The following is a 57,671-nucleotide window of genomic DNA, read 5'->3' as shown; positions in this document are numbered from 1 at the left end:
TAACGACGTAAGGACAACAGCCGTCGGTGACGCCAATCTGGTCTTCAAAAAAGCTGACACATTGTACGCTTGCTACGCCGAAGTGCAGTGGACTGCGAAAAAATGCTCTCAAGTCATTAAAAGTGATGCAGACAGAAAGCGGTTCATGCAACGAGTTACCGTCTCAGGCGCGAATCCTCTGACCGGCGGCGACAACTTGCTAACTTCAGAACAAGCGGCATCAGTCATTGCCGAATGTGCAGAAACAACGGTGCCAAACGCACAGCCCTCTGCGTTGGATTATGAGGACTATGAATGGGAACACAAGCCGCTGTATAAGCAAACCGATTTTGCTGCATTAAGTGCCAAGGTATTACCTCAATACAAAAATGATCACTTCTACCTCGTCCTTAACGATGATATCGGTATTCTCAGAGACCTTGCGTCATATCAAGCATTAGTGGCAACTTCTCTCGAAACGTGGACCTCAGATGAAAAAAACTATCAGCGGTTTATAGAAGGTTGCTATATCGAGTCGCAAATCACTCTTTCTCCCGAACAAGTTGATCAACTCGCCGTTGCCGTAGGAGACCCTGGTTTTGTCAACGAACTCAATGATAGACAAAAACAAGCCGTGGTTGAATGGATTGAATTTCAGAAAGATCCCGGCAGTGATCACCCTCAACTTAGAGCCTACAAAAAAATCAGGCTGAAAGAAGAACTCAGTGAAGGCCTTTGGGATAAATACAAAGAGCTCATTGACGATATTGAAGACCAATACCAACGACAAACACGAGGGGTGAATGCCTTTAAGTTCTGGGACTCTAACGCAGGTACGCCTGGGCTTTTAGACCTCATCAATGAAGAGGAGATGAACGCTTTTTTGAAAGAGGAGCGCGAAAAGCTGGACCATTGGCAGGTGCTCCTTGAAAACATCAACGATGATAGGGTTGCCCTTTTTACCCGCTTTTATCCGGCGGCCTGGTACTTTGATGCCAGCAATGTCGAGAGCCTACAAAACTTACTGGCGGCTGAATACTCCTGCATTCAGGACGTCTGCTGGAGCGAAGCAGCCAGTGAACTGGTCGCCGGCCAGCTGCATAAAATGCCATGGATCAGTATCAAAGGGATATTTACCTTACCAGCGGAGAATTATGTCAAAATCACCGAGGAAATACTCAAGAAGATAAAGCAACTGCATGATCTTGCCTCTGCTGAAAACAGTTTGGCTGAAATCAACGCCATCAACGCAGAGTTGAATGGCCTGCTCGCAAGGGAGTTTAATGGTGCTTCTTGGGGGGCAGCGCTCACCCGAATAGATGATAGTCTGCGTGCGTTTGACTCTCTGATAGACGCCAGTTATGCACAAGCCAATACGTTGGCACTCGCAAAAGTCACGTCAGAATTTCTAGACGACACCAACGCCAACAAACAGTTTGACCCAAGTAAGGTCTTTAGAGACCTCCCTGGTAGCGCCTGGCTGAATATGTTGAAGGCTTACAACATACAGGGTCTATCTATTGGTCTTGCCAATAAAGCTGAATTTAGTGCGTTTGAGCTGCTTCGCGACAAAGCTGTTGCACTGCGAGCAGAAAACCTAGAACTCAAACACAAGATCCGACAAACACTCGCGACTTTACGCCGACAAGGGCGTTCCATTAACCAATCTTCGTCGGTGACTGAGCTGCGTCAGTCTTTCAAACATAACCAATCAAAACTGCTGACCATGGAAACCAAGCTGGCGGAGGCCATCTCGCCACTCGGAGAGGGCCCAGAAAAAGTTGGCTACTACATCAGGGGCTTATCGCCCGAGATGCATGCCGACATGAAGCTCATGGCGCGGGACTTACAGTCATTGAAGGATGCGTCAACAAAATTGGGTAAATACAGCATACGCATCAACGCCGGAAAATGGGATTTTCTGTCCTTAGTCTTGGTCATTTTTTCCATTCATAATGCTCAGAAAGCAATGGGAAAAGGCTTCCTTAAAGAGTTAGCTGAAATTTCAGGCGTACTCAGTGGTATTGCCGGTCTAGTACAAGGTGTCAAGGCAGCAACCGATATGGCTGCCATCAAGCTGGTGAGTAGTAATAGCAGTAAACTGACTTATGGAGTAAACCTTGGAAAGTACACCACAATCTTGGGGGCATCAGCGTATGCTTTCGGTGTTATTAGCTCAGGTCTAAAAGCATCTGAAGCGATCATGGCATGGCGAAACGGCGACACTAAGGCGTTAATCGCTGGTGTCGCGGAAGGCGGATTGGTCGCAGTGAATAGCGCGGGGCTAATTCGCAGTGCTCAAGTCGGCTTCACTGTGCTTAAAGCAGACAAAGCAGCGCGGGCCACTATATGGTTAAAGAACGGCTCTCAACTGGTCTCGATGACCATTCGCTTAACCCTTGTTGGCATTGCTATCTCTGCCCTCCAACTTGCCAGCACGGTATGGTATAACCGCACCCACCTTTCGAGCTATTTGGCCTGGTTTGAAAACAGTCAGTGGGGTAAAGCGCGGTCTTCACGGACACTCGAAGAAAGCAACCTGCAACTGGCAAGAATTTCGACCAAGCCCGCGGCAGAAATCCGTGAGTTCGGCAAGGGAAAAGCACTTATATTAAGCCTACCAGGGCTAACGCGGGGGTCACTGGATCAAGCCGGCGTGGAGCTTGCCGCCTATTGGAAAAGCAGTACCCGCAACAACGACTGGAAACCATGGACGCAAGCACTAGCTCAGCAATGGGTGTGTTTAAGCGATGCTACTGAGCCGCTGCAGATAGCACTACCACTGTATAGCCCTGAAATCAACGCCGAGCATGGCATTGGTATTGAACTGCATTACTTCCCCATGCTGGAGGCACCCGAGAGAGACTTACTGCGTTTTCAGGCAGAAAGCTTCACCCGTGTCGGCCGCCTCAGTGAAGTAACCCTGCTGAAAGCCAGAAATACCTCGGCCAGTGAACTAGCCCCACTGACCACCCAACACATCATCTGGAAGACCTCATAACCATGTTTTGGAAAAAAAAGAAAAATCAGGACATCGACCTGACGGAGCTTACGCCCAAAGCGGGGGATACCCGCAATTTTTTTGCTGGCGAAGCGGTATTTTTCTCACCTAAGCCCCTTCCTTCGGCAAAAATTGCCAAAGAAACAGTGGTGACCTCACCCGAAATACTGGCCATTAATGACACTTACATGGATATCGGTCAGCGATGTCAGGGTAAAGCCTGGCAAGTGCAGTTGGTCAATACTGTGATAGGCTTTGCTGCCATTGTTATGTTGGTATTGGCCATCATCTTTGGGTTTAGGGATGCTTCTATTTACGGCTCTGTCGAAGCATCATTTCGGGCAGTATTTGATCAGCTTGCTATACCCCTAGCTTTTATCTTTGCCTTTCTAATAGGCATTTGCTGGTACGTCATTATCAGCAGCTCCCTGGAGTTTGCCCGCCAACGTCCTATCCGCTTAAACCGCGAACGTCGGGAAATATGCTATTACTCCGACAAAGAAAAGAAGCCCATCATTGCCTCGTGGGAAGAGGTGGTGTGCTGGGTAGCTACGAACCGCGGCACCACAGGCAACAGCATGGTGACACATTTTACGTTTGGGTTGGCCATCCCTACGCCTGATGGCAAGGATTACTGGATACTGCGCCGACCGATTGCCACGGTGACCGACGGCCAACGCATGTGGGAAACCATGCGCATGTACATGGATGAACCGCCAGCACGTCGCCCAACCCCAAGCCCCTTTGAAAAAGAAGACCGCGCCTTGTTTGATAAAAACCGCCGTGAAATGTGGGAGAAGTTCAAAAAAGGGCCGAGATGCTGGTTCATCCTCAATTCAGATATGCCTTGGGTCTCTTACGCCTCAATGTTTTTCTATTACACGTACCATATATTGAGCGGCTGGAAGCTGCCTTATTTGGTCTCTGAATGGACAGACAGCCTCTCGAAAGTGGAACTGCCACAAGAAGTGGCAGACTGGTCAACGCCTATACCTGAGAACAAATGGGCCAAACCAAGTGAGGCGTTGCTGAAAGAACGCACTGCCATTGAAAAACACTACGAGGCGGGTGGCGGCATCATGGATTTTAGAAAGGTTGGGTAGGAAGACCTCATAACCATGTTCAGAAAAAAGAAAAACCAAGAACTCGACTTAACGCAAAAAGAACCTTGCGCGGGCGAACGAAGAAAATTTTTAGCAGGTGAAGCCGTCTTTTTCTCACCAAAGCCCATGCCTGCCTACCACTTGAAAAGCGAAGACACGGTGCCCTCTTCAGAAATACTCGAAGTCAATGATGCTTATATGGACATTGGTGTTCGCTGCCAAGGGAAAGCATTTCAAGTCCAATTTGGGCTCGTGTCAATCAATGCTGTCAGTTTCGTTGCGCTTCTGATTCTCACTCATGCTGGATTTTTTTATGGCGGGCCTTTTCTAGATGCATTTTTAAGAGCTTTCAACGAAATAGTATTCGGCATATCTATTGTTTATTTGCTACTTGCCGGAATCGTTTGGTTCGTCATCATCAAAACGTCGTTCGAATATGCGCGCCAACGGCCCATTCGCTTTCATCGACAACGCCGAGAAATATGCTACTACCCTGATGGCAGAACAACCCCTGTGATAGCACCTTGGGAGCAGATTGTTTCTTGGGTTGCCTTATCAAGAGGTACAACGGGCACCAACGTCATGACAACCTATACCTTTGGCATGGCGATCCCAACACCTGACGGTAAAGATTACTGGCTTTTACGCCAACCCGTTTACTCTGTTGGTGAGGCACAAAGGAAATGGGAAACCATGCGCTCTTACATGGATGAGCCTCAAAAAAACTGGCCCAGATCGCTACCGTTTATCAAAGAAGACCGCGCAATGTTTGATGCAGAGCGAGAGCGTATTTGGGCTAAATTCAAAAAGGGCCCGAGAAAGTGGCTTTCTTTCAAATTCACTGACCCAGCGGATTCGTATTTCACCTTATTCTGCTATTACTTCTATCATATTCTTTCTTGCTGGAAGATCCCCTACCTAGTTTCTGAGTGGACGGACAGTTTAAATAAAAAGCCGTTACCAGAAAATATTAATGAGTGGTCACAGCCCCTACCAAAAAATGAGTGGCAACAACCCAGTGAAGCATTATTAACCCAACGAACTGCCATTAAAAAACACTATGAAGCAGGTGGAAATTTGACGAACTTTCTTCAAACCAAACATTAGAACAGAAAGAAATAAGACTAAAACTGGCGGATTATAAGTTGGAACGGTTGGGTAGGAAAAGCCCATATACGCCAAGTAATTACCCCCACAAATAAAAACGCCTGATATTGAATCAGGCGTTCTTTCATATAAATATTTCTAAGAATTACTTTGCTGTTTCTGCCGCTGAATCTTGAGGCTTTGGCTCAACAAAGAACTTCCCCACATCAACCCCGACAACTTTCACCGTTGATCCGGGTTCAAGCACAGCGTCTCGGCACTTATTGGACAATACAAGTTTCCAGCTCACACCCGAATAGCGCACTATTGTAGGCGTTTGGATATCCAACGTGGATTCAAGCGTAAACTCTAATCCCATCAAATCACTGTGAATGTTGTAATCGCGTTTTGTGATCACTTGGGCACGTTTCATTGGTCCCCATAGGATCAAGGTGAGTACACCGGCACCAACCCCCGAACCAGTAATGACTGTCGTCATGGTTTCAGAGAGCACGCCAAACCAAACAAGACCGCCAGTGATAATTGCTGCAATGCCAAGCGCGAGCAAAATAATCGTGGAAAGACCAAACAACCAAATCTCTACAATCAGCAGTATCATGCCCACAATAATGGTGGCTTCTGCTAGATTGGATTGAAAATAGTCCAGCACGTTCATTATTACTTCCTTGCGTTTAACGCGTTGATGATGCTCATCGACTCTGCGACCAGGCTGGCTGCATTTGATTGGCTATCAGGCAGCAAAACAACGGAAGACTCTTTAGCAATTGCCTTTTTCGCTTCAATGGCTTTATCCGCCAAATCCAACTGAATCGCTTTTTGGCCTTCTTCTGTCGCCGCAGTGCGACCAACCACTTCCAGAGCTTCTGCTTGTGCTTGTGCAACGGCAAGGATCGCTTGCGCTTCACCTTCCGCTTTCAGGATTTGTTCTGATTTTTCAGCTTCTGCAGCGAGAACTCGTGCTTGCTTTTTACCTTCAGCAACGTTGATTTCCGATTGACGCGCACCTTCTGATTCTAGAATAACAGCACGTTTTTCACGTTCAGCCTTCATTTGGCGTTCCATGGCATCCAGCACTGAACGTGGCGGATCAATGTCTTTAATCTCGTAACGCATCACCTGCACACCCCATGGGGCTGCCGCTTCGTTGATTGCAGACACAATGGCCGTGTTCAGGTTTTCACGCTCTTCAAAGGTCTTATCCAACTCCATTCGGCCAATCTCAGAACGCATTGAAGTTTGCGCCAACTGGGTAACGGAAAACACATAGGCATCTACACCGTAGCTGGCTTTAACAGGGTCAAGCACCTTGATGTAGAGTACGCCATCAACCACCAGCGAAATGTTGTCGCGAGTGATTGCAGACTGAGAGGGAACATCGAATGCTTGTTCTTTTAATGTATGAATATATGCCACACGATCGATGAAAGGCACGAGGAAGTTCAAACCCGCTTCCATGGTTTTATTGTACTTACCAAATCTTTCGATGACATAAGCTGTGTTTTGAGGAACGAACTTAACCGCACCCTTGAGAAAAACAACCACAAGTACTGCGAGAATAATCCACGCGTTAAGCACGTTCGCGAGTAAATCTAACACTTCCATTTAATTTAACCCTCAGCCTAAAAACGCCAGCATAACCAATTTGATAAAACATTCGGTGAACAGCATGTGGAAACAAGGAGTCGATCGACAAATTTGGTTAAATAACTAGCAAGATTAAGCGCGGCTATGCGCGGCTATGCCCGATTATCACTAGAATACAGCACATATATGATGGTTCGCGGATAGGAAAGTGCGTCAGAACATGTCTCTGACATCTTCCAAATCGACTTGGTACCCTCGGCTTTCTAATTCTGTAAATAAGCGTTTTGTGTCATGCAGGGCGCGCAGGTACTTTTCTTTTAGCTCGGGCTTGCGCCAAAAGCTCTCTTCCGTACTGGTATCTATCATTTCATTTCGCAGATGGCTCAGCACATCCAGCACCTTCAAGTTAGTTGCGGCTAAAGCAACGAAATCCGAGCTTTCGACTTTATGCAGGAAACGTTTGTAAAAGGTGAGTAAATCTTCTGACTCATGAATGAGGTTTTCCGTCAGTATCGCCCCAATGCCTCTCGCCGTCCCTTTCAGTGAGTGATATTCAGTGAAAAACTGATCGAGCAATTCTTCTGGGTTCACATCTTGATTTGCTTTTCCTAACGACTCGATGGCGAGAATTTTCATCTCTAATTCAATCTCTTTCTCTTCGGAAAACAGATCCAGATAATCCACAACATTGTTGATTTTCACTTGCGAAAAGTCAGGCGAAAAACTCTCGTCTAGCTCGTTACTGTTATTATTTTCTTCGTTGAGATCTAACAAGGTGTTATCTGAAAACAGGGCAAAATCGTTGTTATTTTCTGCGCGATAGACATGAAATTGTTTCAATACAGAAAGCAGTTTGTTGGGCTCGACAAGCTCTTTATCAACCAATAGCTGCCCGAGCGTCAAACGACGCTTCGCCACTTCTTCATTGATGATATCGATGAAGTCGGTACGCCAAATCTCCAGCCGAATACATGCCGTTCTAAAGTCCAAATGCTCGTCATTTTGAAGCGAAATAATGTCGAGTACCTGCTCTGGTGAAATCAGGCCTTTTTGATAAATAATCTCTACACTCTGCGGCGTTTGGCTTACCTGCTCTACCATGGCGTCAGCAAGATCCTTTGCAGAAATTAAACCTGCATCTAATATAAATCGGCCAAATAGTTTCATTGTTCTAATCCGTCCATTTATAAGCAGAAAGAAGTAATTTCCCGACCCACCAACTAACTCAAACGGGAAAGCTGAATCACTTTTTTCAAATTGATCACTAACGCCAACTCGCCGTTACCCAGAACGGCTGCACCTGAAAACACTTCGTTCCCGTTCATGCTTTTATCCAGCGGTTTAATCACAATATCGATAAACGCTTTAACTTCATCGACGGGCAAGCCCCATTCTTGTCCTCGGTGCCTAAAGTTCACAATGCTGATCCGTTCACCGGCTCGATACGCCCTTTCCAAAGACCTATCGCCAGCAAGGTCACCCAAATACTCTGTAGGGTCGATGAGAGGAATCACATCATCATTTCGGTAAAGTAACGCATGGTCGCTATCAAACCGGACGGAGACGTTTTCTTCATTACAATGTAACCCAATAATGCTGGCGATATCCGCGGAAGGAATAGCATAGGTAACCCCTCGAATATCGAACAAGGCCACTTTCAATGTCGCCATCGTGAGGGGAAAAATCATCGCGATTTCTGTTCCGACGCCTTTTTGAGAAAAAACGTCGATAGAACCTTTGATCTCTTCCACCTTTCGTTTCACGGCATCCATGCCAACACCCCGCCCCGAAACGGCATTCACGTTCTCTGATGTTGAAAGTCCAGAGTGGAAGATCAGCTCAAGCACTTCCTTATCTGACAAGGTACGCGCAGTTTCTGGCGTGATTACATTGTTAGAAATCGCTTTAGCACGCACTTTTTCAATATCAATGCCTTTACCGTCATCACTGACACTAATCACCACTTTTCCCGATTCGTTGTAGGCGTGAATCAATAATCTACCGACCATTGATTTCCCTTTCGCCGCACGCGTTTCTTGCGTTTCGAATCCGTGATCGAGTGAGTTTCGAACCAAGTGTGTCAACGGTTCGTTGATGGCATCAATCACATTGCTGTCTAGTTCGATGTTCTCACCAATAATTTCCACATCGACTTTCTTATTTAGCTCCAGAGAAAGATCTCTCACAATTCTGAGATACTTGTTCAGCAGGTTTCCAACGGGGCGCATTTGCGTTTTAAGTAAATCGTTTAGGATGTTGTCAGAGACAGAAAGCAGTTTGTTTGAAAGCTCGGTCAGGCTGGGGTTTTCATCCTTTTCAGCCATATCAAAAAGCGTATTTCTTATCTGAACTAACTCTTCTGAATAACTCATCAACTGAGAAAGAAGGTGAGATTTAACGCGGGTCGTGGGTTCAAACTTGCTCTTTATATCTTCGTGTTTGGTCGCCGATAACCGCGTCGAAGATAGTCCTTTACGTTTAGGTTGGTCCGACGTTGTTTCGTCTTCCTGCTCTACCAGTGATATGAGGTAATCCAATTCCTTTTGGACGTTGTCATCGAATATCGACGCATCTTCACAACAAAGGTTCTCCATCCCCATTTTGTCTAGCGTTATCACTGCCAGAACCTGCGTAATCACCTGCTCGATTTTTTCGCCATGGTCCCCCATTAATAGGCCTTGGCGTTCATCGACGTTAGTATCAATCATCTGGAATAATGTGCGAATGAAAGACAGTATTCGTTCATCTGCCTCGACATTATCTTCGTTGAGCACCCGCATCACTTCTTCTGTGTGCGCAACAAGTATTTCATCTCTCTCACAATAGTAGGGAGCCGCGCCTTTCCATCGCTCATCTGGGTTAGCCGCAAGCAGTTCTAATACCTCAACGATGTTATCTAACGTTAAGGTATCTCCTCGGTCTACTAAGGACCGTGTCGACTCACTAATAAACTCAGAGAATGCTTCTCTGTCGCTCAGTTTATGCGTCAATACTCTTCCTCATTTACCCGAGAGTGTCCGAGCGATAACGTTCCGGTAGCCTCGACCAATGCAGGCGCTATCCCAATCAATGGAATAGTTCGGCATACCGCATCGATTTCCTTTGCTACACGTGCCATCCCAAATACAGCACTGCTCGCTTCATCTTGTATGAGTGTCAGTGCACCTTTGTCTTTTAAGGACTTAAGTGCGCCAGCACCATCACTCCCCATGCCTGTCATTAAGACAGCGACAATTTTCTTGTTCTGGATTTTCAATGCGGATTGAAAGAGATAATCCACCGATGGACGAAAGTTGTTTAAGGGCGCATCTCGGGTCACACGAACAATGGACGTTTCGTCGCCGAGTTGCGCGACTTTGATGTGGTGCCCCCCCGGCGCGAAATACACCATGGACTCTTTTACAACTTCGCCATCCGCCGCCTCTACTACCGTGAGTTTACTGACAGTATTTAGTCGCTTAACCAGTGTTGATGAATACTCCTCAGGAATGTGCTGCACAATAAATATCGGCGGCATCGTTTGAGGTAAGTCCTTGAGGACGGTTTCCAACGCATCCACGCCCCCTGTTGAAGAGCCAACAAAAATTAAGGTGTCACGACACTGACGGTGCTGCACGTTGTTTGCCGCCGTGCTCTGCTCCAAGTCTTGTTCAGCCTGTTGTTGATGCGTGAGTGAAATAGCCGTTTCCAACACTTTGGGCAGGCTTTCTGCCGAGGAAATAAAACTGTAGTTCCCTAACGTAGCTTCAAGATTTTTATAGACAGAAATAGGAAGAGACGACAAGGTGTCAGACACCACAACAGCAGGCAAACCCAGCGGCGCATTCACGCCTCTGTTTTTGATAGGCAAAAGCTTTGAATCAATAATCAGCACGCGTGGTTTACTCACTTTTGCCCGCTGAGTGACGTCCTCAAAATCGTCAAAGGACTCAACAAAACCCTGAAAATTCGAAGAGAGTGCATTCTCAATCCAGGTTTTCGTTGCAACGTTGCCTGCAACCGCAGCGATGTATCCTCGCTTAGGCATATCACCTCTTGCCGGCGGGTGATTGGCACTGTCTTCAACCAAGCGAAAGTCCACATCACCCGTAAACGGATTAAACCTCACTTGTCGCCCGGTCCTGTCACCCACTGACACACCAAAAATGGGTAATCCATAATGAGCAAGGAGTTCAAACGCGACAGCAATGTTCCGCTCACCAATCTGCTGTGCTTGCGCAAATTCACCGTCATTGATTTGCCCACCACCCAATACCCACGCACATAGGTTTTGTGGTATTGAGGCGGTATGTTTGAACTTTCTCAGCAGGTTTGGGATTGCGCAAGAGCCATAATCATTGGCGTTATCCCCCAGCGCAATTGATTCTGGCGCGACAGGTAAGCGGTAATGGCACATTCCACCACTGTGGTTTTCTTTATCCCAGATACACACGGTGACACAGGTGCCAACAACGGTTTGCATCCACATATTTTTTTTATATGCAAATAGACATTCTCCTGAGCTCACCTGAATCTCACGCATGTCAGCCCCTATGTCGCCACTTTTTGGTAGACCGATGAACCTACTTGCTCAATTCCCACATCCATGTGTTGAAGGGTTTCTGTCAAACCGACAAAGAAAAGCCCTCCGGGTTGAAGCTGGCTTACTAAAGAACTGACAACCTTTTCACTCGTTTCTCGGTCAAAATAGAACAGTACATTTCGTAAAAAGATGTAGTGAAATTGAATACCGTATTTTTCGGGGTAATGAATCAAGTTGTGCTGGCGAAATTTCACATAGTTACGAACATGCTCAGCAACCTGGAAGGTATCCTCCGTTCGTGCGTTTTGGAAACAAAGGTACTTATCGTGATAACGAAGGGGAATTTCGCCTAACTTATCTATAGCGTACGTCCCTTCTTGGCTCATGGCTAAGCGCTGCGTATCGACGTCCGTCGACAATATACGGTAGTCAAAATTAATTCTTTCTCGGCGTATTTCTTCACAAACCATTGCAATTGAATAGGGCTCTTCGCCGCTGGCACAGGCGGCCGACCAAATAAACACAGATTCACGATGCCGCTTTGCCAAAATATCCTTAACTAAGAAGTCGAAATGGTATTGCTCCCGAAAGAATTCAGTTTTGTTTGTAGTCACCGCATTGGTAAATTCAACCAACTCAGTGCCACTTGGATCTTGTTGCAACACATGAAGGTAAGCGTCAAAACTCGTCAAGTTCAGTGCCCTTAAACGCTTACTCAAACGAATTTCGAGCATTTTGCGTTTTTCTGCACCCAGCTTGATACCTGCATGACGAAAGATCAGGGCAGCAAAGTAAGTAAACTCCTGAGACGACAATGTTGGCGAATTGCCTGTTGCTGACAATTCGCTTTCCAGCATTTTAGAATCGAAGTATTCATCCATACCCGTACCCACAAAATCAGAGGCGATTCCAAGCCACTTTGTTATCTTTATCTACCTCTGAGCTGGTATGCTCTATGTCCACCGGCTGTTCAATCTGCTTGCGAACGCCAGAATAAGATTGCCACTCATAATCCTCTTGCAAATGACTACTTACATTTGCATCGGTTGTGCCGCTCAATACCTTGTCATGCCCTTTCAAAAAACTATTGAGATTATTTACCATGCGATTAAGTTCTTCCGCTTGGCTGCTGAGTTCTGAACTAGAGCCAGATGCTTGATCAGCGATGGATGCGGCATGCTGCGTCGCCTTATTGATCGATTCGACAGCATTACTGATTTCCTGGATTCCTCGCGCTTGTTCATTTGACGCATCAGAAATTCGCGTTGTCCCTTCCAAGACTTGATTTGATTGCATTCGCGTTTCAGCAACAATCGTTGAGCCTTTTTCTACACGAGTCGTGTTTTCTTTTGCGATGGCTTCTGCCTCACAAATACTCTGCCTAACAATGGATGCGATGTCCGTTGCTGCCTTACCACTCATTTGTGCAAGATTACCCACTTCTTGAGCAACGACCGCAAAGCCGCGGCCATGCTCACCCGCCCGCTCCGCTTCAACAGAGGCATTGAAAGACAGAAGCTTGGTTTGGAACACAATCTCATCAATGATTTCCGTTTTTGCGCCGATTTCTCCAATGATTTTAACGAGCTCAGCAATTTTTTGATTCGATTCCGAAATCTTATCCATTGCCTCATCAAGCTTCGACATTTTCTCTCCAACCTGCTTGGACAGGTCTCTGGATTCTTCGGCAGCTTGGACGTTTATTCGTACCATACCCGAAATTTCTTCTGTGCTCGCCGACGTTTCCTCAACAGAACTGGCTTGTCGATTAGATATTTGGGACAGGTTCTGCGACACGTTATCAATACTGTTCGATACCGTCGCAACACGGTTGGCACTTTGGCTCATTTTTTTCACGACGCCATTAAATGCGACATTAAGTTCCATGAGTTCTTTAGAGCTAAACGTTTCGAGTCCACGAAAAATTTTCTGGAAGGGGCGCATAATGGATTTACTAAGAATAAATGTCGTAGGAATGGCGACAATAACTGCGATAATCACACCAAAAATCAGGGTGTAGTTGGTTTCAGAAACGGTTGCAGCAGCCTTAGCTTGGCGCTCAGCCATTAATACCTCTTCCCGCTCGATAAACGTCGCGATTTGTCCTCGAAATGTGTCAAAGAAAAACTTCCCTTTAGCTTCTGCTACCAAATCCGCGATATCGTCCATGGTTTTTCCATTACCAATTTCACGGCGAAGCATTATTTGCGGCTCTGCAATGTCAGTACGCCAATCAGAAATAACCGTATCGATCTCGCCCAACAGCACGACTTGCTCAGGGTTATCCGACACTTTGACCTTTAGGTCACTAATTAGCGTGTTAATCACGCGACGTCCTTCATTGTACGGCTCTAGAAATGTATCTCTTCCAGCAAGAAGAAAACCTCTCATGCCCGTTTCCATATCCAGTGCTGAGGCTTCAATCAGTAACGCCTTTTCAATCACTTGGTAGGTGTGCGATACCCAATCAACACTTTGACTGATCTCGTCAACGCTCGTGGCATTTGAAAAGGCACTCTCCCTTTGTTCCAATAGAATGCGCTCCCGCAAAATAAAGGTGTCCACAAGCCCACGAAAGCGGTCAAAGTATTCCTTTCCTCTGGCCTCAGAGATCGTCATCGCCATGTCATTCATGGTTTTTGCATCACCAATTTCACGGCGAAGTAGAATGGAATCATCTATTACTGTGGTTTGCCACTCTTGGATGTTTGATTCAATCTCCCCGAGCAATGCCACTTGTGATGGGTTATCACTGACCGTTGTTTTTAATTCACCGACCAATTCCTCAAAGTGCCGTTTACCGCTTTTATAGGGCTCAAGAAACTGTTCTCTCCCGGCAAGGAGGTAGCCACGCATACCCGTTTCCATATCAACGGCGGCACTTTCAATTTTAAGTGCCTGATTAATAACGCGGTGAGTATGGTCAACCCACATATCCGTCTCATTCAATTGATTGATACTTTTATAACTGATCACGCCAATGGTAATGAGAAACAGTAAGCTGATTGCATTACCTAGGATGATTTTTGCGCGTAAGGAGAGAGTGTCGAACATGGCCTATCCCTCTTGGCTTTCTTTGTTAGTGTCTTCTTGAGGTAATACTGCGTGCTGATTGATGAGATCGAGTTCATCGGGGTCTAACACTCTATGAATGTCAAGCAGTAGCACGAGGTTATGCGGGCCTTTGGCAACCCCTGCGATGTAATCTCGCTTTATGCTGTTTGAAATATCGAGGTTTTTTTCTATTTGCTCTTCATTGAACCCCACCACCTCATTGACGTCATCGACAATCGTACCAATGGTGAGCTCGTTGACATCACTGATGATGATGGACGTCTTTTTTGCTTCGTAAGGCTTTTCCTTCAGCCCAAGCTTTAATCGTAAGTCGATCACTGAAATGATCTTCCCCCGAAGGTTTAGCAGTCCTTTGAAAAATAGAGGAACGTGGGGAATTGGCGTCACATTCACCATTCCTATCACTTCTTTTACCGAAGATAACGGAATGCCATACTGTTCGTTGTCGAGCGAGAAAATCAGGTTTTTCTGATTAAACCTTTTACTTGCACTCCCTTCAGAGGCTGACGCGCTTGAAGGAGGTTGAAATTTGGTTTGGTGCTCTGCTGCCATACTCATTTGCACACCTTAATCAGGTAATCAGTAGGCACTTACAACTGCTATCAATCAGTATTATTCATTGATATATAAGCGCAAAATCTGTTCTGCAAGCCAACGTAAGGTTTTTATAATGTTTGAATGACCTCGATTAAACACTAGGCGACCGTGTCTCATTGTCAAAACAATCAATAAGCAACTTTGGGGCTATCACGCCTCATGTGCTCGCCGATGAAGGCGAATTACACCAGCCCAATGTTGATAAAACCGCTTTGTGTAGAGAGGGCCTCAAGTAAGCTCCCCATTTTCCTGCGTGACACGGGTTTGCGCATATACCCATTTGCACCGTAATATTCAGCGACTTGAATTGGGTCAAGACGGAGTTTTTCACACCCAAGGAGAATGGAGTTAATCTTGCCTTCAACCTCTTCGTCATCAATCACACGATGCGCGATCTTATCCAAGAGCCCCATTTTTTCTTCAATCTCGGCTTCCACGCGCAGCTTTTCTGCTTGACTGATAGACACAATGTTCTCACTTGAAATAACAACAATTTTATTAATTTTGTTGTTCGCTTTGAGATAAACCAATGCGGATAAGCCATCCATCGTCGGCATTCTCAAGTCAGTTAACACAAGATCGACGTGAGGATACTTATCGACTAAATCTATTAGCTCACGCCCATTTTTTGCCTCGCCGAGGATTTCAAATGGCCCAAATTCTTCTTCTACTGCGTTAAGAGAAGAAAGAATGTTTTCGCGCATGTCTGCCATGTCATCTGCAAAAATGATTTTCATAAGACCCCTTACTGGGAGAACACAATAAAAGCGTTTCAAAAATGAAACACATTATTGAATATAGTTCTTATCAGTTTGAGTTGCAGAGCGGAACAGGAAGTAAGGAGGAGAAGGAGAGCACGGACGCCGCCGTGCTCTTTTATTTAACTAACAATTACCAAAGCCATGCGGCACCGCGCACACCGCTAGAGTCGCCGTATTTTGCTTTAACAACGGGAGTCGCGCATTCACCGCCCAGCACCCATTTTGACATTAACTTCGGCACATTTTGATAGATACGGTCGACATTGGACATGCCACCGCCGAGGACAATGACATCAGGATCAACCGTATTAACCAATGACGCCAACGCGCGCGACAAACGATCTTCATAACGCTGCAAACACGCTTCCGCATCGGCATTTCCACTTTCTGCTAACGCGACAATTTCTTGGCCTCGCAATGTTTGGCCTGCATTTAACTCAAAATCTTTCCAAAAACCCGTGCCAGAAATAAAGACCTCGAGGCACCCAGGCTTACCGCAGTAACAAGGTGTATTGGACTCATGATGACGGTCGCTGTCATTTTGCCACGGTAATGGATTATGACCCCACTCCCCTGCGACACCATTTCCGCCTGCGTGCACTTTGCTATCAATGGCGACACCACCACCGCAACCCGTACCAATAATCACTGCAAACACAAAGTGTTTTCCCGCTCCAGCACCATCTACGGCTTCTGATACCGCAAGGCAGTTTGCATCGTTGGCAATACGCACTTCTCGGTTAAGCACAGCTTCTAGATCTTTATCCAGCGGTTTGCCATTCAACCAGACTGAGTTAGCATTTTTCACAAAACCCGTCACTGGTGACAAGGTGCCCGGAATACCTAAACCAACAGAGCACGTTTCACCCACTGCTTCTTCAGCGCGTTCAACCAGTCCTTTAATGGCATTCAAGGTTCCTTGATAGTCATGTTGAGGGGTAGGTACACGTTCACAAAATACCTGCTCGCCGCTATCAGTCAGTACAACGGCCTCGATTTTCGTACCACCAAGATCTATCCCAATTCTCACTTAAACCTCCGCATTACTCACGCGCATTGTTATTAAAGTTGTGTTCACAAACCACCTGAAGAAGCTGCGTTTCAGTACTCGTTAACCCTGAAAAAAAGCATCACTGAAAACGCGTTTTGAGCACCTTTAGCTAGTGTGGATATAGCCTAATTCTAATTATGTCGCGCCAAACAATCAGCAATGAGACTCTGGATTTTTATATGCTTTTTTGCGGTCCGTAAACAGTGTTTTTCTTTACAAATAGATGACATTCCACCAATAACATCACCTCTAAACGCATGATTCTTAGAAAGAATACACTCTATGATTCGAAAATCGGGACGTGTCTCACTTTCTTTTCCTCGATTAACGACTATGTTTACTTTGTGTTCAGCTTTGGCTGAAATTTTTGGTGTTTTTGAAATTTCTGCCGACACAGAGCACACATTGATACAGCGGTATCCCAAAATACCTTCACAATTGGAGATGCTGTGTTACTATCGTTCGGCCTGGTTAATAGAGCTCTTTATGCTGCAATTGAAAACTTCGTTACACCCTACCTTCGCAAAAGTAAGTTGTCCTGAAGCTATTCGCTACATTTGCCACCATAAGTGATTCATTAATAGGTCTACATGCGCATGCGCAATGTTACAAATGGAAATATATTCAGGAGACAACATGTCTAAATCTACCGGTACCGTGAAGTGGTTTAACGAAGAGAAAGGTTTTGGTTTCATTCAACAAGAGAATGGCCCAGACGTATTCGTTCACTTCCGCGCTATCACTGGCGAAGGTTTCAAAACTCTGGCTGAAGGCCAACAAGTAGCATTTGAAATCGAACAAGGCCAAAAAGGTCCACAAGCTGCAAACGTAGAAAAAATCTAATTTTTTCTCCTCGCAGAGTTCTGAAAAGGGTGCCTTCTAGGCATCCTTTTTATTTTCAGCCTTTATCTCCTATCATCAGCAGTTTCCACACCGTCCAACAGCAAAAATTTCTTCCTCATTGCCACCACCAATCGCAATTTTGTACAAAAAAAGCCAATCCTCTTTGGGTATACTGCTCAATGATTGAATAAATGGAATTGTCATGGAATTTGCCAAATTTGATGCATCCCCTTTGCTTGGCGGCTTAGAGATCCTTCAAGCGACGTATGAAAAACAGGCATTTAGCCGACATACGCATGAAGGTTATACCGTGGGTGTCATCCGACAAGGTGCTCAACGTTTTTGGCGCAATGGCGGTTACCACGTCGCCCCAACCAACAGCATCATTCTCGTCAATGCAGATCAAATTCATGATGGACATTCCGCCAGCGAAGGCGGCTGGTCATATGAAGCGATGTATCCAACCGAAGCGCAATTTGAAGCTGTTTCCGCCGACTTAGGATTGCCCTGCTCTACACCCTACTTCCCCACCGCCGTAGAGACTGACCCCAAATTGGCTAACCAGCTGATTATGCTCTTCGACTTGCTTCGTGAAAATCAAGACCCTTTGTTAACGGAGACGTTTACGCACCATACTCTACTGTCATTGACTTGCCGTTACCAAAAGCCGTCATCAGTTTCCATTCCTTCGCCATCACTGGGACCACAGCTGGATTTAGTCAGGGAATATCTTCACCAACACTTTACAGACAATATCACGCTTGATGACCTCAGCAGCATGACAGGTGTCAGCCCGTATCACCTCGTCAGGCAATTTAAATCTCGCTTTGGGCTACCTCCTCACGCCTATCAAATTCAGTTAAAAATCCGACGCGCTAAAGCATTGCTCAAAACTGGGTTGTCAATTGCTGACAGTGCAATGGCATCAGGCTTTCACGATCAAAGCCATCTTCACCGCCACTTTCGACGAGCGATAGGGGTTACACCGAAACAGTACCAACGCGCAATTTTGTGCAATTCTTCCTCTCCACGTTGAGTTAGAACATAATTCTATCTTCAGCGAAAAAGGGCTTTCGACTCAATGAATGGACACTCAACTCTTACTCCGTCGACAAAGCGGATTTGGCTAACGGCATGCGCAGACATGACGCCATTAAGTGTCGCCGTTGTTCCATGGGGCATACTTTGCGGTTCATTAGGTATTCAAGCAGGTTTAACTCCACTTCAGGCGCAAGCCATGTCCTTGTTTGTCTTTGCCGGTGCAGCTCAGCTTTCCGGTATCACCATGATGGGTATTGGGGCACCAATAAGCACGCTGTTTAGCACGACGTTCGTCATCAGTGCGCGGCACCTTCTTTATTCTGTCAATATGCGCACCCATATCAGAACTCTCTCACTTAAGTGGCGACTGGCTCTTGGGTTCTTACTCACTGATGAAATGTATGTGTTAAGTGCTGCCCATACACAAAAACAGGGCGCATTTTGTCGCTACTACGCCCTATTCAGCGGCGCGTTTTTCTACCTTTGTTGGAATCTCGCGACACTGGTCGGTGTGTTGGGGGGAACGCACTTTGACAACATCGAAGATCTGGGGCTGGAGTTTGCTATCGCGGCCACCTTCATTGCATTAGTTATCCCAACAATCAAAGACATGGCTGTGCTTTGTAGTGTCATTGTTTCTGCCGTCTCAGTCATACTGCTCACCGTTATCGGGTTCAGTAACGCGCTTATCGCAGGTGCCTTGATTGGTATGCTGGCAGGTTTTTTATGGGAAACGATCAATCCAAGTCATCAAGATGAAAAAGAGAAGGAGTCAGGGAATGCATAACTGGTTAATGATCATTGGTATGGCAGCAATCACGTTTTCAGTACGTTACTTTTTCTTGGCCAAAAGTATCCCTTTTCGTGTATCACCGACTCTGCAACGATTTTTAAAATTTAGTGCTCCCGCCGTGCTCACCGCTTTAGCGGTGCCAATCCTTGTTTTTCCAGACGGACACCTCGATGTTTCATTCGACAATGCCTTCTTGCTGGCTGGAAGTTTCGTTTGTTTACTCAGTGTAATTCGTTTGGGCACCCTCCCTACTGTGGTCATTTCTATGGGCTTTTTCTTACTTATCCAATAATCTCTGCACAATGATATGTTTCATAATACAGACAGATGTCCAATTAATTGAAATACCAATCAAATAAACTATAAATTAGTAAGGGGAAGTGTTTTGGTAAGGGGGGAGCTTTATGCTAGATAAGTGCCTGATTGTTGACGATCATGAGATGATTCGAGAAACAATCGCTATCATGGCGAAATCTCTCGGATTTCAAGAAGCCATTACCGCTATCGACGGAGCCGATGCGATTTCAAAGCTCTTTCATGAACGTCCGTCTTTGGTAGTGACCGATTTACAGATGGACCCAATTGATGGGTTGGAAATGCTGCGTTTAATTCGTAGTGGTCGATTTGGCCTTCCTCATGACATCCCCATTATTATTCTGACCGCTAACGCGTCTGAAAGCGTCATTGCTCAATGTATCGCATTTGATGTTGATGCGTTTCTCGTCAAACCAGTCAACCGTAAGTCACTGCAAGAACGTTTAAACCAACTGGCACATCAGGCAAAACCCAAAAAAACCATTGAGCATTACTTCGAGATTTACCAACAAGATCCTGCAAAAACGACGGCCTTTCAAACCAACGGGACGATCGCTTTTGCTGACGATGTGATGGAAGAATTTGATTCTCTCATGGCGGAAAGTGCCCCTGTACCGGAAGCACCCCCCTCATTCTCAGAACCCATGTCTATCGACGCCCCAGTAATCGCGCCACCAAAGAAACTGTTCATCAAATGGCAAGACAGATTTTCAGTGGCCAACACAGACTTAGACAACAGCAATATGGCTCTGCTCGACATCATCAACGACAGTTACGATGTCATTATCAACCATAGGGATGACAAAGAGTTTGATGAAATTGCGGCGAGGTTTGATGTGTATGTCAAAGGACACATTCTTCTTGAAGAAGAATTACTTGAGCAAAGAGAATATCAACGCCTCAAAGTGCACAAAGAAATGCATGCACGATTGGTGAAACAAGCCGAATTCGTACTTTTAAAGTGCCAAGCTGACCCCAGTTTTTACAAGACAGATTTTTTCAAACTTCTGCGTTTTTGGTGGGTAAAACACGTTGTTCAGGAAGACACCAAATATAGAAATCTATTTCTAGAACACGCCTGAGGAAGATAAATGCTTAACCACCCGAACTTTTCCCAGGAGTCTCGACGCACCCTAGCGCAATTGGTGGTTAGTGGCGGGGCGGTGGTGCTGATCATCCTGCTCTCTTTTTTATGGTTTTTTCGCTCTGTCTATCAAGAAACACATTACAAACTCGAGTACTTTTTAAATTCAGAACTAGACACCGCCACCGTGCTTCTCCAAGACTGGTTTGAGCACAAAGATCGCGAATTGACCATCATGCAAAATGATGCCGCCCTTATTCGTGACCTTGAGACATTAACATCCGTAGATAAACCTCAATTTCGCGATATCGTATTGGCGCAAAGGGCACTAAACCCGTATCTCAATAGTTTTACCCTCTCTGCACTGATTCTTGTTTCTCCAAGCAATGAAGTGGCAATCAGTGTTGGTGACAAAAAAGCCATGCCGATGTCGTTTTTAACGAGCACAGTTGCTCAAATCCGTGCCGCAGGACATTACATTAGCACTCCAGTGAAACTCAATAATGATGATGAATCATCGTCGGTCATCTATGGCTTCGTGGTCGATAAAGAACAAGTGGGCTCATCTACCGCATCGGTGTTGATCGCTATCAAACCCAGCCAGTCTTTTGACCAACTGTTCACAACGCACGACGTCACAGAAAACAGACTCTTTTTCATCACAGACCAAAGCGGCAATATTATCGCGCCGTCATTTATGCAGAGAAATGCATCAGACTCACCATTTTTAACTCAACACTATGGCGATTATTTTAATCGCACACACGAGCGGTTCATCAATACCAAAGGCTACCCCGACCAAAACGGCATTGATGTGATTGGAACTTGGCAATGGTTACCCAGCCATTCTCTTGGCGTTGTCGTTGAATTTAAGGCAGATCGTGCCCTAAACACTATCGAGTTTACTCAGAAATACCTTCTTGCGGTTTTTTTGGCTGTAGTCGTTACGCTGTCACTTTTTTTCATTCGCCACGCAAACATTCTGCTTAAAATTGGATTTAGCAAAAGCTATCTCGAATCCATACTCAGAAACTACCGAGATGGTGTGCTGGTAATCGACGAAAAAGGGCGAGTTACGTCCAGTAATCAAGCCGCAATTACTTTGCTAGAAGCCCCTGAAAATTGCCGCGTTGGCGAAGTTCATCAATTAAAAGCACTCGAGAGTGACGAGAATGCCTTGCTCATTGGAGCGGTGGAGAAAGCATATCTTGGTGCGCTGTCATTGTCAGAAATGGAGTCGGTTCAAACGCTTGGTGATGAACGTGAAATTCGCTATCTAAGCTTCAAAGCCAGCAAACAGAAAATAGGTGGCATCCATCATGTCGTTATCGTGATCAGAGATATCTCTAAACAACTGAATGTTGAAGCCAAATTAAGTCGGGGGAATGCGCTGTACTCGGTGTTTAACACGGTCCAAGATTTATACATGACCACTGGTGATTCTGATCGTAGCTTTAAAAAAGCGTTGGCTGTTCTATCGACATTTACCGACAGTGAACTCGCAGCCATGATCGCCATTAAAAACGACGAACAAACCTTGCTGTACACACACACTCAAAACAGCACTGCAAACCAATTCACCGTGCTTCCTGAACCTCTGCTCCACTATGCACAACAATGTATCAAGCTTAAACGGACAGGGTTCTCGCAAGATGCTGAACACATCGATAGTGAAAATCCGCTATTCGGCCAGTATGTTCTCATCCCTCTTATCACTAAAGGTGAAGCAATAGGTGTCATATTCTTAGCGGGTCGACACTTTGAATACGATGATGAAGTCATCAACTGGATTGCTCCCGTGGTGAAAAGCATCTGTAGCATGATGTATTCAGATAAACAGACACAACTGAACCAAGAAGTGACGGTCGCTTTGCGTCATGCCAAAGAGGAAGCCGAGCAAGCCAACGAAGCAAAATCGACATTTCTGGCAATGATGAGCCACGAAATACGCACACCCATTAATGGCATTATTGGCATGTCAGAAGTGCTGGGAAACACAAAGCTGGCGTATGAACAAAGCCACTATAACGAGACCATCTCTACGTCTGCTAACGCCTTGTTAGACATCATCAATGACGTCCTTGATCTTTCAAAAATAGAAGCCGGAAAAATGACGGTCAGGCATGAGTCTATGTGCCTTAGTGAGCTGATAGAAAATGTAACGAACATCGTCGCACCGCGTGTAAAAGACACGGTAAGTTTTTCTTCGTATTTAGACCCTCGCTTACCTATTCGCGTTATTTCTGATTTTTCAAAACTTCGACAAACACTCGTCAATATCGCTGGGAATTCAGCAAAATTTACTGAAACAGGCTACGTCGATATCTCATTTATCCTGTTAGACAAAAATGACGGCCACTGCACTATCGAGATGAAAGTAACTGACACAGGAATTGGTATTGACAAAGCTGACCTGAAAAAAGTGTTTGAAAAGTTCTCTCAGATTGACAATACCAGCAAGCGACGATTTCAAGGTACGGGGCTGGGATTACCCATCTGCTATAAGTTTGTAGAACTCTTGGGCGGTAGCATAGAAGCCGATAGCGACATTGGTAAAGGCTCGACATTTACCATCACGCTTAGTGTCGCTATGGACCCCAAAAACATCAAAGATCTATCAAAACCTTCTCCCGTTTTAGAACAACAGCGAGTGCTCGTCATCTCGCGAAGTGTCAGCCAAGTTTCAAATATCATGAAGTACCTTGAATATCATGATATGCAATGTGTAGTGGCAAGAAATGAGCATTCTGCGTTGGTCACATTGGAAAATGCGCCTGGCTTTATGTATACCCTCGTAGATCATACCGTGTCATTAGAAGAGCTTCGCCCGCTTCTTGCTGTAGAGAATTTCACCAAGCACGTGATATATCTTGCTGATATAAAAGGAGTACTCACTCATCGTCCTTACTCAATATCCGCATCACTTACCGCGCCATTTACCATTTTAAATCTGACTCAGGCTCTTGAAGTTATCGCTCACATGGACAGCAAAGGGCAAACAAGAGACGAGATATTCGCCCAACTCACTGAGCGAGTAATTATCTCTAAACGACAAGAGACGGCACTGATCCAAACTGGATTGTCGATATTGGTTGCCGAGGACCACCCTGTAAATCAGGATCTCATTACCACGGTGCTTAAAAACTTAGGATGCCACCCAACCCTTGCGGACAATGGCGCGATCGCATTTGAGCGCTATATGTCTGACAGGTTCGACATGGTGTTTATGGACTGCCAAATGCCTGTGATGGATGGGTATGAAACCACGCAAAGGATACGTGAGATAGAAGCAAAGAATCACTTGCCTGCAATCCCCATTCTCGCCATGACGGCCAATGCAATGGCCAGTGACAGAGCACGATGCTTAGATGTTGGAATGACAGAGTATATCGCGAAGCCTTTTAAGCAGCAGGAGCTTATCGACTTAATGAATTCGCTTATCCGCGAACATAAGATCACAGGGACTGACAACACGAGCCCCGCACAGACTATCGATCACGTAATGCCTGAGCATGTAGCGACACCTTCCACTGCATCCTCTACCCCATCAGCAGATCACTCCGAGCAACAAGAAGACTGCTTCGATTTATCAACGCTTAAAGAGACAACAGGCGATGACCCTGAATTGCTCATGATGCTCATCGATCGCTATAGAGAAACTCAGTCTTCCGACATCAATGCGATGGAGGCAGCATGGCAAGCGGAGAATTATCAGGACCTTCGAAAAACGGCTCACAAGATGAAAGGTGCTGCGTTAATGGTGGGAGCAATCGAATTTTCTGAGCAATGTAAGGCCCTTGAGCAACTCGATTTCACCCAAACGGTACCTGAAGAACTCATCACCGCAATAAAACACATGAGTGACGATCTTTGCGAGCGAATGGCATCGGCAGTTAAGGTGATTTAGCTGTGCTAGACGATATTGAGTGTTTTCGCAAGGAAGATTTAGTTGCAATTCAATCCCTTTTATAAAGATTGATAACCGAGCTGCACTAATGTCAGGTGTGACTATGCAAGTCCACGATTTTTAACTAATTTTGATAACAAATACTAATAAACATAACTTATATCTTTTTCTTTTAATTGAGAATACGCTATGCCGACCGTTATCCCATTCCCGAAAGAGAATGCTCAGCGAACACAGGACACCTGTGCGTTGACGGAGTTGATCAGAGAAGAACTCATGCATTTAAGCTCAAATGAGTACATGATCAGCTGCATTCTTGAGCGCATGAAGCCATTTATCGCTTCGATTGACTACGACCTCAGTCTTGATGTTGAACTCACAGACGAAAATGAAGATGCGATGATGGAGCTGATCCCTGCAGTGCAGAAACTTCAGTCACGCTTTGACGGCATCATTTCAGATATTATTTCTGAAAGGATCCTTCATGAAATCCATCTATTTCATATCGAACGTGCGACTAAGATGTAATCACCACTAACTGACAAGCGAGAAGAGAGTGCATGCCTTTTCTCGCTTAATTTCCCATTCATCCATTCGCATATTGCAACTATCTTCCTTTGATTTTCTTATTTTGAAAACAACGCAATAGCTTCTCCCCCCCGCACTTTTCCATTTGGCACACTTCAACCAACCACCCTAAGTGACAGATTTCATGAAAAAATCTCATTAGCTTATATACTTATCAATAAGCTCATATTTTGAACTATGCCTCACATTAAAGACATATGTTTCATTGGCGTAATTCTTGCAACACTACTTGTAACGCCAATTCGCATTGTAAGGAGGGATAGATGGGAGTAGCAGCCATTAGCTCTGGTTCGATCCACACATTTCGTTCTCGCTCGGGAGCTCGAAAGTTTCCGAGAATTGAGTTCCCTGCCCAGATAGAAATTGATGGTGTACTTTATCCAACCAATGAATGGAGTGTGGGTGGGTTCTCGGTCCCTGATGGGAACATTAAAGGGAAAAAGGGTGATAAAGGGGAAGGTCACCTGTGCTTTGAACTACCTGTTGGACGTTTTTCAACGCCAGTACACTTTGAAGTCATGCGAGTAACCGATGATGGCCATGTGCTCGGTTGTCAATTCTACTCCCTCAATTCTGGTCACCAAAAAACGCTTCAATCCATCGTCGATACATATCTCACTGGCGAAACTATCTCTCTGGAAAGCGTCACGTCTTATGGCGTAAAAGCGCAGCTCCACGAAGAGGAAGTTAAGCGCATGCAGCAAAACTGGTGGCGTTTCGCCGTCGTTGCTCTTGTTTCGATTGCGCTGATTGCCACAGCAGCATTAATGATTCAATCAAGGCTTCTATCAATCAATTCCGAACACGCAGCAGTCAGCCAACCTGTATTTACTCAACGCAGTTATAACAATGGCGTGCTGCGACTTGGCGAGTACAAACCAGGTCAGAGGGTCAAAAAAGGGGAATTACTTTTTTCCGTATTTACCGAAGAAGGCACCGATTTACTCGCAAAGGATAAATTACTGTTAAGTACCATTAACAGCGAAATTCTTTACCTGCAAACACTGCTGCGACAAAGTAAGGAATCTGTGGCTCGCTACAATTCCAGACTGTTCAAAGAATTGAAAATCATCACTGAAAAAAGAGAGCTTTTAGAAGACGAACTCAAAACTCGCGAGACGATTTTGGCACTTTATAACAATGGCGTAAGAAATGGCACCGTCGACAACGTATCAAGAGAGCTCGAGCGCGTCGCTATTTATGGAATACAGCGAGAAATCCTCTCCATTGACACCGAGATTGAATACATTGAAAACCAGCTTGATCAAATCCTTATCGGTGTTCCTCCTCGAGAAGCGCAAGTCGATTCCAAGTCCCCGTTTGAAGTCAACAGTAAACTCAATAAGCTCATCAAAGAAAAGGATAAAGTTCTAGAAGAGATAGAGCGCCTCAAAACTCGCGGCCTCGCTTATGCTCCTTGTGACTGTTACATCGTCGCCATTAACTCCACCGACGGCCAAGTGGTTCAAACCGGCACATCCATTTTCGAATTATCACCTGTATCCAAGGAAGATCGTACAGAGCGTTCGATTCTCGCTTTGATGCCTCTAGAGCGCGCGGAATTGCTCAAAATTGGTATGCCTGTTGAGTACCGCTTGGCAAGTACGGAAGAAAAAATGACAGGGATAATCGACCATATACAGTTCTATAGCGCGTCTAACAGTGATATTTACAACGACGAAGGCGAATCGTTAAGCGGATTGCCTAAAGTGTTGCCAAGGCTCCAACAATACACCTTGATAAAGATTCTGCCAGATTCTAAAGACACTGACTCCATCGTCAATGAGCCAGTTTCTGTTGTGGCGACTGTCGGTTGGTCAGATGTTTTTAAACGTTGGTTCAACTTATGAACGTAAAGAATCTTGTCGTTAAAAACTTCTATCGGCAAGACCCACTTCACATCACTCTGCTGTGGTGGCTTTTCTTTGGAGGGTTACTACTTGGCCTATGGACCATTTATGGTTTTCTCCCTGATGAGCATGTGAACCCAGAGGTTTTATACACGCTCGGAATAATCGGGGCATGGCGATACGGGTGGAAAACTATCCATCTGTTTCGAGGCTTGTATTACCAATATGTTCGTTACCCTGTCCTCTCTAGCCTTGCCGAGCTCACTCATAAACCCAGTGAAATACTCCTCGTTATTCCTTGCTATCGTACGACGCCAGAAATCAGTGCCCCTGTTTTTAAAGCGTTGATCGATGAAATTGGTAACTTTGGTGTCGCCTGCCGTGCCGTAGCCTGTGTGACCGATGAAGCTGATCTGGATATCATTGAAACGCAGTTCAACAAGTTACAGGAAAGAGTGCCTGTCAGTTTGTATATCATCGACCAAGATGGGAGCGGTAAACGTAATACCATGGCTGACGCACTGACACTGTTAGCTGATGACCGCCCCGTATCCAAAGACAGTATCTTGGTATTGATGGACGGCGATACCGTTTTACCTGAAGGTATCCTGAAAAAGGCATCCGGTTTTCTAATGCGTTACCACGACTTAGGTGCGTTGACGACCCACAATGCGCCCATCGTCAAAGGCAACTCCCTAACCCGCCAATGGTATCGCCAGCGTATGGCACAGCGTCACTTCTACATGAGCTCACTAAGCCTCACCTTTCGCGTCTTAGTGCTAACGGGCCGTTTTTCAGTCTACCGTGCCTCCTTGGCACTCTCTCCGGACTTTATTGATAGCCTTCGCTATGACCATGTAAGTCATTGGCGTTATGGCCGCATCCGAATGCTAACGGGAGACGATAAAAGCACGTGGTATTTTGTGCTCAAAGAGCAATGGAAAATGATGTACTTGCCTGATGTTTCCGTTACCTGTCTTGAAGACGCCCCTTCGGGAAGCTTTTTCAAAACCAGTGTGTCTCTCATGACCCGCTGGTACGGAAATATGCTGAGAAGTAACATGCGTGCAATTGATCTGGGACCCAAAAAAGCCGGGATATTTTTGTGGCTTTGCTTGTTGGATCAACGAATTAGCATGTGGACAACCCTGATAGGTCCAACACTGGCTTTAGTCGTCGCAACCTACATGGGCGCAAAAGTGGTGATCGCTTATTTATTTTGGGTCATCGCAACGCGAAGTCTTAATGTCCTACTCATTTCAATACAGTCTGGTCAATTCCATCCCATTTTCGTGCCCTTACTCTGGTACGAACAATTGGTCGGGTCGTTTGTGAAAGTCTACCTATTTTTCCATCCAAACCTTCAAAAATGGACTCGACAAGATATCAGTGGACAAGACGTCGACCATTCGATGTCTCAACAAATAAAGCGATGGCTCCCCCATCTGCAAACCACAGCGGCATTCAGCACCTTGCTCATTTTTGTTATGTGGCTTTACGGTGCTGAAGCTTAACATCACCCTTCGGTTTTATTTTGTCAGAACACCAAATATTTAACGATCTTAAACAACCACTTACACGCGATTCCTGCTTATCTTCCCTATAAAACCTGCTTGCTCTCACGCCGATCTCGCCCTAATATAACACTGTATACATATACAGTGTTTTTATGGTTATGATTGACAACATTCTCGCGCTACATTCTGGAATCTGGACGGCAAACCGCCTCTACCAACCCCAGACACATTGTCGTCCTAGTGGTCATGCTCTGCTTGATGAAAAGCTCGATGGCGGCTGGCCAGAATCCGGTGTCGTAGAACTCCAACTTCCTTGTTTTGGCATCGGAGAATTGAGGTTGGTTTTACCTGCCATTGCTCGTGCTTTGGAGGACAGTGAACTGACCGTATTCGCCACCCCACCCGGAGAAATAAATCCCATTGCTTTATGTCAGGCAGGACTCAATCTTGAAAAAGTGGTGATACTCGATACCTCAACATCCTCCAGTTTATGGTGTGTCGAACAGGCATTGAAAAGTGGTTGCTGTAGAAGTGCCGTGCTTTGGGGCGAAGCTCTGTCTGTTACGCAAGCCAGACGCTTACAACTGGCAGCCGCAGAGAATGACTGTCTGCTATTTATGATCACCCACCAGCAAAGCGTTCAAGGGCTCCCTGTGAGCTGTCGATTAGCAATCACGCCCGTCGAAGAAGGGCTCAGTATCCGCGTTGTTAAACGTCGAGGTTTACCAGTATTGCCTTTTACGCTGCCCTTGCCCGCTGTCTGTAATACCTTTTCACTCATGGACAAGTTCTTGCCACTGCCAGAGGCGAACTCACTTCCTTCCAACGTGGTGCCATTGTTCCGATGACACTGTGGCTTTACTTATATTTTCCGTCCTTATTGCTCGATACGCTCATGAGAGATAACGGCACAACAGCCCCATTGATCGTGCTTTCCCGCGCAACAGGCTCAGTGCTACAAGCGAACCAAGCGGCCATAGACAGTGGTATTCGCATCGGCAATGACCTCGGTACTGCCAGCGCACTTTGCCACGCACTCGATGTGGTCGATTATGATGAGCAGTTGGAAAGCGCGCGCCTTCAGCAACTGGCTACCCAACTTTATCAGATTAATGCAGATATTGTTTCTGATGCGCCGAACGGCTTGCTAATGAAAGTCAGCCCTATGTTGAAGCTCTATGGGTCGCTGGATGCCTACTGGCAAGCTCTGCTACCCACTATTCACCATGAGAACGTTCACTTTCATTTTGCCCTCAGCCCATGCCCAGAAGCCGTAAAACAACTTGCTCGCACAGGGATAGACAGAGGTTTTCTCACCGTAGAAACAACCCAACAAGCACTTTCCGCACTGCCTGTTTGCCAGCTAGGTTTAACAGAAAAACAGATTACCCAACTTGAACGCATGGGGGTTCGCCATGCTAAACAGCTTTTCGACCTCCCGATTGACTCACTCGGTCAACGCTTTGGAAAGACACTGACCGAGCACATTCGCGCCTTAACACAAACGAAAATTGCACTCCCTGCCATGTTTTCACCCCCTACGTTTTTCCATCAATCGCTGGAATTGCTGCATGAAATCGCCTCCAGCCAAACCTTGTGTTTTCCCATACAGCGCATGCTAAAAGAAATGGAGAAGTTTCTTGAGGTACGTGAGTCGGTGGTACCTGAAATTACGCTGAAGCTCATCCAACGTGACGATCACGAGGTAAAAATCATCACGCTATACGCAGCAAAACCAGAATCAGCCGCCAGCCGATGGATGCCACTTTTACAGTTGCACTTGGAAAAACTGACGTTGGATGCTCCAGTCATTCATATCCATTTAGATGCTAATACGCTGTTACCTAGGCAGTCTCCTACACAGGATTTGTTCGCGGGTAAACGCGGACAAATCTCCCCCGGAGAACTGATCAGCCTGCTTCAAGCCAAAGCGGGTAAACACGGTGTGTATAGTATGACGTTGGTTGATGACCATCGCCCCGAGCTTGCATTCAAGCACCAAGCTCCACTACAGACCAGCCAACAAGCGATCCCTTTGCCTTTACCAACACGCCCTTCGCTGTTGCATAAAACGCCACGTCCACTACTGGCAAAGCCCGACACATTAACCGGACCTGAGCGAATTTGCAGCGGTTGGTGGGACCAAGCTCCGGTTCAGCGGGATTACTTTATCGCACGCAACAAACGCGGCCAGTTGTGCTGGGTATTTCGAACCGCAGCCGGTGAGTGGTTCGAACACGGCTTATTTTGCTGACCTAAGTACATATTACTGACCTAAGTACACCTTGTTGATCTAAGTACAGAGACAAATTTCCATGCAAAACAATGACAGCATCCTATGGTTCGGAGAACTTCACTGTAAAAGTAATTACAGTTTTCTGACTGGTGCATCTCATCCTGAAGAGCTGGTCGTTCGCGCTGCGACACTGGGGTACCAAGCCATAGCTATCACCGATGAATGCTCACTAGCAGGTGTAGTGCGTGCTTACACCGCCATTCGCGAACAAAACTTAAACATCAAACAAATCGTCGGATCTGAAATTCATTTTCAAGGCGAGAAGCTGGTACTTCTTTGCCCTAGCAGAGCGGCGTATGGCGAGCTCTCACGGCTTATCACACAAGCACGCATGCGCAGCGAAAAAGGCCATTATCAAGTCTTCAGCGATGATTTTTCGCACATCAAACACTGCTTGTGTATCTGGTACCCGGCCCACGGCGCGGTCAATGTTGAGCAACTGACTCCTCTTCAACATAGCTTGAAAGATCGCTTTGAAGGACGCTTCTGGCTAGGTGTAGAACGACTTCTCCTGCCTAATGAAGCCGACTATCTGGCCATGATCGACGCACTTGCTGATGTGCTGGATATACCCGTTGTGTGTTCAAACGATGTATTGATGCACCATTCAAGACGGCAGCCCCTGCTTGATGTCGTGACCGCAATCCGTCTGGGGAAACCACTTCACTCCTGCGGGCAGGCTTTACCACGCAACGGAGAACAAGCATTAAAATCCCTCAATAAATTGCAAAAGCTATACCCCGAGGTTTGGCTCAATGAAACCCGCCGGATCTCGGACAGGTGTACGTTTTGCCTGAGTGAACTTCGCTATGAATACCCCGCTGAACTTGTACCGGATGGATTCACCGCCTCGGCATACCTCAAACACCTTGTCGAAAAAGGAATTGCGCTACGTTTTCCTCACGGTATCAAGCCCAGCATTCAAGCCACCATCGACAAAGAATTAACCTTGATCGCAGAGCAAGGCTACGAATACTTTTTCCTCACCATTTACGACATTGTTCAATTCGCGAAATCACAAGGCATTCTCTATCAAGGGCGCGGCTCTGCGGCAAACTCCGTAGTGTGTTACTGCCTTGAAATCACTGCCGTCAATCCGGAGAAAATCAACGTCCTGTTTGAGCGTTTTATCTCGAAAGAGCGCGATGAGCCGCCCGATATTGATGTCGATTTCGAACACGAACGCCGTGAAGAGGTGTTCCGCTATATCTACCAAAAATACGGACGCCAACGCGCGGCCATTGCGGCCACTGTCATCACGTATCGCTTCAAAAGTGCATTCCGAGATGTCGGCAAAGCATTAGGGATCAATGAAACCCAACTCGACTACTACATTAAAAACCTCAATCACAGAGACAAAGGGTTGGATAAGGCCGAGCAATTACAAACCTTAGGGCTTGATGTTCATTCACACCTTGGTCGCTGGTTGCTAGAGCTTGTAGAAGAGATCCGCGGCTTTCCTCGCCACCTCAGCCAACATGTAGGCGGATTCATTATTTCCGCAGGACCATTGTATGAGCTGGTTCCGGTCGAAAATGCCGCCATGGCAGAACGCAGCGTGATCCAGTGGGACAAAGACGACTTAGAATCGCTAGGGTTGCTCAAAGTCGATATTCTTGCCCTTGGTATGCTCAGTGCCATTCGCAAAGCCTTCGCCATCATTGAATCACAACATGGACGCCGCTATTCCATCGCCCATATCACCGCATTGGGTGACGACCCCAAGGTTTATCATCAGCTACAAAAAGCAGATTCTGTGGGGGTTTTTCAAGTGGAATCACGAGCCCAGATGAGCATGCTGCCAAGGCTTCGACCCGCGTGTTACTACGATCTGGTCATTCAGATTGCGATTGTTCGCCCCGGCCCAATACAAGGTGACATGGTACACCCGTACCTGAAACGACGCTGGGGAGAAGAGCCTATCAGCTACCCATCAAAAGAGGTCGAAGCCGTATTATCTCGCACACAAGGCGTACCGATTTTCCAAGAGCAAGTCATACAACTGGCGATGGTGGCAGCAGGATTCAGTGGGGGTGAGGCCGATCAGTTACGACGCGCGATGGCAGCGTGGAAACGCAATGGCAAGCTGGCCCCCTTTCGAGAAAAGCTCATCAACGGCATGCAAGAACGTGGCTATAGCGTTGAATTTGCCGAACAGATTTTTCGTCAAATACAAGGGTTCGGTGAATACGGTTTCCCTGAATCACACAGCGCGTCATTCGCCGTGTTAGCTTACACATCGTCATGGCTCAAGCACTACTACCCTGTCGCGTTTTATTGTTCGTTGCTCAACAGCCAACCCATGGGGTTTTATAGTCCATCCCAGCTGCTACAAGATGCGGCACGCCATGGCGTAACTATTCTGCCTGTCTGCGTAAACCACAGCCTATGGGATCATCAGCAAGTTATGATCGATAGCCGCCCAGCCCTGCGTCTCGGTTTTCGTCTCGTAAAAGGACTCTCAGAACAAGGCGTACAGAAGTTACTGAAGCAACGCCCTGCGAATGGCTTTACGCATTTGAATGCGCTGCGGCAGTGCGGATTGGGTAAAGGCGACCTAGAAGCACTTGCCAGTGCCAACGCCACGCAAGTGCTGTCGAACAATCGTTATGCGGCAAGGTGGCAAATGATGGACGACAGCCATACGTTACCGCTGCTTGCCAACATGACCCCTGACACACAAGACAGCCATGCGATTACCGCGCCATCTGACGTGGAAAATTTGATTGAAGACTATGCATCTACGGGGCTTTCGCTTGGCAAGCATCCCATCGCTCTGCTGAATGAAAAAGGCAAACTAGGCAGACACCGTCTCGCCAGCGAGTTAACCCAAATTAAATCCGGCACAGCAGTGACAGTAGTCGGTATCGTCACTGGTCGTCAGCGGCCAGGCACCGCCAGTGGCGTAACATTTGTGACGCTGGAAGATCACACCGGCAATATCAATGTCGTCGTCTGGCTGGCCACTGCCCGCGCACAGAACACACCGTTTGTGTCGGCAAAAATCTTAAAGGTGAAAGGTATTTTAGAGCGTGAAGGCGATGTGGTGCACATCATTGCAGGACGACTGATTGATATGACAGCCACACTTGATCAATTGCTGGTGAATTCTAGGGATTTTCATTGAGGCAAGTACAAAATGAAAAAGGGGGCATTCTCGCCCCCCTCTTTCTCTAAACTCAGCTAATCACTTCTTCCACATCAATCACTTTGGAGCGATTCACTGTGATTTTCCAGCGCTGTAACGTCACGCTACCGTCAGGGTTCTTTTGCTTTGAAATCAGATTGAATTGGTGACGCTTATCAATCGATTCATGCGAAACCTTGCCCTCATTTAACGCGTAGTAACGATGTTTACCACGTGCCATTAAACGAGAGAATGGACGAAAATCGACGCGCCACACTTCACGCGTCATGTCGTAGCCACTCAAGAATTTGGTGGTCGACATCTGGGTCACCATCTTCATGCGCACAACAGACTCTTCTCGCTGTCGAAGCTTGCCTTTACGAAGCTTACGCACATCATCCGGTAGCTTGTCGAAAGGAATGTAATCAAGCCACTCCAATTGACTACCAATGCGCTGGCCTGAAGTCGGGTCGGTAAACATTTTGCGCCACTTGGGGCGTCCTTTACGAATCCAGCGCCACAGTACGTCTCTCAAATCGTCTTTGAATATCTCGCGAAGGGCATACAGCCCTGCCATCGCCAGCACAAACGACATGGTAATTTCACCCAGAAAGCTGCGCATGCGGATAATTGCGACTGTCACGAAGATCATGACCAAGCCCGTCGCCGTACCCTTTGCTAGCTTATTTAAGGTTTGTCCCAACACCACATCGTTTTGTCGAATGGTAACGGGGTATTCAATCAAGCGTCTGGCCAAGCGCATTTTGTTCACCATACGGGTGGGATCATTCTGCGCTTTTATCGAGTTGTAGTTTTGCTCGACACGATAGTTAGATTCAGACTCACAAAACGCGATCAATTGCTCGCGCATCGGCTTAAATGCCGCGCTTCTTGGCATGTGCGCAACCAAAGATAAAAAGCGCTGCTCAGTCAGCCAGGACAGGTAATTATCGATGTTGTTGTAGTACTTGATGAGACTTTCGTCTTTTGGCACATAACGGCGCAATCGACGAAGAATTTCCACGGCCATATCCGTGATGAATTCGAGTTGTTCGACCGCCTCTTCTTCTTCAACATCTGCCACCGTGTCAAAAAATCGGTGCGTTGTTTTTTCTAAAGAGAGCGCATATTGATAGGCGTACAAACTCAAACTGACGCGGTATTTGTCAGACGGCAATTTATCCCGGCTCGCGAGTCGAGAATGTACCAGCGGTAAGTGGTACTGAGACGTGAAATAGGTACGAGTGTTAGACAACACCGTATTGTAGAACTGATCTTCGCTGATAACGTTTTTCGAAAAATTCAGCTCACCAGGGACAAAAAGGTAGAACTCGACATCCTGTCGTTTTATCTCTTCGTTAATTAGCGCAATCCGTGCTGTTAATCCCTCATATTTTTCTACAGAGATCAATGCGTACTCCAAACATTCTCTTTCACACGGGTCTCTCCGCTTCGTGACACATAGTTTAACGAATAAGGAATTCAAAATAGAACTATATTTGCGAGGAGAAAGAAATCGAGACTAAGTGTATAAATTATGAGCGCACCTTGTGCGTTTCGCCATAATCCTTTTAATATCTGAGATATAGGTAGGTAAAGCCTATGTCACTAACCGACTTATCCACAGAAAAAGTGCATAACTCACATTTAATAAGTGCGGGGAATTTGCGCGAAATCGGTACCACTACGGAAGACGCTTTGGGTAATCAAGAAACAATACCTGCTTTTTCGCCGATGACCAACTCGACCACTTAGTGTCATGAAGTGCTACCACAACCACCCCACAGGTCGGCAAATTATCGATCGTAAAAGGAAGGCTGGTGATCAGCTGATTCAACGCAGGGTTATGACCGATTAACATGACACGCTGATTCACATCATCAAACCCTTCGATGACCCGAACCAAATCACGCCATGCTTCTGTGTAAACATCCGCGCTTTCATCAATGATAGGTGCGGAAGCGGAAAGCTCGCTCGCAATCAAACGTGCCGTTTCTCTGGCGCGTAACGCAGTGCTGCTAACAATTAACGATGGTGCCATTTGCCAGGCAGCAAGCCGTTTTCCCATTTGAGGTGCGTTACGTCGGCCACGAGCATTCAGTGGCCTATCGTGATCATTCAGCGACGCATCCTTCCAACATGACTTGGCATGCCGGACAAGAAATAACAGCTTCATTTCGCCTGCATGTCTTGTTCTAGCTTCTCTCGCATTCGTGTTTGAACCACATCGACCAAAAGATCGGGCTGAAATTTAGACACAAAGCGATTACAGCCGACTTTTTCCACCATGGCCTCATTAAAGCTGCCACTTAAAGATGTATTCAGCGCAATATACAAATGACTCATTCTGCTATCAGCACGGACTTCAGACGTCAGCTTATACCCGTCCATTTCAGGCATTTCAGCATCTGTTATCATCAACAGAATTTCATCGGTGACTTCTTTTCCTTCATCACACCATGATTTTAAAAGCTGCAGTGCATGCGCGCCGTTTTTCTTCTCGATACATTCAATGCCTAACTGACCGAGTGTTTCTGTCACTTGTCGCCTTGCCGTAGAAGAGTCATCAACGACAAGGACACGTTTGTTCGCCAAATGCGCAGACAAATCGGCATCCAGCACCTCTTCCGAAATGCCGATATCGTAGGAAATGATTTCCGCCAGCACCTTCTCAACGTCAATGATCTCAACCAGCTTGGGATGACCTTCATGTTCCAAACGGGTAATCGCGGTGAGGTAGTTCCCACGCCCCGTTGTTGGTGGTTCCAATATTTCATCCCACCCCATATTTTTGATGTACACCACCTGCCCCACAAGGAAAGCTTGCACAGTTCGGTTGTACTCAGTGACGATGAGATTGCTCTCTTGGTCTTTCTCAAGCGGCCTCATGCCTATCGACTGACGCATATCTATCACAGGAATAGAATGGCCACGTATCGTCGCGACACCGCAAACTTTCGGATGCGCACCCGGCATTTGATTAAGGTGAGGGACTTTCAACACTTCGCGAACTTTAAACACGTTGATCGCGAATAACTGGCTGGTGCCTAATTGAAAAATAAGCAGCTCTAGTCGGTTTTCCCCGACCAATCGGGTACGAGAATCTACAGAATCTAAAATACTTGTCATTATCGTTATGCCGTATCGAACACTATTGTTTCTGCAACGAAGCGGTGTACTGTTTGCTCAACAATAAGCGCAAAAGGCGTTAGGTTTCATTCATCCCCTCAAAGAGCCTTTGAGTGCCTAAGCTGCCTAGTGACGCAAACCCCGTTTTCATTCCCCAAGTTAACCACAAATATCCGCAACACTCATGTTCCGTTTACTGTTTAGCGCGTTAATTATCATTTCCTCATTAATAATAGAAAATCTCCTTGAAGAAAGCGAAACCCCGCCATCACAAAAGCCTTGAACTTCCGTTTCATTCACTACGTATTGACACTTTCATGGAACGAAATCTTGCTGACCCGTGCCAATAAATTGATACAACCTAGGTGTTATCGTCAATACGACAAGCTACAATTAGAGGACAATAAGAATGGTTTATACGTCCATAACAGGCGCTGACATGAAAAGTAAAGCCAACGAATCACAGGGAATGTTGCTATTTAGGCTGACGGCAACACAGTCCTTTGCAATAGGTACCCTGAAAGTGCGCGAGATTGTGCCTTTTTGTCCTCTTACCGCGCTGCCAGGTTCTCATTCAACTGTCATCGGTACAGCCAATATTCGAGGTGTCACCACCCCTGTTATCGATATGGCAAAAGCCATAGGCTACAAACCGATCGCCAAAGAAGAATACGAACGCTGCTTTATCATCATCACTGACTGCCAACGTCGTGTTGTCGGCTTTCTCGTTCGCGCTATCGAAAAGATCAGTGAATGTGATTGGCGAAACATTACATCGCCACCGGATACACTAGGCACAAAAGCATTTCTTACTGGGGTAATGGACGTCGACGACAAGCTCGTACAACTGCTTGATGTTGAGCTTATCATGTACAAAATCTTTCCGTGTGAGGAAGACAAATTACACCCCGTTCTCGCTGACGTTGATCGTGAAAAACTTAAGCCTATGCACATCATCCTTATTGATGACAGCAGTCTTGCAAGACGTCAGCTTTCTGAAGCACTCGACAGCATCAACATCCCCTATGTGGTCAGTAACAATGGCCTAGATGCACTAGACAAAATGAAAAGTGCCGCAAGGGAAGGTCGCCCGTTCGACATTGTCGTGAGTGATATCGAAATGCCCGGCATTGATGGCTATGAATTGGCCTTTGAAATTAGAAATGACAGCGCATTGTCGGAAGCGTATCTCATACTCCACACATCGCTTTCTAGCGAAATAAGTGTCGATCGCGCGCATCAGGTGGGTGCCCACGAAGCACTAACAAAATTTGATGCGACAGAGCTAGTCAGTGCCATGCTACGAGGCGCAAACCTCAAAACAACAGGTGAACACGTTCGCCTTGAAGGTGCCATCGAGTAATTTACTTTCAGTTGCACTTCAGAGGCATGCTGACAACATGCCTCGCCGTATAGCATTCCACTTCCATTTTTCCTACGCTCCCGTCAAATCAGAAGTTTGTTTTAAGTGCCTTTTCATTGATCAAAAGACTGTTTCCCAGTGCCTCAATGTGGTTTAATTTCATCAGGATCACACATAGAAGGTTAAAGACCTATGAACAATGTATTCGAGATCGTTAAGTTCTCTCGTCGCAAAAACAAACTGAAGCGGGAAATTCAGGATAACGAGAAAAAAATCCGCGACAACCAAAAGCGCGTTACCCTGCTTGAGAACCTGCTTGATTACATTCAGCCAGAAATGTCTCACGATGAAATCGTAGAAATCGTTAAAAACATGAAAGCGGACTATGAAGACCGCGTTGACGATCACATCATCAAGAGTGCAGAAATCTCTAAAGAGCGCCGCGAAATCAGCCGTCAAATCAAAGAGTTGACTCGTCTGGACAAAGAAGGCAAAAAATAAGCTTTCTTACGTATTCAGAAAGGAGGCGAAAGCCTCCTTTTTTTATCACTGCTATGTGTTGACCCAGAAAAAACCGGCGAACGCCGGTTTTTTTGTATGGTTGTCCTTTTTAAAGCCAACGCCTGCCCCTAGCAAGGTTCAGTCGCCACCAACTGAGCATTCAGACTAAGTAACGATTATTTGTGACAGAAACATTCCGGTTGTTACGCATCATCGTTAATGGTTGGTTAATCGCCCTTTCCTAAAACCAGACTCGCTTATCATATTTAAACGATTTCTCCTTCCCGCCTTCATTTCTGTCGCCTTCTTTAGAGGTATTGATGAGGAATATATCCTCGTCCCGCACCTCAACCTCTAAAGGAATCTGCAAAATGGAACAATTAACCTCGGCAATTTCAACAGCCATTGAAAAACTCCCAAAGGAGTTCACCACTCATGAACTAATTCTGAAGGTAGCCAAGTTAAACCAACATGCCTATATCGAGGCATTGCATAGCCAACTGGATAAAGAAAATCCTTTCCAATCACTACACGCCAAGATTGGAAAGTTCTTGGGAGAATTTAACAGCATAACCAACACAAAAACGACGAAGACAGACTCAGATATTTTCGGCCAACGCTCTGAAAATGCGGTGTGGATTAAAGCGGCACAGTCATAAGCAATGCGCTTGTTGGATTAAGAACAATGAACATGTGGCTTAGTGACAAGCTAAGCCATTTTTGCCCCATTCCGTCAACAGCTACACACAAAGACCAAATATAAACTCTGCGTACATCGCCACACACGCGATTGCCGATAAATAGAAGCGACGCGTGTTCCAATGTCCCCAAAGCACAAGATATTCCTGCCACATCAAGCCCTTATTTTCCCCCTCTTGTTCTAAACGATTATTCAGGGGCACGTTAAACCGAATGGTGATAAAAAAACTCACTATTGCTAGCATGGCCCCCATCACTAACGGTGATTGAAGCGTCAGTTCTTTGTTGGAATAACCAATGATCAGGACAAACAGGCTACTAAGTGGCGACAGCATAAAAATGAGCAAAAATGCCTTATTTATAATGATCTGATTAATTCGCTTCATGATATTCATACCGCTTTGCTCGGCCAGTACGACCATCACTGTATTGTGAAAGATAAAGAAAATGCCAGCCAAAAACGCAGTTGACATCGCGGCTAGGAGGCTAAAAGTTTGAAATATAAAGAATGACATCATGGTCATTTCCTTGTCCGTGAATGTTTGTCCATTACACAGAATTAAGCGATGATTTAGTTATCAGGAAATCGCAGAATGTTTGCAGGAAGTACAGATTGATGGATGGCAATAACCTACGGGGTGTTGATAAGTTTGACCTGCACCAACGCCGACAGACCGAAACAAGCTCACCGTTACATCAGATCAAAATGAGCAGCGTGTTCTACACCCATTCCACAATGAAACAACCTTGGGGCATCAAGATGCCCTCGATTCCCTCAAGCACTATGTTCCATTTAATATTGAATGGTGAGGCCATTGTTTCTGTCTACGGCGCAAGGATTACGCTGGGGCCGGGAGACTTTATTCTGCTGCCACGAGGGACGGGGCACGAGATTGTCGATGTGAATAACACGCCAGCCATTGACCTATTTGAGAACAACCTCGAAAAAGTCACCGAACATTACGAGCGACTCACAACCAGTGGAAGTGGCGACATTACGACAACATTGTGTGGCACGGTGCTCTTCGACAATGATATTACCACCTCGATCATCAGCTCAATGCCCAACTATATTCTTATCACTGCCCAGTCTGATGCGCGCCAAACCATTGAAAGCGTGGTGCAAGCCATTCAGCGAGAAACCATACATGAAGATTATGGGGCGGGCTTGATCGTATCTAGGCTAGCCGATGTATTAATTTTGCAGTGTATCCGCGCTTGGATAAACGACGTGTCCGAGGAAAACCAAAACTGGATCATGGCCCATACCGATAAACGGTTGTCTCGAGCCATGAAAAAAATTCACGGAGACCCTGCGACCAATATTGATATTGAATCGCTAGCCCGCCTATCAGGCATGTCTCGTACAAGCTTTATCGAATATTTCAAAAAGACGGTTGGCCAGACGCCGAAGAAATACATCACAGACTGGCGGTTGTCGTTGGCGAGAGAGCGACTCTCTCACAGTAGGGAGCATGTACTGAATATTGCCTTAGAGGTGGGTTATCAATCCGAGGCGGCGTTCAGTCGCGCCTATAAAGCCAAATATGGAGAATCACCTTCTCACACAAAAAAAATAGGCTATCTAAAAGCACAAGCCTAGAAAAAAGGTGACCGCCTGACTTTTCCATCAGGCGGATAGACAGCCTTGCTTGTTACCTGCTGTGACATGCAATTGGTAGAGGCAACGCTACCCCCAATAACCACCTTCGATGGTTTTCGTTACATATTCAGCGAATTTCGTTGGCTTTCGCCCTGTTGCTGCTTCTACACCATCCGTCAGGCTCGAATTTCGTCCATCAAATACCACAGTGAACAATTCATGCAGCAGCCACTGGACCTCATCCGGTACGTGCTGGTGTTTCAACATGGCTAAGTAGTCTTGCATTGAGACCGAAGTATACCGGGTCTCTTTTCCTCGCTGTTTGGCAATCTCATCGACACAGTCTCGAAACGTCATCAATTCCGGGCCTGTCACTTCAAATACACGATTACGTTTATCAGTGTCGAGCAATGCCGCGACAACAACGTCTGCAATATCGTCGATATCGATAAAGGGCTCAGGGATATTGCCGGCAGGTAGAACAAGCTCGCCGCGTAAAACACCTTCCGCCATAAAGCTTTCACTGAAGTTTTGAGCAAACCACGATGCGCGAACGACATTCCATGCCAACCCACTATTTATCAGAACCTTTTCAGCTTTTTCCGCGCCCTCTTCCCCACGACCTGACAGAAGGACCAGGTGTTCGACGCCCTCTGATTTCGCCACTTCTACAAAGGCACGGATATCATTTTCCGCCTCTGGCATGGCCAAGTCCGGCTGATACGTTACATACGCGGCTCTCACCCCCTTAAGAGCAGAGGGCCACGAACTGCGTTTTCCCCAATCAAAACTTATCGACGTACTTCGCGACACCGGGCGCGTTTTTATTCCACGGGCAATCAGCCGTTTATTGACTCTCGCGCCTGTCTTTGCATTTTTTCCGATAATAGCAATGGGTGTAGATGAATTCGTCATAACGGGCTCTCCTTGTTGGCGTATAACACTTGGTGACAGTACAAAGTCATGGTGTCCTAAGAGAGCATGTAACTGAATGATGTGAAGTTCGGGATTGTTGACAGAAAGTCCGGACGGCTTACATTGAACTGCGATGTTTACTTCTCTCTGATTATTCTCGTCTGTCGCTCCCCATTCTGTTTACCGTTGATACATTCAGCCCTCCCAAAATGGGCGCATAATTCTTACTGTATCCATTGGGAAATTTTTCAACCAATAGTAAACCCATGGACAGAACTGAAATCCAGAAATCCATGATCAGCCAGCCGGCAACTGCATCGTGCATAAATTCGGTGAAATCAACAGCAATGCTTCCGTGGCAGCTTGAACGTCTTCAAAGGAAAACTCAGGTGCAAGTTCAATGAGTACCATACCGTTTTCGTTGATTTCAAACACACCCATTTCCGTCACGATCAGGTTCACCTGATTGGCGGCTGTCAGCGGCAAGGAACATTGCTTTAACAGCTTCGGCTTGCCTTTCACCGTGTGCTCCATCGCGACAATAACCTTTTTCGCACCGACGACTAAATCCATTGCGCCGCCCATGCCGGGTACCATTTTCCCCGGAATAATCCAGTTAGCAAGATTCCCCTTTTCGTCGACCTGCAACGCACCCAGTACGGTGGCGTCAACATGCCCACCTCGGATGATGGCGAAAGAATCCGCACTGTTAAAGTAACAGGCTCCTTCTACAGCGGTAATATGCTGTCCACCCGCGTTGACCAAATCTGCATCCATCGTCTCTTCACTCGCGAGTTGGTCAATACCAAGTAGGCCGTTTTCCGCTTGCAGTAACAGTTCGACGTCTTTATCAACATGGTTGGCCACCAGCGTAGGCAAACCAATACCGAGGTTGACGATATCACCGTCTTTCATCTCGCGTGCAACACGCCAAGCGATGCGGTGGCGAACGGTGTCTTTATCCAATTGCGCTGTCATTGGTTGTCCTCCACCAGAAAGTGATCGACATAGATGTGATCGACAAAAATGCTTGGGGTGTGAACGGCTTCGGGTTCAATGTCGCCAAGCTCCACAAGTTGCTCTGGCTCGACAACAACGGTTTCTGCGGCGGTTGCCATTAATGGGTTAAAGTTCTGCGTGGTTTTGCTATAAAACACGTTCCCACGGCGGTCGACTTTCGAGCCTCGGATAAGTGCCAAATCGGCTTTCAGGGGTGTTTCCAATAGGTATTTCTTCCCGTCTACCTCAATCACCCGTTTGTTTTCCGCCACGATGGTGCCAAGTCCGGTTGGGGTAAGCACACCTCCCAATCCTGCACCGCCACTACGAATACGTTCTGCAAGCGAGCCTTGGGGAACTAATTCAACCTCTAACGTACCTTCGTTCATTTGCTTACCCGTTTCCGGGTTAGTTCCGATATGGGAGGCATACAGCTTCTTCACCCGCTTTTCGGCGATCAGGCGGCTTGAACCACGACCGGGGGAGCCAGTATCTGTGGTGATCAGTGTGATGTCTTTGATGTCTTTTTTGATGAGCAGATCAATCAAGTGCTCCGGAGCACCTGTCGCCATAAACCCCCCAATCATGATGGTCATGCCATCATGCAAAAGGTTTTCGATCTGTTGTGCGGTTGCGGCTTTTTTCATGGTTTTGGTCCTCAGCAACATTACCAACTACATCTTCGAAGGTGGAGAAATAGCTGCCTGAACCAGCCCTGTATTCATCGCTCGATAAAAACGCCTGCAAGCGTTAAAACTGACTATCGGCGTGCACGTTGCCGACACACTAAAGATGCCTTCCATATCATCCGTGCTCCCACGTCCAATGTATGGTTTTCATTCTATGAAAGGGTGAGAAGTGGTGATATAGACACAAATTCAAAGTCGCTTTGCGAAAATGCAAAGCAACTGAAAGGCATGATGTCAGCAGGGATTTTCCAGCAGGAAGTCTTTGAATTTATTGGCGACGGGAGAAGCAATGCCAGAGGGATGATAATAGAGATTGAGGCTCCATGTACTGGTTTCGAAGTCTTGCATCAACGGGATGAGAGCACCGTTTTCAATGGCGGATTCACTGACAAATTGTGGCAGGTAAGCCACACCCGCCCCTTGAGTCACGCCACGAAGCAGAAGGTCGCTGTCGTTCACTTCAATGGTTTTTGGCACCTTGAGTACAATGGTTTCTACACCTTTTTGGAAGATCCACTCGTTACTGCCCGTGAGTGTGGTCGCGACCAGACACGCATGGCTATGCAAATCTTCTGGCTGTGACGGTAAGCCCCGTTTTTCTGTGTATTGCGGCGAAGCAACTACCACAAATGGCGATGCCAGCAACTCGCGCTTAACCAACATCAGGTCCTTTTCACGGTATCCCTGAAACCGCGCGTTGGCACTGATCATCAAATCACTGGTGCTGGCATGGTCGAGGGCCCAAGGGGTCACGTTTATATTGAACGTCACCTTCGGGTTGAGTCGGGAATACTCGGTGATTTTATCCATCAAATAGTGGTTGGCATAAACTGGCGTGCAGGCGATGTTGATGTGGCCTTTCTCGTGATCCTGAAACCCTTCCAGTTTACGACTGATACGCTCGGCTTTGTCGACAATGGGTGAGAATTCTTCATACAAGGTCTGGCCCGCCTGAGTCGCTTCCAAAAGCCGGTTGGAACGATGGCAAAGTGTGGTACCGAAATGCTGCTCTAGCTCCTGAAGCCAGCGACTCCCTGCCGACACCGAAACGTTAAATTGACGCGCCGCAGAGGATATAGAGCCTGTGCGGATCACGTAGATAAAGAACGCCATTTTATCGAGCATGAAATCTCTCCGGGACTAAACCAGAACTTGAATGTATACCTAAATCCCTTTGTAAAATATTCGGTTACGTTTTGCACGTGCACCACGGGCAGTTTTGGAATTTGGTGGGTTCGCATCGCATCGTGTGCTGCAAGTGTCAGTGAGTTTGGGTATTGAGCAGGGAGAAAAATCGGAGAAACAAAACACGCACTTTGACCATTCAAGCTAAAGTGCGCTTAACAGACCATCTTCTAGATAATAGAAAGGGCTACATCTGCGCCCCTAACTGCCAAGGGACAAATTCATTATCCCCCAACCCATTGAGCTCACTTTTGGACGCTTCCCCAGAGGCAACAGCAACAATCACGTCGAAGATCTCCCTTCCCTTGTCTTGCAAAGAAATACCTTGATCGATGATGTCACCACAGTTGATGTCCATGTCCTCTTCCATCTTTTCATACATGCTGGAATTGGTGGCGAGCTTGATCGACGGGGCTGGTTTGTAACCAAAGACTGAACCACGCCCTGTGGTGAAACAAACCAGTGTTGAGCCAGATGCTACCTGCCCTGTGATTGCACAAGGGTCGTATCCGGGCCCGTCCATGAGCACAAAACCCTTTTTATCAATCTTCTGCGAATACAGATAAACATCCATCAACGGCGAGGTTCCCGCTTTGGCGATAGCCCCTAACGACTTTTCAAAGATGGTGGTTAAGCCACCAGCTTTGTTGCCCGGCGTCGGGTTGTTATCCATTTCACCGCCATTTTTTGCGGCATAGTTTTCCCACCATTTAATCCTTTCTACCAATTTTTGGCCTGCTTCCAGCGTGGCAGCGCGTCGGGTTAACAGGTGTTCCGCTCCATACACCTCGGGGGTTTCAGACAACACTACCGTTCCGCCCGCACTCACGAGCAGGTCGGCAGCAACACCCAACGCGGGGTTAGCCGTGATCCCCGAATAACCGTCAGAGCCACCACATTGCAGTGCGATGGTGAGCTCGGAGACGGGCTGCTCGGTACGCTTACATTCATTGGCTGTTAGTAACATGGCTTTGATGAGTTCAACACCCGCTGCCACCGTTTTTCGCGTACCGCCGACATCTTGAATAATGAGTTTTCGAAACTCCTCGCCTTCCACAATGCCTGTTTCTTCAACCATTCTAGATATTTGCATCACTTCACAGCCCAACCCCACCATAAGCACGGATGCAAAATTGGGGTGGCAAGCGTAACCCATAAATGTGCGCTGAAGGTTATGGTATCCCTCGCCATCAGATTTAATACAACAGCCGGCACCATGTACAAGAGGCACAACACCATCCACATTGGGATAATGTTTGAGAATGCCGCTTTCCTTTACCGCTTCCGCGATCAGCTTTGCCACTGTGGCTGAGCAATTCACGCTCGTGAGAATGCCAATGTAGTTGCGTGTGCCGACTTTTCCCGATGCGCGTTTGAAGCCCATAAACGTACGGTCAGCCTGACTGAAATCCGGCGTAAACCGCTGTGCATCGCTACAAAAATCGTAATCCCGTTCTACATCTTCAACACCACAATTGTGGCTATGCACATGCTCCCCGACGGAAATGGCAGTTTTGGCAAACCCGATAACCTGCGCATATTTGGTGACTTCATCGCCTTCGCTGTGCGCTTTAACCGCAACCTTGTGGCCTCTTGGGATGCTGTTTTTTACAACCAGTTCACCCACCGAGATTCGAGACCCGGCAGGGATATCTTCCAGTGCCAGCGCGACACTGTCTTTGTCATTGAGGAGCGCAACTTTTTTTATTGATGGGCTGTTCATAGCAACCTTCCCTGTTCTCAAACGAACGCTTCAACATCTCGCGATGCTGCGCCTCGTCTCTCCAATCTCTCTAGCTGTTTGAGCTGTCAGATTTCCATTGTTTAAATGAACGCAGCATGTCGTTTCTCCATGTGACTGCATCGTCCAATCCCATCTTGCTCTCAATCGCTTCTACCTCGGCTGCAGCATTTTTTGCAGCGTCCAGATCCCAAGGGGTTGGGTTGGCACGGCTTTTTGCGATCTCGAAATTAAAGCCTCTAAACCTTTCTGCGTAATCCACCAATCCACCCGGCGCATTGTGAGAAATCGTTTGAAATGGCCCCATAAATGACCAACGGTGGCTCAGCCCGTCTCTGACGCATTTATCAATCACCTCTACCGAGGCATAACCTTCTTGGTACAGCCACCATGCTTCATTCAGCAATGCACCTTGTAGTCGGTTCAAAATAAAGCCTTCGATCTCTTTGTTGACCACCACTGGGGTTTGACCGATGTCGTTCATCAGTAACGTGGCTTTTTCAGTGACACTTGCATTCGTCCAAGGGGCGGGAACCATTTCAACCAAAGGGATCAAATGCGGAGGGTTAACAGGGTGTGCAATGAGACACTGCGCTCTGTGACCTAACGCTTCAGAAAAAGCAGAACAAGGAATACTGGATGACGAGCTGGCAAGAATGACATCCTCGCCCACCAAAGCGTCCATTGCTGAGAATATATCCTGTTTGGCTTCTAACGTTTCAAAAATCGACTCTTGAACATAGCCAGCATCTTCTAGTGCTTCTGCCAACAACGCAGTGTATGTAATGCGCTGTATGACTTCATCAGCGTTACTAGTTAGTGATGCAAGCTCCTGACGGATATAACGCTCAGAGTTAGCAAAGGAACTCTCATCTCTGTCATAGATATGAACGCGATAACCCGCATTTGCAAAAGCTATTGCCCATGAAGAACCAATCAGCCCGGAGCCAATAACGGTGATTTTATCCATAAATCTTTTCTTTCCTGATAGGGTCTGTTGACCTTTGGTAGATTGATTAAACAGTGAGATATCTGGGGAAACATCTCACTGGTAGAAACGGACGTGTTGCTACTCTCCCAGAACGGTCAGAGGCAACCATAACGTAAGTTGCGGCCATACCAAGGCAATCACCAGGCCGATAACCTGAATGATGACAAAGGGGATAATGGCCCGATAAATCGTTTTGATATTGATGTCTTTGGCGACGCCTTTTATGTAAAACAGTGCGTAGCCAAACGGTGGTGTTAGGAAGCTGGTCTGAAGATTGATTGCCACTAACATTGCAAACCACAGCAATTGCTGTTCGGAAGACAGTCCCAGGCCGAAATCCATAGCGGCAATGATGGGTGTAAAAAGCGGCAAAACAATAAAGCTAATTTCAACCCACTCAAGGAAAAAGCCGAGCACAAATATAATGCCGAGCAGAACGAAAAGTGTGCCATATGCGCCCAGGTCAAACGAGAAGATGGCAGCCTCAATCATGGCGTTGCCTTTAAGGCCTTTAAACACCATGCTGAAAAGGGTGGCACCAACAAGAACCGCCAAGATCATGCCTGATGTTCTTCCTGTCTCGAGAACACAGGTTTTCACGTTTTCAAAGGTCAGCTTCCGATTTATGGCAGCAAGGAGCATCGCACAAATCACGCCGAGCCCAGCAGCCTCAGTGGGTGTTGCAACCCCCGTCGCAATGGTACCAAGCACCGTGAGGATAAGTGCCAATGGCGCAAAAAGGTCCCGACATAACGCGAGAAACAGCGAGCCTTCGTTCTCTCTCTTCTTCACTGCGGGTGCGACATCAGGCTTCAAAATGGAAATAACAATGATATAGCCGATGTAGAGTCCACCCAACAACATGCCGGGGAAGACAGCCGCAAGGAAAAGATCGCCTACGGAGATCTGAAGAATGTCCCCGACCAGTACCAACATGATTGAGGGCGGGATTAAAATCCCCAAGGTGCCTGAGGCCGCAATTGTCCCCACGGCTAATTTGGGATCATATTTTTCTTTCAACATGACAGGCAATGCAAGCACACCAAGCATCACCACAGATGCCCCGACAATACCCGTACTCGCTGCCATAATAATGCCAAGTAGTGCAACCGATATCGCCAGCCCGCCCCGTCGACCGCCCAAAAGACGCTCCAACGAATAAAGCAGGTTTTCAGCCAGTCCTGATTTATCTAATAACGTCCCCATAAAAACAAAAAGGGGAACAGCAAGAAGCAGCCAGTTGGAAATTACACCTGCATAAATCCGTGATACGCCTATACCTAAAAATGCGTACGGCAAATCTCCAATAAACGCAAAAACAACCCCTACGCCACCGAGTACAAACGCCACCGGATAGCCAACAAAAATACCCATCATTAAACAAATAACCATGGATAGAGGGAGGATATACTCCATTTATTTATCCTCATTTTGGTTGGGTTTTATCAAACGCTTTACGTTATTGATAATCAGAAAAACACCTGCAGCCATCAGCAAAGCAAACCCAATCGGGATCGTTGACTTGATCAAAAATCGGTCATACAAACCGTCGTAGTCCGACCCTTCACCAATCCTTAGTGCTCGCTCGGCAGAGTTCCAACCATGATCAATCACGACATAGCAAAATGGGAGGAGGAAAATGATGTGTCCGATAGTATCGATAATGCGTTTTGTGCGACTCGACATCCCCTGACGCAGAAAGTCCACTCTGACGTGTGAGTCAGTGACTAACCCTCCCGCAATGGTCAGCATCAACATAAGACCAAACAGATGCCACTGAAGATCGCCAAGGCTTGCTGATGTCAGTCGCGAGCCAAAGAGGAGTATCTCATCCTGCCATTCGGCAATCTTGCCAATGTCGAGAAAGGAGGCCAACACCGAGAGGCCAACGAGAAAGACAATCGGAATAATTAGCCACGCGGCGATGTCACCCACCCAAACAATCCCTTTCAGGACTGTTTGGGTGATATCGCGCTGGCCATCATGAGTTTTTAATTCATCACTCATTGCTGCCAGCCTGTTTTATTTAGGGATGGATTGAAGTGAGTTCCAGCGGTCCGCAGACGCTGCGTATGCTTTCATCGACTGATATGCTTCGCCATACAGTGCATCTTTTTTCGCTTCTTCTTCGAGTACAGACTCAGCCACTGTGCGCAGTTCCGCCAAGACGGGATCTGGGAATCTTTTCACAACAGTACCCGTTGCTTCGAATGCTTCAATTTGAGGGGTTTGCGCTGGCGGCGCGGCATTCAATGTCCACATCAGGCTGGTTTGGCAAGCGGCTTCCATCATGGCTTGCTCTTGTTTAGAGAAGCCCTTCCACACATCCATGTTAATCAACAAAGCATCGACACTTGCTGGTTGGTGCCAACCAGGGTAGTAGTAGTATTTTGCGATCTTATTGAAGCCCAGTTGCTTATCTATAATCGGAAGGGAGAACTCGGTCGCGTCGATACGGCCACGTTCCAAGGCTAAATAAATCTCACCCGCAGGAAGGTATTGCGCTGATGCCCCAAGTTCATTCAGCACTCGGGCACCGACACCCGCCATTCGCATCTTCAATCCGTTAAAGTCTTTCACCGATGTAATTTCTTTATTAAACCAGCCACCCGGCTCAGGGTTGGTCACGTGGCACGCAAGCACTTTGACATTCAACTTATCAAAGCCTTTTTGGATGATTTCAAGACCGCCACCAAGGTGAATCCAAGACGCTAAGACACCAGGGCCAGCTCCAAATGGGGTTGCGGCAATTTTGGCAACGGGAACCTGTCCACCCCATTGCCCTAGAAATGTCCAACCTGCGGGGATAGCACCAGACCCGACGCTTTCAAGAATTTCTCCCGCAGGAACAAGTTCACCTGCACCGTAAAGTTTGAAACCCATCTTGCCACCAGACATATCTCTCAAGGTTTGATCCATGAGTTTTGTACTGTCACTCAAAAAGACAAGGTCTTTAGGGATACTCAAATGAACATCTAGCTCTTTGGCAGACGCAGCCCCACTTGCCAACACAGCAATCGCAGAAACAGCAACCATGCTTTTCATCAATAGTTTCTTCATGCGTTTTCTCCAAACGTTTTAACGTTGCATTATGGAAATGAAATAGGGTAAACGATTACCTAAAGTCTGTTTATCCGTTAACAATTTGTCAACATGGCTATTGTAGACATTATGAGACAACATCCGTTGAGCTGAGGAAATATAATTATAAGCACTTGATAATTAGCTTTTAAAAAAATTAGAAAGATGCTGTGACATGAGGTTATAAGGAAAGGCATATGTTAATCGGCTTGACAACAAAGTATGTCAAAGCCAGTATCCTAGGTAAAACGATTACCTTTCGCATGCAGTTAAGTGGTTCCCACATTGAAGGCGAGATGAATCGATAAAGGCACACTTAGGGATAGGAAAAGAGAGTGGCAGACAAAGCCAAAAGCGCAAAAATCACAGATGTTGCCAACCTAGCCGGTGTTTCTGTTGCCACCGTGTCGAGGATAATTAATGGCGTGGCAAAAAAAGCCTCGCCCGACACGGTGCGTAAAGTAAAAGCCGCGATTGCTGAGCTAAATTACCAACCCTCCGGTGTTGGCAGGGCATTGCGTCGTAATAAGTCCCACTTGATCGCCATGGTGATACCCGATGCGAATAATGCGTTTTACGCAGCAGTCGCAACGTCCGTCGAGTCAGCACTTCGCCAAAAAGGCTATTCGATGATTTTATGTAATTCAGACGAAGACGCCGACACGCAAGACCTTTACTTAGCGGAAATGCGCTCGCTTTTGGTTAGTGGCGTGGCATTACTTGGGGCAGTCCCGAGCCCTGAATTAGAAAAAATGGTGAATAGCGGTTTTCCCGTTGTGTTTATCAATCGAAAAGCCCCCAAAGGACTGACTGCTCCCTTTGTCGGAATTGACAACTATGCGGCTGGCGTATGTGTCGCAGAGCAATTTATCAATCAAGGGTATACCGATTGCGCTGCGATTCATGGCCCGCTCCACTCACCAGCGCAACAAGCTCGCTTTCAAGGCTACGTTGATAGATTGTCAGAAGAAGGCATCCAATTGAAGCCTGAATGGGTGCGAGAGGCAAAGCTCACCATCGAATCTGGTTACTCTGCCGCTTCCTCCATGCTCACTGGAGGCGACAAGCATTTCCCGCGTGCCATTTTTTGCGGAAACGATCCAATTGCATACGGTAGCTATCGGCGCTGCCAAGATCTAGGCCTTCAAATACCTAAAGATGTCGCCCTATTCGGGTTTGATGACAATCCCCTTAATCAATGGCTCGCCCCTTGGTTAAGCACTATCCATGCACCCTATGAAAGTTTCGGTGCAGCGGTTGTCAGTGCTTTTGAACGCACATGGGGCAACGAATCCGGTGCACAGGAAATGGAAACCATTTTACCGTTCTCTGTGACCCAACGATCTTCGGTTTAACACCAAAAGAAAAATGCGGCGTTATCATGCGCCGTTTTTTTTAAACGAAAAGGGTAAACGATTACCTTATCGTGAAACGAACAGAACGGCGAGGTTGTCCTGCAAATACAATCACGCCACCAAGGAGGAATTTATGAAAGTTCAGGAACGATTTTCATTAAAGCCAGGGCTTCGGGTATTGATAACGGCCGGTGCCTCTGGCATTGGACGCGCGATGGCGGAACGATTTTCCGACAGCGGCGCCAAGGTACACATCTGCGATATTTCAGACGAGGCACTTCATCGTGTTCAAAATGAACGCCCTGAGTTTGGGGTAACACGGTGCGATGTTAGTGACTCAGCTCAGATAAAACAGCTATTCGACGAAGCCATTCAACATCTTGGTGGTCTGGATGTGCTTATCAATAACGCTGGCATCGCAGGGCCAACAGCCGCGATAGAAGATATCGATGAAGAGCAATGGCATCAAACCATCGATATCAACCTCAATAGCCAATATCACTGTACCCGACTCGCCGCCCCCATCCTTAAACAACAAGGTGATGGTGTAATTATTAACATCTCCTCTCAAGCGGGACGCTTTGGTTTTGCCAACCGCACGCCCTATGCCGCTGCAAAATGGGGGATCGTCGGTTTGACTGCCAGCCTAGCTAAAGAGCTGGGGCCTGATGGCATACGGGTCAACAGTATCCTTCCCGGCATTGTCGAAGGGCCTCGTATTGAGGGAGTCATTCGTGCCCGCGCTGAGCTAACCGGAGCCACTTACGAAGAAACGAAACAGCAGAGCTTAAACCAAATTTCACTCAGGCGAATGGTGTCAGCGGAAGACATCGCTGACATGGCGTTATTTCTGTGTATGCCCGCTGGGAGCAATATCTCCGGACAATCTATCAGCGTGTGTGGAAACGTCGAAACGCTGTAGCACCCTGACAGTATTCCCAATCTAGTGAGAATAAGAATATGGCTAAATCAAACAAGGTAATCATCACCTGTGCAGTGACAGGTGCTATCCATACCCCGTCCATGTCACCCTATTTACCTGTGACGGCGGATGAAATTGCAACATCGGCCATAGAGGCCTCAGAAGCAGGTGCGGCAGTCCTTCACTTGCACGCCAGAAACCCACATGACGGCAGCCCGACACAAGAGCCCGCCGAGTTCGAAAAGTTCCTCCCACAAATCAAAGAAAGCACCAACGCGGTCATTAATATTACAACGGGCGGCAGCCCCCATATGACGGTACAGGAAAGGCTTCAGCCAGCCCTGAAATTTCAGCCTGAACTGGCTTCGTTGAATATGGGGTCTATGAATTTTGGCTTGTACCCCATGCTTAAACGTTTTAGTAAGTTCGACCATGAGTGGGAAAAAGATCACTTGGAGAATAGCCGTGACTTGGTGTTCAAAAACACGTTTTCTGACATCGAGTACATATTGGAATCTTGCGGTAATAACGGCACACGATTCGAATTCGAATGTTATGACACCTCGCATCTATACAACCTTGCGCATTTTGTCGACCGTGGGCTCGTCCAACCGCCATTTTTCATTCAGACGGTATTTGGTCTGCTAGGAGGAATTGGTGCTCATCCAGACGACCTCATGCATATGAAAAGAACGGCTGACCGATTGTTTGGAAATGATTATCACTGGTCGATTTTGGGCGCAGGCCGCAGCCAGATCCCTCTCGCCAGCATTGGCGCGGCAATGGGATCCAACGTGCGTGTGGGATTGGAAGACTCGCTCTGGGCTGGCCCTGGTCGTATGGCGGAGTCGAATGCCACTCAGGTATCCATCATTCGGCAGGTGCTGACAGGGCTCTCACTCGAGATCGCAACGCCAGACGAAGCGAGAGAGATGTTGGGGCTTAAAGGGGCAGACAAGGTCGCGTTTTAACTACACTTTTGGTTTGCATGGAAACGCTAAGGGAAAATCAACATGATATATCAGCTCAATGAAGCCCACGTTCAGTATGACCCAAGCAACTGCTTTATTGCCGACAGTGCGGCTGTCATTGGCTCAGTGACGCTCGAAGCCTCAGTCAGTGTTTGGTTTCATACTGTCGTGCGGGGAGATACCAGTCCTATTTTTGTCGGTTCGAGAACAAATGTACAAGATGGGGCTGTTCTGCATGCAGACCCCGGCTACCCGCTAACTATCGGTCAGGATGTCACCATTGGACATAAAGCAGTGGTTCATGGCTGCACCATCGGTGATGGCAGCTTGATAGGCATCAATGCCGTGATACTGAATGGAGCGACAGTGGGGAAAAATTGCTTAATTGGCGCAAATGCTTTGATACCTGAGGGAATGAACATTCCGGACGGTTCACTAGTGATTGGTTCTCCCGGCAAAGTGAAACGCCAACTCACTGAAGCGGAGATTGACGGACTCATGGCTTCTGCAGATCACTATGTGAAAAACGGGGACCGTTTTCGAAAAGGACTTCAGATACAGGGCTAGCATTCAACATGGCATCGCGGAATAACCGTGATGCCATCATGATCGCACATTAAGCTATCAGCTTATGTCTTACTCTCTGATCTCTTTAAGAATTCTATTGTTCGTTATCCACCCAACCACACTTCCCTTTCTATCTCCTGATGATGTCACAAAGACATCCTGACATTTTTCGAGATCTTCCATTTTTATTTTCGCGTCATACAGGGAGCGATCCGTGGATATAAACACGGCAGAATTTTTGAACATTTGCACTGTGGCGTTCTCCGTCATTGCCATATCCCCAATTGTGACTTCATCAACATTTTGCGTCGCATCGGTGGCGACTTGGAGCAGGTAGGTGGAAATTGGCTGCAAGTGAACAATCGCCACGAACTTGCCTTGCGAATCCAATATGGGAATACGTTTAACGCCTGCACTTTCCATTTGGTGCTGAATGTCTTTCACTTTTAGCAAACTAAAATCATCCGCGGTTATCTTGGTGATACCTTCTAGCTTCCTCATGGCCTCTGTTGCTGTAATGGGCTTGAGTTTTTTCTCTGCCACAGAGGCATACGTTTCAATGGCAGCTTCAGTGGCTGCTTGAAAGCTGTCTCGCGTGAAATAAAAGGCTAATACTGTCCCCACCCATGCCCCGACCAAAGGCAGGATCGAGTTAAATAATTGCATTGCAATTTCAGCGGTTTTAATTCCTCGCGGAGACGCTAGCAATGCAACAGTAGCCACTATTCCAACCAATACGATACTGTATGTAGAAACCCTCATAGCCAACATTCCACGAACTTCTTTTTTTTCTCCGTTGCCTCTAAGACTCGAATTCATTACTCATCCTCGCAACAAAATATGTCGACAGCCTGAATGTAATGCTAGACAGATGAGTGTCTTAAACCATATCGCTTTTGCGACTTCACTTAAATTGACGTAAAAATCAAACCAAAACTGTGCGATAATATTCATACTGTTGTGACATTAAACTTTATCAATCCATTAGAACTCCTACATATCATGAATACATCTTCACTTCCGACATCAAGAACCGATTGGAAAATATTTTTTAGACGCGCAAAAACCGTAGATACTCTCGATCTAATGCTCGAGGGTGCACTAAATAAACTTACTAAGCCCAGTGAAATCGCTGATGCAATTTTGGCGCATGAAGACAGATTGGATGAAATAGAAGGTTTCACTCGGTAAACACTTGTACGAAACTGGCTGATATTGATCTTTTTTGAGCCTCGCTCTTCAGGCATTTGCAAGCAATCAAGCCATTAAATGCGAATGGCTAAGTAAGCTTACGGCGCACTCTTGGCCTTTTTCCGCACGAAAATCGAATAAAAACGAGCGAAGATTTTCGTTTTTGGCCCAACACATAGCTTCTAACTGCATGATTTAAATCCATAAAAAAATAAAAATAAAATTACCTATCTATTCTATTCGCAACCTGTATAGTGTATGAAGCTCTTGAGTCAGAGCTATTAATTAAGCATTTAGTCCAAGTCTATTCTCGGTTTTCTTTCGAATTAATTCGTCATACTACTTCAGCGATAACTTCTTCTTAATATCCAATTTAGTAGCTCTCCTCTACATGTTTAATTGTTGTCGTTGGAAAAATATAAATACCACACTGAAACAATTAATTTTCAGGCGGTCAAAATTAGGAAATAGAAATGAGAAAGAAAAAGAAAGACAGTTTTCAAAAGAAAGCCTGGAAAAACGGTAACGAAGCACGTTTTGAACAAATGGTTGCTGAATACCATACCGCGAAGGCAGCACTAGAAGCGATGACGGCTGGTACGCCTGAACACGAAGCGCAGAAGAAGCTTTGTGATACTCTGTTTGCGGGTGCTGAGCGCTTCTTCAAACAACATCAATAATCAACATTATCGAATGAGACAGAAGCCCAAAGCTCTGTATTTTCTCGTTGATTATAAGGCCCGATACATTCGGGCTTTTTTATACCTAACCGTCACCCCCTGACGTTATTACACTTCAACTACGCCCCTGCGGTGAAGCTGATTATCAATACGTAAGAACAAGTCACTTCACTGTGTCACGCAAGATTGATACAGCGCTAACACGCAATCTAGCACCATACTTTGTCGTCCGCACACTCATTCCTGCTTGCATAACAGCATCAAGCCAGCAACCCGCTCACGACACTACATGGCTGACTTATGAGGTGCGACAGGCAGTTGCAGGTTTCTAACTTGGTAAGAAAACACCTGAAGCCTCAGCATTCAACGCAACGTTTCCAGCAACTCATATAGATTTTGACCCTTTTATTGTTTTTGTCAGAACGAACTAAACCACGATTTAGCTCATCTTCCTAAATGAAAAGGAATCAACAATGTCAAATAGAACGCTTGAAAGAGAACCTTCAAAACCTGAATTTGACTGCGGCCTTTCCCGCTACAAAGTTCACAGTGTCGCAAACACATGCGAAGCACTAGGGGACATAAAGCAATTTAATGATGAAAGAACTAACTGGGCTGGCGCGATCTTACGTATTCCTGATGTATGGCGATTAACCCAGGGCGATGGCGTTAAGGTCGCCGTCCTCGACACTGGCGTGGATCCTGACCACCCCGATCTCATCAGTGCCATTGAAGATACCGTTGATTTCACAGGTGACGGCATTGAAGATGCAAGCGGTCACGGTACACACTGCGCAGGTATTGTGGGTGCTAGGCTAAATGGCGTTGGCTTTGTCGGTGTCGCCCCTAAATCAACACTCATGATCGCAAAGGTGCTCGCTAATAACGGTAGGGGGTCCAACGCTTGGGTTGCTAATGGCGTCTATTGGGCGGTAGAAAGCGGTGCCG

Annotated in this window: 49 protein-coding genes (2 of these 49 cut by a window edge); 25 read left to right on the top strand and 24 right to left on the bottom strand. The window is 46.6% G+C overall.

Features of this window, described 5'->3' with window-relative positions; genetic code table 11:
* The 3 genes in view from LRP49_RS18765 to LRP49_RS18755 are tightly spaced (at most 15 nt apart) and all read left to right on the top strand, a layout consistent with a single transcriptional unit that may run on beyond the window.
* Nucleotides 1-2,980, top strand: partial view of a toxin VasX gene (locus LRP49_RS18765; protein ID WP_274143936.1) — the 3' portion only. Its footprint begins 308 nt before the window's first position; only the last 2,980 of its 3,288 coding nucleotides appear in the window; the start codon falls outside the window, past its left edge; it ends in the stop codon at nucleotides 2,978-2,980.
* A gap of 2 nt (nucleotides 2,981-2,982) precedes the next feature.
* Nucleotides 2,983-4,083 (top strand): DUF6708 domain-containing protein, encoded by a 1,101-nt coding sequence (locus LRP49_RS18760; protein WP_274143934.1) that lies wholly within the window; start codon nucleotides 2,983-2,985, stop codon nucleotides 4,081-4,083.
* A 15-nt stretch (nucleotides 4,084-4,098) separates the two neighbouring features.
* On the top strand, nucleotides 4,099-5,190 hold the full coding sequence (locus LRP49_RS18755; RefSeq protein ID WP_274143933.1) for a DUF6708 domain-containing protein: 1,092 nt from the start codon (nucleotides 4,099-4,101) through the stop codon (nucleotides 5,188-5,190).
* A gap of 145 nt (nucleotides 5,191-5,335) precedes the next feature.
* On the opposite strand, the gene LRP49_RS18750 is transcribed toward LRP49_RS18755, so the two are convergent.
* The 10 genes from LRP49_RS18750 to mak all read right to left on the bottom strand — a co-directional run bounded on the left by LRP49_RS18750 (nucleotide 5,336) and on the right by mak (nucleotide 16,759).
* The gene (locus LRP49_RS18750; RefSeq protein ID WP_274143931.1) at nucleotides 5,336-5,845 is read right to left on the bottom strand and encodes an NfeD family protein; all 510 of its coding nucleotides are present in this window, start codon (nucleotides 5,843-5,845) and stop codon (nucleotides 5,336-5,338) included.
* Nucleotides 5,846-5,847: 2 nt separating this feature from the next.
* Nucleotides 5,848-6,792, bottom strand: coding sequence for an SPFH domain-containing protein (locus LRP49_RS18745; RefSeq protein ID WP_274143929.1), 945 nt, complete (start codon nucleotides 6,790-6,792; stop codon nucleotides 5,848-5,850).
* A gap of 195 nt (nucleotides 6,793-6,987) precedes the next feature.
* Nucleotides 6,988-7,941, bottom strand: coding sequence for a hypothetical protein (locus tag LRP49_RS18740; RefSeq protein WP_274143927.1), 954 nt, complete (start codon nucleotides 7,939-7,941; stop codon nucleotides 6,988-6,990).
* A gap of 53 nt (nucleotides 7,942-7,994) precedes the next feature.
* On the bottom strand, nucleotides 7,995-9,764 hold the full coding sequence (locus tag LRP49_RS18735; RefSeq protein ID WP_274143926.1) for a chemotaxis protein CheA: 1,770 nt from the start codon (nucleotides 9,762-9,764) through the stop codon (nucleotides 7,995-7,997).
* On the bottom strand, nucleotides 9,761-11,296 hold the full coding sequence (locus tag LRP49_RS18730) for a chemotaxis protein CheB (RefSeq protein ID WP_274143924.1): 1,536 nt from the start codon (nucleotides 11,294-11,296) through the stop codon (nucleotides 9,761-9,763). Before LRP49_RS18730 ends, LRP49_RS18735 begins: the two co-directional genes overlap by 4 nt.
* Nucleotides 11,297-11,304: 8 nt before the next feature.
* Entirely contained in the window at nucleotides 11,305-12,177 is an 873-nt protein-coding gene (locus LRP49_RS18725; RefSeq protein WP_274143922.1) for a CheR family methyltransferase, read from the bottom strand.
* Between the two features lie 16 nt (nucleotides 12,178-12,193).
* Nucleotides 12,194-14,350 (bottom strand): CHASE3 domain-containing protein, encoded by a 2,157-nt coding sequence (locus LRP49_RS18720; protein WP_274143921.1) that lies wholly within the window; start codon nucleotides 14,348-14,350, stop codon nucleotides 12,194-12,196.
* A gap of 3 nt (nucleotides 14,351-14,353) precedes the next feature.
* Nucleotides 14,354-14,929 (bottom strand): chemotaxis protein CheW, encoded by a 576-nt coding sequence (locus LRP49_RS18715; protein WP_274143920.1) that lies wholly within the window; start codon nucleotides 14,927-14,929, stop codon nucleotides 14,354-14,356.
* Between the two features lie 221 nt (nucleotides 14,930-15,150).
* Nucleotides 15,151-15,705 carry a response regulator gene (locus LRP49_RS18710; protein WP_274143919.1) on the bottom strand — a complete coding sequence of 185 codons (555 nt, stop codon included), beginning with the start codon at nucleotides 15,703-15,705 and terminating at the stop codon, nucleotides 15,151-15,153.
* A gap of 154 nt (nucleotides 15,706-15,859) precedes the next feature.
* Complete coding sequence (mak, locus tag LRP49_RS18705) at nucleotides 15,860-16,759, bottom strand: fructokinase (RefSeq protein ID WP_274143918.1); 900 nt, start codon at nucleotides 16,757-16,759, stop codon at nucleotides 15,860-15,862.
* A 657-nt stretch (nucleotides 16,760-17,416) separates the two neighbouring features.
* Between mak and cspE the strand changes: the two genes are divergently transcribed.
* From cspE to LRP49_RS18645, 12 genes are all read left to right on the top strand, one after another.
* Nucleotides 17,417-17,623 (top strand): transcription antiterminator/RNA stability regulator CspE, encoded by a 207-nt coding sequence (gene cspE / locus LRP49_RS18700; RefSeq protein WP_067414018.1) that lies wholly within the window; start codon nucleotides 17,417-17,419, stop codon nucleotides 17,621-17,623.
* A gap of 202 nt (nucleotides 17,624-17,825) precedes the next feature.
* A complete protein-coding gene (locus tag LRP49_RS18695) occupies nucleotides 17,826-18,659 on the top strand; it encodes an AraC family transcriptional regulator (protein WP_274143916.1) in 834 nt (277 codons plus the stop codon).
* A gap of 45 nt (nucleotides 18,660-18,704) precedes the next feature.
* On the top strand, nucleotides 18,705-19,451 hold the full coding sequence (locus LRP49_RS18690) for an AzlC family ABC transporter permease (RefSeq protein WP_274143914.1): 747 nt from the start codon (nucleotides 18,705-18,707) through the stop codon (nucleotides 19,449-19,451).
* The gene (locus LRP49_RS18685) at nucleotides 19,444-19,749 is read left to right on the top strand and encodes an AzlD domain-containing protein (RefSeq protein ID WP_274143912.1); all 306 of its coding nucleotides are present in this window, start codon (nucleotides 19,444-19,446) and stop codon (nucleotides 19,747-19,749) included. Before LRP49_RS18690 ends, LRP49_RS18685 begins: the two co-directional genes overlap by 8 nt.
* A 112-nt stretch (nucleotides 19,750-19,861) precedes the next feature.
* Nucleotides 19,862-20,854, top strand: a complete 993-nt coding sequence (locus LRP49_RS18680; RefSeq protein WP_274143910.1) for a response regulator — start codon at nucleotides 19,862-19,864, stop codon at nucleotides 20,852-20,854.
* A 9-nt stretch (nucleotides 20,855-20,863) separates the two neighbouring features.
* Complete coding sequence (locus LRP49_RS18675) at nucleotides 20,864-24,763, top strand: response regulator (protein WP_274143908.1); 3,900 nt, start codon at nucleotides 20,864-20,866, stop codon at nucleotides 24,761-24,763.
* Nucleotides 24,764-24,952: 189 nt separating this feature from the next.
* Complete coding sequence (locus tag LRP49_RS18670) at nucleotides 24,953-25,291, top strand: hypothetical protein (RefSeq protein WP_274143907.1); 339 nt, start codon at nucleotides 24,953-24,955, stop codon at nucleotides 25,289-25,291.
* A 323-nt stretch (nucleotides 25,292-25,614) separates the two neighbouring features.
* Complete coding sequence (locus LRP49_RS18665) at nucleotides 25,615-27,201, top strand: HlyD family secretion protein (protein ID WP_274143905.1); 1,587 nt, start codon at nucleotides 25,615-25,617, stop codon at nucleotides 27,199-27,201.
* Nucleotides 27,198-28,715, top strand: coding sequence for a glycosyltransferase (locus LRP49_RS18660; RefSeq protein ID WP_274143904.1), 1,518 nt, complete (start codon nucleotides 27,198-27,200; stop codon nucleotides 28,713-28,715). Before LRP49_RS18665 ends, LRP49_RS18660 begins: the two co-directional genes overlap by 4 nt.
* 155 nt (nucleotides 28,716-28,870) lie before the next feature.
* Nucleotides 28,871-29,566 (top strand): translesion DNA synthesis-associated protein ImuA, encoded by a 696-nt coding sequence (gene imuA, locus LRP49_RS18655; protein ID WP_274143902.1) that lies wholly within the window; start codon nucleotides 28,871-28,873, stop codon nucleotides 29,564-29,566.
* Nucleotides 29,563-30,972 carry a Y-family DNA polymerase gene (locus LRP49_RS18650; protein WP_274143900.1) on the top strand — a complete coding sequence of 470 codons (1,410 nt, stop codon included), beginning with the start codon at nucleotides 29,563-29,565 and terminating at the stop codon, nucleotides 30,970-30,972. Before imuA ends, LRP49_RS18650 begins: the two co-directional genes overlap by 4 nt.
* 61 nt (nucleotides 30,973-31,033) lie before the next feature.
* Entirely contained in the window at nucleotides 31,034-34,141 is a 3,108-nt protein-coding gene (locus tag LRP49_RS18645) for an error-prone DNA polymerase (RefSeq protein ID WP_274143899.1), read from the top strand.
* Between the two features lie 52 nt (nucleotides 34,142-34,193).
* Here LRP49_RS18645 and LRP49_RS18640 read toward each other — a convergent pair whose 3' ends face one another.
* The 3 genes from LRP49_RS18640 to LRP49_RS18630 all read right to left on the bottom strand — a co-directional run bounded on the left by LRP49_RS18640 (nucleotide 34,194) and on the right by LRP49_RS18630 (nucleotide 37,270).
* Nucleotides 34,194-35,552, bottom strand: coding sequence for a hypothetical protein (locus tag LRP49_RS18640; RefSeq protein WP_274143941.1), 1,359 nt, complete (start codon nucleotides 35,550-35,552; stop codon nucleotides 34,194-34,196).
* Between the two features lie 273 nt (nucleotides 35,553-35,825).
* A complete protein-coding gene (locus LRP49_RS18635; RefSeq protein WP_274143897.1) occupies nucleotides 35,826-36,317 on the bottom strand; it encodes a SixA phosphatase family protein in 492 nt (163 codons plus the stop codon).
* Entirely contained in the window at nucleotides 36,314-37,270 is a 957-nt protein-coding gene (locus tag LRP49_RS18630; RefSeq protein WP_274143896.1) for a chemotaxis protein CheV, read from the bottom strand. The genes LRP49_RS18635 and LRP49_RS18630 overlap by 4 nt, the downstream gene beginning before the upstream one ends.
* 439 nt (nucleotides 37,271-37,709) lie before the next feature.
* Between LRP49_RS18630 and LRP49_RS18625 the strand changes: the two genes are divergently transcribed.
* The 3 genes from LRP49_RS18625 (at nucleotide 37,710) to LRP49_RS18615 (ending at nucleotide 39,793) form a co-directional block, all read left to right on the top strand.
* Nucleotides 37,710-38,633: a chemotaxis protein gene (locus tag LRP49_RS18625; RefSeq protein WP_274143894.1), complete on the top strand. Its 924-nt coding sequence runs from the start codon at nucleotides 37,710-37,712 to the stop codon at nucleotides 38,631-38,633.
* A gap of 192 nt (nucleotides 38,634-38,825) precedes the next feature.
* Nucleotides 38,826-39,134: a DUF496 family protein gene (locus tag LRP49_RS18620; protein WP_067413977.1), complete on the top strand. Its 309-nt coding sequence runs from the start codon at nucleotides 38,826-38,828 to the stop codon at nucleotides 39,132-39,134.
* A gap of 371 nt (nucleotides 39,135-39,505) precedes the next feature.
* Nucleotides 39,506-39,793: a hypothetical protein gene (locus LRP49_RS18615; RefSeq protein WP_274143892.1), complete on the top strand. Its 288-nt coding sequence runs from the start codon at nucleotides 39,506-39,508 to the stop codon at nucleotides 39,791-39,793.
* Between the two features lie 81 nt (nucleotides 39,794-39,874).
* Here the strand turns inward: LRP49_RS18615 and LRP49_RS18610 are convergent, their stop codons facing one another.
* Nucleotides 39,875-40,351: an anthrone oxygenase family protein gene (locus LRP49_RS18610; protein WP_274143890.1), complete on the bottom strand. Its 477-nt coding sequence runs from the start codon at nucleotides 40,349-40,351 to the stop codon at nucleotides 39,875-39,877.
* A 98-nt stretch (nucleotides 40,352-40,449) separates the two neighbouring features.
* On the opposite strand from LRP49_RS18610, the gene LRP49_RS18605 reads away from it, so the two are divergent.
* On the top strand, nucleotides 40,450-41,436 hold the full coding sequence (locus LRP49_RS18605) for an AraC family transcriptional regulator (protein ID WP_274143888.1): 987 nt from the start codon (nucleotides 40,450-40,452) through the stop codon (nucleotides 41,434-41,436).
* An 87-nt stretch (nucleotides 41,437-41,523) separates the two neighbouring features.
* On the opposite strand, the gene LRP49_RS18600 is transcribed toward LRP49_RS18605, so the two are convergent.
* The 9 genes from LRP49_RS18600 to LRP49_RS18560 form a co-directional block, all read right to left on the bottom strand.
* Entirely contained in the window at nucleotides 41,524-42,351 is an 828-nt protein-coding gene (locus LRP49_RS18600; protein WP_274143886.1) for an SDR family oxidoreductase, read from the bottom strand.
* Between the two features lie 297 nt (nucleotides 42,352-42,648).
* The gene (locus tag LRP49_RS18595; protein ID WP_274143884.1) at nucleotides 42,649-43,329 is read right to left on the bottom strand and encodes a 3-oxoacid CoA-transferase subunit B; all 681 of its coding nucleotides are present in this window, start codon (nucleotides 43,327-43,329) and stop codon (nucleotides 42,649-42,651) included.
* Nucleotides 43,326-43,997, bottom strand: a complete 672-nt coding sequence (locus tag LRP49_RS18590; protein ID WP_274143882.1) for a CoA transferase subunit A — start codon at nucleotides 43,995-43,997, stop codon at nucleotides 43,326-43,328. Before LRP49_RS18590 ends, LRP49_RS18595 begins: the two co-directional genes overlap by 4 nt.
* A gap of 276 nt (nucleotides 43,998-44,273) precedes the next feature.
* Nucleotides 44,274-45,164, bottom strand: coding sequence for a LysR family transcriptional regulator (locus tag LRP49_RS18585; protein WP_274143880.1), 891 nt, complete (start codon nucleotides 45,162-45,164; stop codon nucleotides 44,274-44,276).
* Nucleotides 45,165-45,411: 247 nt separating this feature from the next.
* Entirely contained in the window at nucleotides 45,412-46,947 is a 1,536-nt protein-coding gene (locus LRP49_RS18580) for a UxaA family hydrolase (RefSeq protein WP_274143878.1), read from the bottom strand.
* 70 nt (nucleotides 46,948-47,017) lie between these two features.
* Nucleotides 47,018-47,935, bottom strand: coding sequence for a 3-hydroxyacyl-CoA dehydrogenase (locus LRP49_RS18575; protein WP_274143876.1), 918 nt, complete (start codon nucleotides 47,933-47,935; stop codon nucleotides 47,018-47,020).
* Between the two features lie 99 nt (nucleotides 47,936-48,034).
* Entirely contained in the window at nucleotides 48,035-49,372 is a 1,338-nt protein-coding gene (locus LRP49_RS18570) for a TRAP transporter large permease (RefSeq protein WP_274143874.1), read from the bottom strand.
* On the bottom strand, nucleotides 49,373-49,963 hold the full coding sequence (locus LRP49_RS18565; RefSeq protein WP_274143872.1) for a TRAP transporter small permease subunit: 591 nt from the start codon (nucleotides 49,961-49,963) through the stop codon (nucleotides 49,373-49,375).
* 15 nt (nucleotides 49,964-49,978) lie between these two features.
* On the bottom strand, nucleotides 49,979-51,016 hold the full coding sequence (locus LRP49_RS18560) for a TRAP transporter substrate-binding protein (RefSeq protein WP_274143870.1): 1,038 nt from the start codon (nucleotides 51,014-51,016) through the stop codon (nucleotides 49,979-49,981).
* A 356-nt stretch (nucleotides 51,017-51,372) separates the two neighbouring features.
* On the opposite strand from LRP49_RS18560, the gene LRP49_RS18555 reads away from it, so the two are divergent.
* The 4 genes from LRP49_RS18555 (at nucleotide 51,373) to LRP49_RS18540 (ending at nucleotide 54,852) form a co-directional block, all read left to right on the top strand.
* Complete coding sequence (locus LRP49_RS18555) at nucleotides 51,373-52,392, top strand: LacI family DNA-binding transcriptional regulator (RefSeq protein WP_274143868.1); 1,020 nt, start codon at nucleotides 51,373-51,375, stop codon at nucleotides 52,390-52,392.
* Between the two features lie 133 nt (nucleotides 52,393-52,525).
* Nucleotides 52,526-53,314, top strand: coding sequence for an SDR family oxidoreductase (locus LRP49_RS18550; protein ID WP_274143867.1), 789 nt, complete (start codon nucleotides 52,526-52,528; stop codon nucleotides 53,312-53,314).
* Between the two features lie 38 nt (nucleotides 53,315-53,352).
* Complete coding sequence (kce, locus tag LRP49_RS18545) at nucleotides 53,353-54,285, top strand: 3,5-dioxohexanoate:acetyl-CoA acetone transferase (protein ID WP_274143865.1); 933 nt, start codon at nucleotides 53,353-53,355, stop codon at nucleotides 54,283-54,285.
* A 42-nt stretch (nucleotides 54,286-54,327) separates the two neighbouring features.
* Nucleotides 54,328-54,852 carry a gamma carbonic anhydrase family protein gene (locus LRP49_RS18540; protein ID WP_274143863.1) on the top strand — a complete coding sequence of 175 codons (525 nt, stop codon included), beginning with the start codon at nucleotides 54,328-54,330 and terminating at the stop codon, nucleotides 54,850-54,852.
* Between the two features lie 69 nt (nucleotides 54,853-54,921).
* Here the strand turns inward: LRP49_RS18540 and LRP49_RS18535 are convergent, their stop codons facing one another.
* Nucleotides 54,922-55,671 carry a CBS domain-containing protein gene (locus LRP49_RS18535; RefSeq protein WP_274143861.1) on the bottom strand — a complete coding sequence of 250 codons (750 nt, stop codon included), beginning with the start codon at nucleotides 55,669-55,671 and terminating at the stop codon, nucleotides 54,922-54,924.
* A gap of 845 nt (nucleotides 55,672-56,516) precedes the next feature.
* Between LRP49_RS18535 and LRP49_RS18525 the strand changes: the two genes are divergently transcribed.
* On the top strand, nucleotides 56,517-56,723 hold the full coding sequence (locus tag LRP49_RS18525; protein ID WP_274143857.1) for a hypothetical protein: 207 nt from the start codon (nucleotides 56,517-56,519) through the stop codon (nucleotides 56,721-56,723).
* Nucleotides 56,724-57,196: 473 nt separating this feature from the next.
* Nucleotides 57,197-57,671, top strand: the beginning of a protein-coding gene (locus LRP49_RS18520; RefSeq protein ID WP_274143855.1) for a S8 family peptidase. 497 nt of this gene lie beyond the right edge of the window; 475 of the gene's 972 nt are visible here — the first part of the coding sequence; its start codon is at nucleotides 57,197-57,199; its stop codon lies beyond the right edge, outside the window.

The organism is Enterovibrio qingdaonensis, from assembly GCF_028683135.1.
GTDB classification, from domain to species: Bacteria; Pseudomonadota; Gammaproteobacteria; order Enterobacterales; family Vibrionaceae; genus Enterovibrio; species Enterovibrio qingdaonensis.
This window is presented reverse-complemented; position numbering and strand designations above follow the sequence as displayed.

Bases quoted from the DNA above. Each gene is read 5' to 3' on its own strand.
- LRP49_RS18550 (WP_274143867.1), top strand. From the start codon at position 52,526: ATGAAAGTTCAGGAACGATTTTCATTAAAGCCAGGGCTTCGGGTATTG.
- LRP49_RS18620 (WP_067413977.1), top strand. From the start codon at position 38,826: ATGAACAATGTATTCGAGATCGTTAAGTTCTCTCGTCGCAAAAACAAA.
- LRP49_RS18720 (WP_274143921.1), bottom strand. From the start codon at position 14,350: ATGTTCGACACTCTCTCCTTACGCGCAAAAATCATCCTAGGTAATGCA.
- LRP49_RS18670 (WP_274143907.1), top strand. From the start codon at position 24,953: ATGCCGACCGTTATCCCATTCCCGAAAGAGAATGCTCAGCGAACACAG.
- LRP49_RS18605 (WP_274143888.1), top strand. From the start codon at position 40,450: ATGGATGGCAATAACCTACGGGGTGTTGATAAGTTTGACCTGCACCAA.
- LRP49_RS18600 (WP_274143886.1), bottom strand. From the start codon at position 42,351: ATGACGAATTCATCTACACCCATTGCTATTATCGGAAAAAATGCAAAG.
- LRP49_RS18660 (WP_274143904.1), top strand. From the start codon at position 27,198: ATGAACGTAAAGAATCTTGTCGTTAAAAACTTCTATCGGCAAGACCCA.
- LRP49_RS18585 (WP_274143880.1), bottom strand. From the start codon at position 45,164: ATGCTCGATAAAATGGCGTTCTTTATCTACGTGATCCGCACAGGCTCT.
- LRP49_RS18710 (WP_274143919.1), bottom strand. From the start codon at position 15,705: ATGAAAATCATTTTTGCAGATGACATGGCAGACATGCGCGAAAACATT.
- kce (WP_274143865.1), top strand. From the start codon at position 53,353: ATGGCTAAATCAAACAAGGTAATCATCACCTGTGCAGTGACAGGTGCT.
- LRP49_RS18715 (WP_274143920.1), bottom strand. From the start codon at position 14,929: ATGAGTATGGCAGCAGAGCACCAAACCAAATTTCAACCTCCTTCAAGC.
- LRP49_RS18575 (WP_274143876.1), bottom strand. From the start codon at position 47,935: ATGGATAAAATCACCGTTATTGGCTCCGGGCTGATTGGTTCTTCATGG.
- LRP49_RS18690 (WP_274143914.1), top strand. From the start codon at position 18,705: ATGAATGGACACTCAACTCTTACTCCGTCGACAAAGCGGATTTGGCTA.
- LRP49_RS18580 (WP_274143878.1), bottom strand. From the start codon at position 46,947: ATGAACAGCCCATCAATAAAAAAAGTTGCGCTCCTCAATGACAAAGAC.
- LRP49_RS18565 (WP_274143872.1), bottom strand. From the start codon at position 49,963: ATGAGTGATGAATTAAAAACTCATGATGGCCAGCGCGATATCACCCAA.
- LRP49_RS18745 (WP_274143929.1), bottom strand. From the start codon at position 6,792: ATGGAAGTGTTAGATTTACTCGCGAACGTGCTTAACGCGTGGATTATT.
- LRP49_RS18675 (WP_274143908.1), top strand. From the start codon at position 20,864: ATGCTTAACCACCCGAACTTTTCCCAGGAGTCTCGACGCACCCTAGCG.
- LRP49_RS18750 (WP_274143931.1), bottom strand. From the start codon at position 5,845: ATGAACGTGCTGGACTATTTTCAATCCAATCTAGCAGAAGCCACCATT.
- LRP49_RS18535 (WP_274143861.1), bottom strand. From the start codon at position 55,671: ATGAATTCGAGTCTTAGAGGCAACGGAGAAAAAAAAGAAGTTCGTGGA.
- LRP49_RS18695 (WP_274143916.1), top strand. From the start codon at position 17,826: ATGGAATTTGCCAAATTTGATGCATCCCCTTTGCTTGGCGGCTTAGAG.
- LRP49_RS18615 (WP_274143892.1), top strand. From the start codon at position 39,506: ATGGAACAATTAACCTCGGCAATTTCAACAGCCATTGAAAAACTCCCA.
- LRP49_RS18740 (WP_274143927.1), bottom strand. From the start codon at position 7,941: ATGAAACTATTTGGCCGATTTATATTAGATGCAGGTTTAATTTCTGCA.
- LRP49_RS18590 (WP_274143882.1), bottom strand. From the start codon at position 43,997: ATGAAAAAAGCCGCAACCGCACAACAGATCGAAAACCTTTTGCATGAT.
- LRP49_RS18760 (WP_274143934.1), top strand. From the start codon at position 2,983: ATGTTTTGGAAAAAAAAGAAAAATCAGGACATCGACCTGACGGAGCTT.
- LRP49_RS18625 (WP_274143894.1), top strand. From the start codon at position 37,710: ATGAAAAGTAAAGCCAACGAATCACAGGGAATGTTGCTATTTAGGCTG.
- LRP49_RS18630 (WP_274143896.1), bottom strand. From the start codon at position 37,270: ATGACAAGTATTTTAGATTCTGTAGATTCTCGTACCCGATTGGTCGGG.
- LRP49_RS18570 (WP_274143874.1), bottom strand. From the start codon at position 49,372: ATGGAGTATATCCTCCCTCTATCCATGGTTATTTGTTTAATGATGGGT.
- LRP49_RS18685 (WP_274143912.1), top strand. From the start codon at position 19,444: ATGCATAACTGGTTAATGATCATTGGTATGGCAGCAATCACGTTTTCA.
- LRP49_RS18595 (WP_274143884.1), bottom strand. From the start codon at position 43,329: ATGACAGCGCAATTGGATAAAGACACCGTTCGCCACCGCATCGCTTGG.
- LRP49_RS18525 (WP_274143857.1), top strand. From the start codon at position 56,517: ATGAGAAAGAAAAAGAAAGACAGTTTTCAAAAGAAAGCCTGGAAAAAC.
- LRP49_RS18680 (WP_274143910.1), top strand. From the start codon at position 19,862: ATGCTAGATAAGTGCCTGATTGTTGACGATCATGAGATGATTCGAGAA.
- LRP49_RS18650 (WP_274143900.1), top strand. From the start codon at position 29,563: ATGACACTGTGGCTTTACTTATATTTTCCGTCCTTATTGCTCGATACG.
- LRP49_RS18610 (WP_274143890.1), bottom strand. From the start codon at position 40,351: ATGATGTCATTCTTTATATTTCAAACTTTTAGCCTCCTAGCCGCGATG.
- LRP49_RS18560 (WP_274143870.1), bottom strand. From the start codon at position 51,016: ATGAAGAAACTATTGATGAAAAGCATGGTTGCTGTTTCTGCGATTGCT.
- LRP49_RS18645 (WP_274143899.1), top strand. From the start codon at position 31,034: ATGCAAAACAATGACAGCATCCTATGGTTCGGAGAACTTCACTGTAAA.
- LRP49_RS18730 (WP_274143924.1), bottom strand. From the start codon at position 11,296: ATGCGTGAGATTCAGGTGAGCTCAGGAGAATGTCTATTTGCATATAAA.
- LRP49_RS18540 (WP_274143863.1), top strand. From the start codon at position 54,328: ATGATATATCAGCTCAATGAAGCCCACGTTCAGTATGACCCAAGCAAC.
- imuA (WP_274143902.1), top strand. From the start codon at position 28,871: ATGGTTATGATTGACAACATTCTCGCGCTACATTCTGGAATCTGGACG.
- LRP49_RS18725 (WP_274143922.1), bottom strand. From the start codon at position 12,177: ATGGATGAATACTTCGATTCTAAAATGCTGGAAAGCGAATTGTCAGCA.
- LRP49_RS18665 (WP_274143905.1), top strand. From the start codon at position 25,615: ATGGGAGTAGCAGCCATTAGCTCTGGTTCGATCCACACATTTCGTTCT.
- cspE (WP_067414018.1), top strand. From the start codon at position 17,417: ATGTCTAAATCTACCGGTACCGTGAAGTGGTTTAACGAAGAGAAAGGT.
- LRP49_RS18635 (WP_274143897.1), bottom strand. From the start codon at position 36,317: ATGAAGCTGTTATTTCTTGTCCGGCATGCCAAGTCATGTTGGAAGGAT.
- LRP49_RS18755 (WP_274143933.1), top strand. From the start codon at position 4,099: ATGTTCAGAAAAAAGAAAAACCAAGAACTCGACTTAACGCAAAAAGAA.